Annotated in this window: 71 protein-coding genes and 1 tRNA gene (2 of these 72 only partly in view); 39 read left to right on the forward strand and 33 right to left on the reverse strand. The window is 43.0% G+C overall.

The annotated features are described in order from the left end of the window. From gpM to ADA42_RS12430, 23 genes are all read left to right on the forward strand, one after another. On the forward strand, positions 1-566 hold the 3' portion of the coding sequence (gpM, locus tag ADA42_RS12330; RefSeq protein WP_048765486.1) for a phage terminase small subunit. It extends 199 nt beyond the left edge of the window; only the last 566 of its 765 coding nucleotides appear in the window; its start codon lies off the left edge, out of view; it ends in the stop codon at positions 564-566. A gap of 101 nt (positions 567-667) precedes the next feature. Further along, positions 668-1120, forward strand: coding sequence for a head completion/stabilization protein (locus tag ADA42_RS12335; RefSeq protein ID WP_048765488.1), 453 nt, complete (start codon positions 668-670; stop codon positions 1118-1120). Beyond that, the gene (locus tag ADA42_RS12340; RefSeq protein WP_048765492.1) at positions 1121-1330 is read left to right on the forward strand and encodes a tail protein X; all 210 of its coding nucleotides are present in this window, start codon (positions 1121-1123) and stop codon (positions 1328-1330) included. It begins immediately after the preceding gene. A gap of 8 nt (positions 1331-1338) precedes the next feature. Further along, on the forward strand, positions 1339-1695 hold the full coding sequence (locus ADA42_RS12345; RefSeq protein WP_048765494.1) for a putative holin: 357 nt from the start codon (positions 1339-1341) through the stop codon (positions 1693-1695). Further along, positions 1692-1961 carry a phage holin family protein gene (locus tag ADA42_RS12350; RefSeq protein ID WP_048765495.1) on the forward strand — a complete coding sequence of 90 codons (270 nt, stop codon included), beginning with the start codon at positions 1692-1694 and terminating at the stop codon, positions 1959-1961. Before ADA42_RS12345 ends, ADA42_RS12350 begins: the two co-directional genes overlap by 4 nt. Next, positions 1958-2794: an N-acetylmuramidase domain-containing protein gene (locus ADA42_RS12355; protein ID WP_171249937.1), complete on the forward strand. Its 837-nt coding sequence runs from the start codon at positions 1958-1960 to the stop codon at positions 2792-2794. Before ADA42_RS12350 ends, ADA42_RS12355 begins: the two co-directional genes overlap by 4 nt. Continuing rightward, positions 2791-3318: a phage tail protein gene (locus ADA42_RS12360; RefSeq protein ID WP_048765500.1), complete on the forward strand. Its 528-nt coding sequence runs from the start codon at positions 2791-2793 to the stop codon at positions 3316-3318. Before ADA42_RS12355 ends, ADA42_RS12360 begins: the two co-directional genes overlap by 4 nt. Then, entirely contained in the window at positions 3315-3761 is a 447-nt protein-coding gene (locus ADA42_RS12365) for a phage virion morphogenesis protein (protein WP_048765504.1), read from the forward strand. The genes ADA42_RS12360 and ADA42_RS12365 overlap by 4 nt, the downstream gene beginning before the upstream one ends. Before the next feature lie 77 nt (positions 3762-3838). Beyond that, on the forward strand, positions 3839-4468 hold the full coding sequence (locus ADA42_RS12370; protein ID WP_048765505.1) for a phage baseplate assembly protein V: 630 nt from the start codon (positions 3839-3841) through the stop codon (positions 4466-4468). Next, positions 4468-4815, forward strand: coding sequence for a GPW/gp25 family protein (locus tag ADA42_RS12375; RefSeq protein WP_048765507.1), 348 nt, complete (start codon positions 4468-4470; stop codon positions 4813-4815). Before ADA42_RS12370 ends, ADA42_RS12375 begins: the two co-directional genes overlap by 1 nt. Continuing rightward, the gene (locus ADA42_RS12380; RefSeq protein WP_048765510.1) at positions 4812-5714 is read left to right on the forward strand and encodes a baseplate J/gp47 family protein; all 903 of its coding nucleotides are present in this window, start codon (positions 4812-4814) and stop codon (positions 5712-5714) included. The genes ADA42_RS12375 and ADA42_RS12380 overlap by 4 nt, the downstream gene beginning before the upstream one ends. Then, positions 5714-6319, forward strand: a complete 606-nt coding sequence (locus tag ADA42_RS12385) for a phage tail protein I (RefSeq protein WP_048765512.1) — start codon at positions 5714-5716, stop codon at positions 6317-6319. Before ADA42_RS12380 ends, ADA42_RS12385 begins: the two co-directional genes overlap by 1 nt. An 11-nt stretch (positions 6320-6330) precedes the next feature. Further along, complete coding sequence (locus ADA42_RS18785; RefSeq protein ID WP_053086588.1) at positions 6331-8457, forward strand: phage tail protein; 2127 nt, start codon at positions 6331-6333, stop codon at positions 8455-8457. Between the two features lie 202 nt (positions 8458-8659). Then, positions 8660-9832: a phage tail sheath protein gene (locus ADA42_RS12395; protein ID WP_048765514.1), complete on the forward strand. Its 1173-nt coding sequence runs from the start codon at positions 8660-8662 to the stop codon at positions 9830-9832. Positions 9833-9844: 12 nt separating this feature from the next. After that, positions 9845-10360 (forward strand): phage major tail tube protein, encoded by a 516-nt coding sequence (locus ADA42_RS12400; RefSeq protein ID WP_048765515.1) that lies wholly within the window; start codon positions 9845-9847, stop codon positions 10358-10360. A gap of 67 nt (positions 10361-10427) precedes the next feature. After that, a complete protein-coding gene (locus ADA42_RS12405; RefSeq protein ID WP_048765517.1) occupies positions 10428-10772 on the forward strand; it encodes a phage tail assembly protein in 345 nt (114 codons plus the stop codon). A 35-nt stretch (positions 10773-10807) separates the two neighbouring features. Beyond that, complete coding sequence (locus ADA42_RS18065) at positions 10808-10912, forward strand: GpE family phage tail protein (protein ID WP_265103378.1); 105 nt, start codon at positions 10808-10810, stop codon at positions 10910-10912. Positions 10913-10926: 14 nt separating this feature from the next. Then, on the forward strand, positions 10927-13518 hold the full coding sequence (locus tag ADA42_RS12410; protein ID WP_048765519.1) for a phage tail tape measure protein: 2592 nt from the start codon (positions 10927-10929) through the stop codon (positions 13516-13518). Between the two features lie 6 nt (positions 13519-13524). Continuing rightward, positions 13525-13950 (forward strand): phage tail protein, encoded by a 426-nt coding sequence (locus tag ADA42_RS12415; RefSeq protein WP_048765520.1) that lies wholly within the window; start codon positions 13525-13527, stop codon positions 13948-13950. Further along, a complete protein-coding gene (locus ADA42_RS12420; RefSeq protein ID WP_048765522.1) occupies positions 13947-15269 on the forward strand; it encodes a contractile injection system protein, VgrG/Pvc8 family in 1323 nt (440 codons plus the stop codon). The genes ADA42_RS12415 and ADA42_RS12420 overlap by 4 nt, the downstream gene beginning before the upstream one ends. A gap of 134 nt (positions 15270-15403) precedes the next feature. Continuing rightward, the gene (locus ADA42_RS18070) at positions 15404-15655 is read left to right on the forward strand and encodes an ogr/Delta-like zinc finger family protein (protein WP_081407833.1); all 252 of its coding nucleotides are present in this window, start codon (positions 15404-15406) and stop codon (positions 15653-15655) included. Beyond that, positions 15640-15840 carry a TraR/DksA C4-type zinc finger protein gene (locus tag ADA42_RS12425; RefSeq protein WP_048765524.1) on the forward strand — a complete coding sequence of 67 codons (201 nt, stop codon included), beginning with the start codon at positions 15640-15642 and terminating at the stop codon, positions 15838-15840. Before ADA42_RS18070 ends, ADA42_RS12425 begins: the two co-directional genes overlap by 16 nt. After that, on the forward strand, positions 15840-16058 hold the full coding sequence (locus tag ADA42_RS12430) for a hypothetical protein (protein ID WP_048765526.1): 219 nt from the start codon (positions 15840-15842) through the stop codon (positions 16056-16058). The genes ADA42_RS12425 and ADA42_RS12430 overlap by 1 nt, the downstream gene beginning before the upstream one ends. A 103-nt stretch (positions 16059-16161) precedes the next feature. On the opposite strand, the gene ADA42_RS12435 is transcribed toward ADA42_RS12430, so the two are convergent. The 6 genes from ADA42_RS12435 to ADA42_RS12450 all read right to left on the reverse strand — a co-directional run bounded on the left by ADA42_RS12435 (position 16162) and on the right by ADA42_RS12450 (position 18540). Further along, complete coding sequence (locus ADA42_RS12435) at positions 16162-16605, reverse strand: hypothetical protein (protein WP_048765528.1); 444 nt, start codon at positions 16603-16605, stop codon at positions 16162-16164. Positions 16606-16610: 5 nt separating this feature from the next. Beyond that, the gene (locus ADA42_RS12440) at positions 16611-17045 is read right to left on the reverse strand and encodes an excalibur calcium-binding domain-containing protein (protein WP_048765531.1); all 435 of its coding nucleotides are present in this window, start codon (positions 17043-17045) and stop codon (positions 16611-16613) included. Further along, positions 17045-17230, reverse strand: a complete 186-nt coding sequence (locus ADA42_RS18075; RefSeq protein ID WP_081407834.1) for a hypothetical protein — start codon at positions 17228-17230, stop codon at positions 17045-17047. The genes ADA42_RS12440 and ADA42_RS18075 overlap by 1 nt, the downstream gene beginning before the upstream one ends. A gap of 75 nt (positions 17231-17305) precedes the next feature. After that, the gene (locus ADA42_RS12445) at positions 17306-17698 is read right to left on the reverse strand and encodes a hypothetical protein (protein WP_048765532.1); all 393 of its coding nucleotides are present in this window, start codon (positions 17696-17698) and stop codon (positions 17306-17308) included. Next, a complete protein-coding gene (locus ADA42_RS18495) occupies positions 17699-17872 on the reverse strand; it encodes a hypothetical protein (protein ID WP_161798550.1) in 174 nt (57 codons plus the stop codon). It lies immediately after the preceding gene. A gap of 98 nt (positions 17873-17970) precedes the next feature. Next, on the reverse strand, positions 17971-18540 hold the full coding sequence (locus tag ADA42_RS12450) for a hypothetical protein (RefSeq protein ID WP_048765535.1): 570 nt from the start codon (positions 18538-18540) through the stop codon (positions 17971-17973). A 305-nt stretch (positions 18541-18845) separates the two neighbouring features. Between ADA42_RS12450 and ADA42_RS12455 the strand changes: the two genes are divergently transcribed. The 4 genes from ADA42_RS12455 to ADA42_RS12470 all read left to right on the forward strand — a co-directional run bounded on the left by ADA42_RS12455 (position 18846) and on the right by ADA42_RS12470 (position 20481). Then, positions 18846-19040 carry a hypothetical protein gene (locus tag ADA42_RS12455; protein WP_048765538.1) on the forward strand — a complete coding sequence of 65 codons (195 nt, stop codon included), beginning with the start codon at positions 18846-18848 and terminating at the stop codon, positions 19038-19040. Positions 19041-19043: 3 nt separating this feature from the next. Further along, positions 19044-19247, forward strand: coding sequence for a hypothetical protein (locus tag ADA42_RS12460; protein WP_048765541.1), 204 nt, complete (start codon positions 19044-19046; stop codon positions 19245-19247). 100 nt (positions 19248-19347) lie between these two features. Continuing rightward, on the forward strand, positions 19348-20169 hold the full coding sequence (locus ADA42_RS12465) for a Rha family transcriptional regulator (protein WP_048765542.1): 822 nt from the start codon (positions 19348-19350) through the stop codon (positions 20167-20169). A 102-nt stretch (positions 20170-20271) separates the two neighbouring features. Further along, a complete protein-coding gene (locus tag ADA42_RS12470; RefSeq protein WP_048765545.1) occupies positions 20272-20481 on the forward strand; it encodes a hypothetical protein in 210 nt (69 codons plus the stop codon). A gap of 7 nt (positions 20482-20488) precedes the next feature. Here ADA42_RS12470 and ADA42_RS12475 read toward each other — a convergent pair whose 3' ends face one another. Beyond that, positions 20489-20833: a helix-turn-helix domain-containing protein gene (locus tag ADA42_RS12475; protein ID WP_048765548.1), complete on the reverse strand. Its 345-nt coding sequence runs from the start codon at positions 20831-20833 to the stop codon at positions 20489-20491. 91 nt (positions 20834-20924) lie between these two features. Here ADA42_RS12475 and ADA42_RS12480 point away from each other — a divergent pair, with 91 nt between their 5' ends. The 7 genes from ADA42_RS12480 (at position 20925) to ADA42_RS12515 (ending at position 26022) form a co-directional block, all read left to right on the forward strand. After that, positions 20925-21104 carry a hypothetical protein gene (locus ADA42_RS12480; protein ID WP_048765550.1) on the forward strand — a complete coding sequence of 60 codons (180 nt, stop codon included), beginning with the start codon at positions 20925-20927 and terminating at the stop codon, positions 21102-21104. A gap of 70 nt (positions 21105-21174) precedes the next feature. After that, entirely contained in the window at positions 21175-23925 is a 2751-nt protein-coding gene (locus ADA42_RS12485) for a toprim domain-containing protein (RefSeq protein ID WP_048765552.1), read from the forward strand. After that, a complete protein-coding gene (locus ADA42_RS12490; protein ID WP_048765554.1) occupies positions 23922-24194 on the forward strand; it encodes a hypothetical protein in 273 nt (90 codons plus the stop codon). The genes ADA42_RS12485 and ADA42_RS12490 overlap by 4 nt, the downstream gene beginning before the upstream one ends. Before the next feature lie 30 nt (positions 24195-24224). Then, positions 24225-24473 carry a hypothetical protein gene (locus ADA42_RS12495; protein WP_048765556.1) on the forward strand — a complete coding sequence of 83 codons (249 nt, stop codon included), beginning with the start codon at positions 24225-24227 and terminating at the stop codon, positions 24471-24473. Between the two features lie 584 nt (positions 24474-25057). Next, positions 25058-25366: a hypothetical protein gene (locus ADA42_RS12505; protein ID WP_048765557.1), complete on the forward strand. Its 309-nt coding sequence runs from the start codon at positions 25058-25060 to the stop codon at positions 25364-25366. Next, the gene (ssb, locus tag ADA42_RS12510) at positions 25363-25716 is read left to right on the forward strand and encodes a single-stranded DNA-binding protein (RefSeq protein ID WP_048765559.1); all 354 of its coding nucleotides are present in this window, start codon (positions 25363-25365) and stop codon (positions 25714-25716) included. The genes ADA42_RS12505 and ssb overlap by 4 nt, the downstream gene beginning before the upstream one ends. A gap of 9 nt (positions 25717-25725) precedes the next feature. Continuing rightward, the gene (locus ADA42_RS12515; protein ID WP_048765560.1) at positions 25726-26022 is read left to right on the forward strand and encodes a hypothetical protein; all 297 of its coding nucleotides are present in this window, start codon (positions 25726-25728) and stop codon (positions 26020-26022) included. Positions 26023-26048: 26 nt separating this feature from the next. On the opposite strand, the gene ADA42_RS12520 is transcribed toward ADA42_RS12515, so the two are convergent. Next, positions 26049-27116 carry a tyrosine-type recombinase/integrase gene (locus tag ADA42_RS12520; RefSeq protein WP_048765563.1) on the reverse strand — a complete coding sequence of 356 codons (1068 nt, stop codon included), beginning with the start codon at positions 27114-27116 and terminating at the stop codon, positions 26049-26051. A 194-nt stretch (positions 27117-27310) separates the two neighbouring features. Beyond that, positions 27311-27397 (reverse strand) — tRNA-Leu (locus ADA42_RS12525). A 178-nt stretch (positions 27398-27575) separates the two neighbouring features. On the opposite strand from ADA42_RS12525, the gene queA reads away from it, so the two are divergent. From queA to secF, 5 genes are all read left to right on the forward strand, one after another. Next, positions 27576-28622 carry a tRNA preQ1(34) S-adenosylmethionine ribosyltransferase-isomerase QueA gene (gene queA, locus ADA42_RS12530; RefSeq protein ID WP_048765564.1) on the forward strand — a complete coding sequence of 349 codons (1047 nt, stop codon included), beginning with the start codon at positions 27576-27578 and terminating at the stop codon, positions 28620-28622. A gap of 205 nt (positions 28623-28827) precedes the next feature. Next, entirely contained in the window at positions 28828-29958 is a 1131-nt protein-coding gene (gene tgt / locus ADA42_RS12535) for a tRNA guanosine(34) transglycosylase Tgt (RefSeq protein ID WP_004919919.1), read from the forward strand. A 102-nt stretch (positions 29959-30060) separates the two neighbouring features. Beyond that, positions 30061-30390, forward strand: a complete 330-nt coding sequence (gene yajC / locus ADA42_RS12540) for a preprotein translocase subunit YajC (protein WP_004919921.1) — start codon at positions 30061-30063, stop codon at positions 30388-30390. A gap of 54 nt (positions 30391-30444) precedes the next feature. Next, the gene (secD, locus tag ADA42_RS12545) at positions 30445-32346 is read left to right on the forward strand and encodes a protein translocase subunit SecD (RefSeq protein WP_048765566.1); all 1902 of its coding nucleotides are present in this window, start codon (positions 30445-30447) and stop codon (positions 32344-32346) included. A gap of 8 nt (positions 32347-32354) precedes the next feature. Continuing rightward, the gene (secF, locus tag ADA42_RS12550; protein WP_119025193.1) at positions 32355-33323 is read left to right on the forward strand and encodes a protein translocase subunit SecF; all 969 of its coding nucleotides are present in this window, start codon (positions 32355-32357) and stop codon (positions 33321-33323) included. A gap of 64 nt (positions 33324-33387) precedes the next feature. Here secF and ADA42_RS12555 read toward each other — a convergent pair whose 3' ends face one another. The 24 genes from ADA42_RS12555 to ADA42_RS12670 all read right to left on the reverse strand — a co-directional run. Continuing rightward, positions 33388-33660 (reverse strand): hypothetical protein, encoded by a 273-nt coding sequence (locus tag ADA42_RS12555; protein WP_048765570.1) that lies wholly within the window; start codon positions 33658-33660, stop codon positions 33388-33390. A 42-nt stretch (positions 33661-33702) separates the two neighbouring features. Next, entirely contained in the window at positions 33703-34347 is a 645-nt protein-coding gene (locus ADA42_RS12560) for a 4'-phosphopantetheinyl transferase family protein (RefSeq protein WP_081407835.1), read from the reverse strand. Positions 34348-34406: 59 nt separating this feature from the next. Further along, positions 34407-35132 carry a 3-ketoacyl-ACP reductase FabG2 gene (locus ADA42_RS12565; protein ID WP_048765572.1) on the reverse strand — a complete coding sequence of 242 codons (726 nt, stop codon included), beginning with the start codon at positions 35130-35132 and terminating at the stop codon, positions 34407-34409. Further along, positions 35129-35572, reverse strand: coding sequence for a 3-hydroxylacyl-ACP dehydratase (locus ADA42_RS12570; protein ID WP_048765574.1), 444 nt, complete (start codon positions 35570-35572; stop codon positions 35129-35131). Before ADA42_RS12570 ends, ADA42_RS12565 begins: the two co-directional genes overlap by 4 nt. Continuing rightward, on the reverse strand, positions 35569-36774 hold the full coding sequence (locus ADA42_RS12575) for a beta-ketoacyl-[acyl-carrier-protein] synthase family protein (RefSeq protein WP_048765576.1): 1206 nt from the start codon (positions 36772-36774) through the stop codon (positions 35569-35571). Before ADA42_RS12575 ends, ADA42_RS12570 begins: the two co-directional genes overlap by 4 nt. A gap of 10 nt (positions 36775-36784) precedes the next feature. Further along, positions 36785-37348: a DUF3261 domain-containing protein gene (locus ADA42_RS12580; protein WP_048765578.1), complete on the reverse strand. Its 564-nt coding sequence runs from the start codon at positions 37346-37348 to the stop codon at positions 36785-36787. A 3-nt stretch (positions 37349-37351) separates the two neighbouring features. Then, positions 37352-38644, reverse strand: coding sequence for an NAD(P)/FAD-dependent oxidoreductase (locus ADA42_RS12585; protein WP_081407836.1), 1293 nt, complete (start codon positions 38642-38644; stop codon positions 37352-37354). Positions 38645-38665: 21 nt separating this feature from the next. Continuing rightward, a complete protein-coding gene (locus tag ADA42_RS12590; RefSeq protein ID WP_171249938.1) occupies positions 38666-40990 on the reverse strand; it encodes an MMPL family transporter in 2325 nt (774 codons plus the stop codon). After that, positions 40965-41582, reverse strand: coding sequence for a LolA family protein (locus tag ADA42_RS12595; protein WP_370685087.1), 618 nt, complete (start codon positions 41580-41582; stop codon positions 40965-40967). The genes ADA42_RS12590 and ADA42_RS12595 overlap by 26 nt, the downstream gene beginning before the upstream one ends. Before the next feature lie 50 nt (positions 41583-41632). After that, entirely contained in the window at positions 41633-42061 is a 429-nt protein-coding gene (locus ADA42_RS12600; RefSeq protein WP_004932955.1) for an acyl-CoA thioesterase, read from the reverse strand. Continuing rightward, complete coding sequence (locus tag ADA42_RS12605) at positions 42051-43598, reverse strand: HAL/PAL/TAL family ammonia-lyase (RefSeq protein ID WP_171063905.1); 1548 nt, start codon at positions 43596-43598, stop codon at positions 42051-42053. Before ADA42_RS12605 ends, ADA42_RS12600 begins: the two co-directional genes overlap by 11 nt. A gap of 25 nt (positions 43599-43623) precedes the next feature. Next, the gene (locus ADA42_RS12610) at positions 43624-44547 is read right to left on the reverse strand and encodes a hypothetical protein (protein ID WP_004943651.1); all 924 of its coding nucleotides are present in this window, start codon (positions 44545-44547) and stop codon (positions 43624-43626) included. 2 nt (positions 44548-44549) lie between these two features. Next, positions 44550-45287, reverse strand: a complete 738-nt coding sequence (locus ADA42_RS12615; protein ID WP_004932947.1) for a glycosyltransferase family 2 protein — start codon at positions 45285-45287, stop codon at positions 44550-44552. Between the two features lies 1 nt (position 45288). Beyond that, entirely contained in the window at positions 45289-46959 is a 1671-nt protein-coding gene (locus tag ADA42_RS12620; RefSeq protein WP_004943653.1) for an AMP-binding protein, read from the reverse strand. Next, the gene (locus ADA42_RS12625) at positions 46952-47506 is read right to left on the reverse strand and encodes a septation protein IspZ (protein WP_004943656.1); all 555 of its coding nucleotides are present in this window, start codon (positions 47504-47506) and stop codon (positions 46952-46954) included. Before ADA42_RS12625 ends, ADA42_RS12620 begins: the two co-directional genes overlap by 8 nt. Positions 47507-47623: 117 nt before the next feature. Further along, positions 47624-47884 carry a phosphopantetheine-binding protein gene (locus tag ADA42_RS12630; protein ID WP_004932939.1) on the reverse strand — a complete coding sequence of 87 codons (261 nt, stop codon included), beginning with the start codon at positions 47882-47884 and terminating at the stop codon, positions 47624-47626. A gap of 67 nt (positions 47885-47951) precedes the next feature. Then, on the reverse strand, positions 47952-48272 hold the full coding sequence (locus tag ADA42_RS12635; protein WP_004943660.1) for a hypothetical protein: 321 nt from the start codon (positions 48270-48272) through the stop codon (positions 47952-47954). Then, on the reverse strand, positions 48245-48859 hold the full coding sequence (locus tag ADA42_RS12640; protein ID WP_004943662.1) for a beta-ketoacyl synthase chain length factor: 615 nt from the start codon (positions 48857-48859) through the stop codon (positions 48245-48247). Before ADA42_RS12640 ends, ADA42_RS12635 begins: the two co-directional genes overlap by 28 nt. Before the next feature lie 160 nt (positions 48860-49019). Next, the gene (der, locus tag ADA42_RS12645; protein WP_025095396.1) at positions 49020-50429 is read right to left on the reverse strand and encodes a ribosome biogenesis GTPase Der; all 1410 of its coding nucleotides are present in this window, start codon (positions 50427-50429) and stop codon (positions 49020-49022) included. 186 nt (positions 50430-50615) lie between these two features. Then, positions 50616-51770: an outer membrane protein assembly factor BamB gene (gene bamB, locus ADA42_RS12650; protein WP_004932930.1), complete on the reverse strand. Its 1155-nt coding sequence runs from the start codon at positions 51768-51770 to the stop codon at positions 50616-50618. Beyond that, positions 51770-52471: a YfgM family protein gene (locus tag ADA42_RS12655; RefSeq protein ID WP_004932928.1), complete on the reverse strand. Its 702-nt coding sequence runs from the start codon at positions 52469-52471 to the stop codon at positions 51770-51772. Before ADA42_RS12655 ends, bamB begins: the two co-directional genes overlap by 1 nt. 31 nt (positions 52472-52502) lie before the next feature. Beyond that, the gene (hisS, locus tag ADA42_RS12660; RefSeq protein WP_004943667.1) at positions 52503-53795 is read right to left on the reverse strand and encodes a histidine--tRNA ligase; all 1293 of its coding nucleotides are present in this window, start codon (positions 53793-53795) and stop codon (positions 52503-52505) included. Next, on the reverse strand, positions 53792-54907 hold the full coding sequence (gene ispG, locus ADA42_RS12665) for a flavodoxin-dependent (E)-4-hydroxy-3-methylbut-2-enyl-diphosphate synthase (RefSeq protein WP_004932923.1): 1116 nt from the start codon (positions 54905-54907) through the stop codon (positions 53792-53794). Before ispG ends, hisS begins: the two co-directional genes overlap by 4 nt. Positions 54908-54932: 25 nt before the next feature. Beyond that, positions 54933-55429: the 3' portion of a helix-turn-helix domain-containing protein gene (locus ADA42_RS12670; protein WP_004932919.1), read on the reverse strand. The gene runs 286 nt beyond the window's last position; the window shows 497 of its 783 coding nt (coding positions 287-783); its start codon lies beyond the right edge, outside the window; it ends in the stop codon at positions 54933-54935.

Here is a 55429-nt window from a genome sequence, read left to right on the forward strand (position 1 = left end):
CAAAATATATGCCTTATGTGGATGGCGTTCTGTCTGTCGAAGATCGTACACCACTTATGAAAGATCATGTTGTCACAACCATTATGGTGTGGTGTTTTGATGCAGCTATGTTTGAAGATGGGTTGCGCATTGCGGAATATGCCTTAAAACACGGCATTGAGTCACCAGATACTTTCAATCGTGATACGGCATCCATTGTCGCGGAAGAAATTGGGAACGCCGCTAAAGCAGCACATACTGCAGGTGAATTTTTTGATGTATCCATTTTGGAAAAAGCCAATAGCATCACAGCATCTTTTAGCATGCATGATCAGATCCGTGCAAAGCTCTATGTCGCATTAGGTCGAACTTACTTACACCAAGAATTGTACGCTTTGGCCGTGAATTTCCTGAAACGGGCCATTAAACACAATGAAAATTGTGGCGGTAAACAAGAACTTCAAAAAGCCGAACGCCTTTTGAAAAAACAATTAGAAGAAAATCCACCTCAACCCTTACTCAATGCTGATGGTTCACCAGTTGTAGATGACTATGGCAATCAGGTATTTGAGGGAGTCTCTTCTTAACGAGTGCCCAGCACCCACCGAGGGGCAGATTTGATCATAAGCAACATGATTTGTTCTGTTTTTTGATTCAGATCTCCACCCCTCAACCAATGAGAATAAATATGTCTGGTTTAATTGCAAACGGTAGCTTCACACATCAAGACCAAGTGATTAGCAGCGATCCTTTTTTTCCAGCTGTATCTAGTAATCACATCCGTGAAGTTTTACGTCTTGATTCCAGTGTAACCAATCAGCGTCTGATTCCAGCCATTGAAGCGGCTGTCATTCATGTCAATGACAAGTTGGAAAGTTTAATCACGAAAGCTCCAACATTAGGGGAGATGACATCAAAGCAGATCAATGGAAAGTCTGTTGCTGTTGTTCTGTATTTTCGGGCCGTGGCTGCTTCAACTGGCGCGGAGCTGTGTGAGCGTTACCGCTCATATGACACCACAAATAATGGTGCACAGAAGGCTGAAGAACTAACACCAACAATTGATGATTATAAGCGTGATCTTCGTTTTGCTATCCGGGACTTGAAAAAAGTACCTCGTTTAAATGTGGAGTTGGTTTAAATGAAAGTAGTTTATGCCATCCAAAATGACACTGTGGATGCCATTTGCTGGCGTGAATATGGACGAAGCACAGGCGTAGTCGAACAAGTGCTCGAAGCAAACTCACACCTTGCAGAATTTGGTCCAATTCTTCCGATGGGTACCCAAGTTCAGTTACCAGACATTCCAACACCACAAAACAAAACCCAAAGTATTCAGCTTTGGGATTGAGAGAATTTATGCCTGAACCAACAACCACAACAACATCGGCAAGTGTCATTGGTCTAAGTGCAATGTCCATTCTGCCATTTATCAATGGTAATGCATTGTTAGGGGCAGTACTCGGTGCAGCATTCATTGCAAGTTATGAGAAAGATTTATCCGCTGCCAAGCGATTTATTAATCTCATACTTTCCACTGGTATTGGCTATATCAGCACGCCTTTAATTACAGAAAACACCTTCATTACGGCAGATGCCCTTGCAGCTTTAATTGCATCCACATTTTGCTTGTTCATCCTGATCAAAGCCGTCGATTGGGTAAAACAAGCCAAACTTTCAGACATTATCAAAATAATTCGAGGTGGAAAGACATGATCGAATTTTTATTTCAAGCGATTGCCTTATTGGCCTATTTGTTTTGCGGCATCCGGATTGTGTGCTTCAACCATAATGGCAATTACAACCGAAAATATGCTTGGTTCGCCACATTATTGATTGCCTCATTTTTAGGTCAATCCGTTCATATCATTTTCTTCAAAGATCCTGTAACGCTATGGGATGCCATTTTTGCACTTGTCTTAGCTTTATTAATTTATCGAAGCCAGGGAAATGTCGCTAAACTCATCTGGAGTAAATCATGATTTTAAAATATGGTGCCAAAGGTGACCCTGTCACTCAATTGCAAAAAAAATTGACTGGTCTTGGTTTTGTGGTACAAGCCGATGGTGACTTTGGCCATAAAACTGAAACTGCATTAAAAGCATTCCAAAAAAAAGTTGGTCTCGTTTCTGATGGTATTGCTGGAACAAAAACTTGGTCTGCACTGAATGGTTTTGATATCTCGAAATTTTTAAAAGATTCAGATTATGTAAATGGTGCAAAACGTTTAGGTGTACCAGAATTGGTACTTCGTGCTTTTTCCGAAGTTGAAAGTGATGGTGGTGGATATTTAGATAACGGCAAATTAGAAATTTTATTTGAACGTCACCGAATGTATTTTTATTTGGCACAGTACAAAGGGGTGCAATTTGCCAAACAACAAATGCAACGCTACCCCAATATTGTCAACACTGCCACTGGTGGTTATAAAGGTAAAGCAGCAGAACATACCCGTTTAAGTCTAGCCAAACAGATCCATGAACAAGCTGCCCTTGAATCAACATCTTGGGGACAATTTCAGCTTATGGGTGAAAATTGGAAAGATCTTGGCTATGAAAGCGTTCAAGATTTTGTGGCTCAGATGCAAAAATCCGAATCTCTTCAATTTGAAGCATTCCTTCGTTTTGTCGAGTTTAAATCTGGCACGATTGGTAATAAAAAAATAAAGCTTTTGGATGCTCTACGTGCTGAAGATTGGTCGACGGTTTTTACGCTTTACAATGGTAAGAACTACAAAAAATTGGGTTATGACAGTAAATTCATTCAAGTCATGAACCGTCTGGATCCCGATTATTTAAATGGAAAAGCAGCATGAAAAAACCACATGCCTTGCGTGAGTATTTGCTAAATGCGATTCCTGATCTTCCCCAAGATCAGGATCGCCTTCTTATATTTGCCAACGATGGTAAATTAATGAGTACCGCAGCCACAGGCTATAGTTTTGAAATGAGCTATACACTGGATCTGATCGTTACGGATTATGCTGGTGATGTAGATGTTTTCGGTATCGTTCTATTTACTTGGATTATAGATAATCAGTCCGAGTTAATGGCCAACTTAAATAAAGCTAAAGATTCTATCAGTTTTGAAGCTGAACTGATTGATAACACTAAATATGATCTGCATTTCAAAATTCCTTTAACTGAGCGCGTCATCGTTAAAAAAAATGCTGAAGGAAAATTTGAAATGTCCTATCCACCTGAACCTCAATATACCGAATTTGAAACACCGACTGATTTTGAGTTGATTGATAAAGATGGCACACCATTGGCATCATGGACAACGGCAAATAAACAAGGACGATCTTTGGATATGCCTTTTCCTGGTAAAAACCCATGAATAATATTCAAGATCTAGCAGTGTACTTGCAGCCCATGCTAGATCGCTTATCTGCTGGTGAACGAGCAAAGCTTGCCAAAAAAATTGGACGTGATTTAAGAATTAGCCAACGAAAAAGAATCACAGCACAGCAAAACCCCGATGGTTCAACCTATACTGCCAGACGTACCCGTTTACGTGAACAAAAGGGTAAAATCAAACGTAAGATGTTTGCTAAAATTAAATCCAATAAATACCTAAATATATTGAGCAACAGCGAATCTATTGCTATCGGATTTATTGGTCGTATTGGCAATATCGCCAATGTCCACCAATACGGCTTAAGAGATCGTGCCACCAGATCCGCACCAGATACAGTTTATCCAAAGCGTGAAATATTAGGTTTTTCGCCTGAAGAAATCCAAAATATTGAATCTTCATTTCTAAAACATATCAATATATAACCCCTTCTATCATGTAAAAGTCAGTTTTACATTCTTAAACAACTGCAAAGCTTTTTTAGTTACAGCAAAGTGTTGGCATGAGTGCTGACCTTAATCGTCGCCTTGAAAATCTAATTCGATTTGGAACCATCAAGGCCATCAATCCGTCTAAACCTATCCCGCGTGTCGTGGTCAATCTCGACAGTATGGACACGCCTGAAATTCGTTTTTTCAATATCCGTTCTGGTTCAGATTCGACTTGGGATGCACCATCCATTGGTGAAGAAGTTATCGTCCTTTCCCCCTGTGGCGATATTGGACCATCTAGTGTTGTTTTATATGGCCTATATAACGATGCACATCCAGCTCCATCTGATGATTTGAATCAAAAAATCCGTATGTTCTCAGATGGTTGCCTTGTTGCCTATGACGTTGCTGCCCACCAATTATCAGCTATTTTACCTTCAGGTGGTAAAGCCACAATTACTGCTGATGGAGGCATCACTGTAAATGGTGACACCACCATCAATGGCAATCTGCAAATCAATGGCAGTACTGCTATGACTGGAAATAATACTGTGCAAGGTAGCCAGTTGGTTCAAGGATCCAGCCACTCTACAGGTAGCTTTAGTACTGAAGGCGATGTTCAAGCCAGTGGTATTAGTTTAACTGACCATAAACATAGTGGGGTTCAATCTGGTGGTAGTACGACTGGAGGTCCACAGTAATGATGTCCCGTGAAGATGGTCGACTGCTGAGCAGCGAATTAGATCATATTCGCCAATCTATCCAGGATATTTTAACTACACCCATTGGTACTCGGATTATGCGTCGTGAATATGGCTCTCTGGTTCCTCGCTTAATTGATGCACCTTTTGATGACATTACAACATTACAACTTTATGCGGCAACAGCAACTGCCCTTTTACGCTGGGAAGATCGCATTGTACTTAATTCCATTTCTCTTGGGTCAGATGAACAAGGCTCTTACTTTTTAGATATGAATTGCAATCTGGTGGACAGCAATCAACCAGCCTCTTTAAGTATTCCCCTATCTATTGGATCTGCCTTATGAGTGTTGATTTTAATTCATTACCAAAGCCCAATTTTGTTGATGTCATCGACTTTGAAACCATTTTGGCTGAACGGAAAGAATATTTCATTTCTCTTTACCCGACTGATGAACAAGAAACGGTTCGTAAAACTCTGAGCCGTGAAAGTGAACCCGTCAATAAGTATTTACAAGAAAATGCTTATCGGGAAATGATTTTGCGCAATCAGATTAATGAAAAGGCTTTGGCCACACAGCTTGCATTTGCAAAAAACGAAGATTTAGATGTCTGGGGAGCCAACTTTGATGTCACCCGACTATTAATTACCGCAGCCGATAATACTGTAACCCCACCTTCATCTGCTATTTATGAAGCAGACGAAGATTTTCGTTATCGTATCCAAAAAAAGCTAGACGCTTTAAGTGTTGCTGGCCCTGAGTCAGCTTATGAGTTCCATACTTTATCTGCTGATAGCCGTGTTGCTGATGTGAAATGCTCATCACCATCCCCGGCACATGCACTTTTAACTATTCTTCAAAGAGATACTGAGAATAATGCATCGACTGACGACTTAAACAGCATTGTTTACAACTATGTTTCGGCAGAAAAAAAACGCCCAACAGGTGACCGAGTTTTGGTGCAATCGGCAGAGATCATTAATTACGGAATCGAAGCCGTATTGGTGACTAAAAATGTACCTGAAACAGATCCTGTCTTAGCGGCAGCACAAGACAATGTTTTAGCTTATACCACCGAACCAAAGCGGATCGGTAAAGGTGTATTTTTTTCTGATCTTTATTCAATTTTGAAAGTTTCTGGTGTTGAACGAGTGGAATTAATCCGCCCAACTACCGAGCTACATATCAATAATTTTCAGGCAGCATTCTGTACCAATGTCAAATTAACGGTGAGGAATGAATAATGAATTTACTTCCTCCAAATACTACACCGTTTGAAAAAAAGATTGTCGAAACTACATCAAAAGCAACTGAACTCAACACCAATTTATCAAGTTTGATTCGTATCGATGATGCTCCAACTGATTTTCTATCTATTTTAGCTTGGCAGTTCTCGGTAGACCGTTGGCAAGATGACTGGCCTGATGATGTTAAACGCGCACAAATCAAAAACTCCATTAAGGTTCACACTTATAAGGGCACCAATTATGCGCTTAGATCCATTGTAGAAAGTTTCGGTTATTCACTGACAGTTCATGAATGGTGGCAAGAAACACCAATGAATGAGCCAGGCACATTCCAGATCACTATTGAAACCAATGGCCGTGCACTTTCAGAAAAAACATCTAAAACATTGGTTGAACTTTTAAACGATGCAAAACCACTTACACGCGAGCTGAAAGGTATCGAGATCAATGTCATCAATGTACAAGGCGAAACCAACGTGGCATGTGGTTGTTATGGCGGTGATGACGTCACAATTTATCCAAAAATTGATGATCCAAACTCTTTGATCTATCCAGTCTTTGCTTTTTACGAGCATGAAATCACCAGTATTTATCCCCTATAGAGCATAAAAATATGGCAGCACTTTATCATTCGCTTTTCACTGAAAAAGGTTTGGAATTACTTCGGGAATCTATTCAAAACGGAACGAAACTCGGTATTACCCATATGTCATTTGGCGATGGTAACGGATCTCTTCCAACACCTGATGCAAAATTCACGCAAATGGTAAACGAAGTTTATAGAACAGCATTAAACCGCCTTGCACCTTCTAAAGATAATCCAAATTGGTTAGAGGCTGATGGGGTTATACCTAGTGCGGTTGGTGGCTTTAATATCCGTGAAGTTGGTTTATGGGCTGGGAATGTCATGGTTGCCTATGCAAACTATCCTCCAACTTACAAACCAAGTGGTGATCAAGGTACAGCACAGATCAAGACTATCCGAATTGTACTACAGATCGATAATACAGCTAATTTTGAATTGAAAATTGATGCCTCAGTCGTTATGGCGACCATTCAAAGTGTTAATGATACAAAACTAGAAATTTATCAAAATACTGCAACGACCTTATATCAATTAAGTGATCTTGAAAATTTTGAAAAGTGGCCAGGCCGAACCGTTTTCATAAAAACAAGAAATGGTGAAGAGAATAGTTTTTTCAGTGGTAACTTTATTTATGATGAATCATCAACTGAAGATATTGATAATGCTCTTATTCTAAGTGCAGGTAATGTAGGACGTTGGAGAAGAGTTTTAACGTCGAATATTCTTCAAGCACAATGGTTTGGTCATCCAAATCAAATAGATGATCAAAAAATATTAAACGCAGCATTTTTTGCAGCCAATAAAAGATCAATGCAAGTCGACATAAGAGGGTCAGTGTGGGGAATCAATGGTGTAGTTAATGGCATCTATCATCTTCAAATTTTCTCGGATCGAAATAGTTATATTTCAGTGAATCCAGATGGAAATTATCCCCAAAACTATGCAGTATTATTCGGGAATCCATACTCGACGTGGACTGATGGACGTTCTTTAATTCGCTTGGTCGGATTTTTGAGGATCGATTGTCAAACACGCAGCAAAAGATTAAATGGAGTCGTATTTAAAGGATCTTGGCATTCAATAGATGCAATACGTGTTGAGAATTTTAATGGTACAGGACTCAATCTCGAATCTGTTCATGATTCAGTATTTCCGGACATATCTGTTGAACTTTGCGGAAATAATGACGATTATGCATTTAGATGCAGCAGTATAGACGACACAACAAATTGTTTGCACATTGGACGATTACAAGTTGAGCAATCTTATCAACGTGGTATTTATATGATTAAGACTATTCGCTCATTAATCGATAACATCCATGCTGAACGCTTATATATCACTAATAAAAGTTCATTTGATAATGTTGTAGGCCGTGACAAAAATCATTTGATTAATATTGATAATAGCCAAATTAATCAGGCCATATTTCATTCAGACTCTGAAAATGACTTTTACGTCAGATTGGATGGCACATTAAGTGTAATGAATGCGGTTTTAGTTCATGGACACTGCTTTGGAGAGTATGGCTCAAGCCTAACTTTTAATACCCTTCAAGCCTTGAGTTATGGTCAGCATACCATGCAAGGCAGTATGACGTTTAATAACTTGACTTGTAATAAACTCGGTTTAACAAGTAATGTTGTTATCAATAATATCAAAGCTGAGGATTTTGTTTTTGGCTTTAAAGCCTCAAATATTATCGTCAATGGTGGTTCGATTAAAAATGTAGGCTCATTAGATTCGTCTGAGGTTGCTGAGGGACAAATTCAATTCAATCGTCTAAATATTGAAAATGTATACAAAACAGGAAGTAACTCTTCTGCTCAACCTTCAATTTTCAGTGCTTGTAAAATACAGAATTTTTATGGTGATCCGGCTAAAACCTGTACTGTTGTAAACTCATCAATTGAAAATTGTGATTTAGCGACAGTTATGTATGCAACGTTTGAAAGCGTTAAATTCACAAATTTTAAATTTAATGGATCAGCCGCATTCATCACTCGTAATTGTTCAGCAACAGGATCAGTAAATTGGTCATTACCAACTGTTAAATATGCAGCAGGATCTCTTTCAGAAAGAATTGGCTATTCCTCAGATGGGAAGATTTACCAAAATACAGATGGAGACATAACTTGGCAGAAACTACTTTAATTTATGTTAATTGATCCTAGATAATTTGTAGCATCCCCTCTTACAAAACCCCACGCTTAAATCGTGGGGTTTTTAAATCCTTTTCTATATAACTCAGATACAATCATGTAAACCCTGCTTTTACATGATCCACAACTTAAACTTTACTTCATCTCATGCAAGCCTGTTTGTTGAAATAAAACCTCAATAAACAGGCTTTTTTATGGCAGATACATATCACCATGGAGTACGCGTCGTCGAAATCAACGAAGGGATTCGACCGATTCGTACCATTGCCACGGCAGTACAAGGCCTTGTTGCCACTGCCGAGGACGCAGATCCAGACGTTTTTCCAGAAAATATTCCAGTTCTACTGACTAATACACAAGCTGCTATTGCAAAAGCTGGCACTAAAGGCACCTTACGCACTGCTCTTCAGGCAATGGCCAACCAAGCAAACTCAATGTGTGTCGTGGTACGTGTAGCAAGCGCAGTAGATGAAGCAACACAAACGGCCAATGTCGTAGGTACCGTTACGTCAACAGGTAAATACACTGGACTTAAAGCATTACTAACAGCCAAATCTAAACTTGGTGTTCAGCCACGTATCATCGGTGCACCTGGACTCGATACACAGGCTGTGGCCACTGAGCTGGTCATTATTGCAAAGAAGTTACGAGCATTTGCATATGCATATTGCTGGGACTGTCAAACCAAGGAAGAAGCTGTTGCATATCGTGAAGGCTTTGCTGCACGTGAGCTCATGCTCATCTGGCCAAACTTCGTGGCGTTCAATACAACTACAGCACAATCCGAAACAGTACCAGCAGTTGCTGTTGCAATGGGATTACGTGCAAAAATCGATAATGAAATCGGTTGGCATAAAACACTTTCAAACGTGGCTGTTTCTGGTGTAACCGGTATTGATGCAGATGTGACGTGGGATCTTCAGGATCCAGCGACCGATGCAGGTTATTTAAACCAAAATGAGATCACCACCTTGATTCAACATGATGGTTTCCGTTTCTGGGGTTCTCGTACATGTTCGGATGATCCTTTATTCCCATTTGAAAACTACACCCGTACAGCACAGGTATTGGCTGATACCGTTGCTGAAGCGCATATGTGGGCAAATGATTTACCACTGCATGGCTCACTGGCCACCGACATCATTGAAGGCCTAAAAGCCAAAATTCGAGAGTTGGTTCGTAACAAATACATGATTGGTGGTGATGCCTGGTTCGATCCTGAATCCAACACTAAGGACACCCTGAAAGCAGGTAAATTGGTCACCGACTATGACTACACCCCTGTCCCACCGTTAGAAGATCTAACTTTCCGTCAACGCATCACAGATCAGTATCTTGCTGACTTTGCAGCAACCGTGACGGCTTAAGGAGTTTAATGCATGGCTTTACCAAGCAAGCTTAAAAACATGAATTACTTCAATGAAGGTAATAGTTATTTAGGTCAAATTAAAACGGTCACTTTACCTAAATTGACACGTAAAACCGAAGATTACCGTGGCGGTGGTATGAATGCACCCGTCAAGGTCGATCTAGGTTTTGGTGACGACGGGTTGGTACTTGAATCTACTTTCGGTGGCCTAGAGCTTTTAACACTTCGTCAGTTTGGCATGGAAAAAATTGATGGTGTGTACACACGTTTTGCGGGTGCATATCAGCGTGATGATACTGGTGAAGTGGATTCAGTCGAGGTTGTCGTTAAAGGTCGTCATGAAGAAATTGACATGGGCGACCAGGAACCAGGTGAAGATACCGAGCATAAAGTTGTCACAAACTGTACTTATTACAAATTGACTGTAAATGGTGTGGTTGAAGTTGAAATCGACATTCTGGGCTTCAAGGAAGTGATCAACGGTGTTGATCGACTTGAAAAACAGCGTAATGCCATTGGCTTATAAGTTTCCTTCCCTTGCATAGGCCAGTCCTGTGCAAGGTTTTTTTCTTTAGTTTTTAGGATAGATCAGTATGAATTTGCAAGTTGAGCAAGCAACAAATCAAGACCTCATCAAAAACCCAAATGAGGAAGTAGTGACTTTAGAAGAGCCAATTCGTATGGGTGACAATATGATTACTCAAATCACCATTCGTAAGCCAGGCGTAAAAGCATTAAGTGGTACGAGTCTACAGGCCATTTACCAGCATGATGTGGATGCACTTTGTAAAGTACTACCACGGGTAACTTCTCCAGCTCTAACCCCTCAACAGATTTATCAAATGGATCCTGTCGATTTTGCCCAATTGGGAGGGCATTTGGTCACTTTTTTGTACCCGAAAGCCTTACAACAGGAAATCAAGGCTCAGACGGCATAACGCTGGTCGATAACGTCGATGAAGCAATTGCCAATATTGCCGTTATTTTTCACTGGCCACCCAATACCTATGATGACATGGATCTAAGTGAACTGAGCAAATGGCATCGTATGGCACTCAAACGTCATTCATCACAATAATATAGAGTCCACCCATGGCAAATTTAAAACTTGAAGTCCTTTTTAATGCAGTCGATAAATTAACAGGGCCCATGAAAACAATTGTCGGTGGCTCTAAAACTTTGTCGGATGCCTTTAAAAAAACTTCAGCAGAATTAAAAGCGTTAGAAGCCCAGCAGCGCAAGGTTACAGGTTTCCGACAGCTTCAGGAACAATCTGAAAAAACGTCACAAGCGATTCAGAAAAATAAAGAAACGATCAAGCAGCTTAAAACTGCAATGAATATTGGTGCACCAACAGAACAAATGGTCAAAGAGTTGGCACGAGCTGAAGCTGCACAAAAACGCCTTAAAGATGCTCAGAAAAAACAAGGTACAGAAATGACCGCCTTGGTACGAGAACTCAATCAGACAGGTATTAGCATTGATAGATTGGCTGATGATGAATCAGAGCTGAAGAACAAGATTCATCTCACCACAATGGAGATCAATAAACAAAAAGATTCTTTGGAACGACACCAGAAAGCCCAGAAACAATATGAGCAAATGCAATCACGTATGGCCAAGGCATCAGATCTGGCAAAAAAAGGTTTAGCCGTCGGTGCTGTAGGTGCTGCTGGTATTGGTTATACCATGAAGCAATATGAGGACGCTGAGGACGCTGCTATGGGTTTGAAAGTATCCATGATGCAAGCAAATGGTCAAGTATCCAAAGAATATGCACAGATTAATAAATTGGCAAATGGTCTAGGAACAAAATTACCAGGTACAACAGCTGATTTCCAAAACATGATGGCAGTACTTATTCAACAAGGCATTTCAGCCAAAGCCATTTTAGGAGGTGTTGGTGAAGCAGCGGGCTATCTAGGTGTTCAAATGAAAATGCCTTTTGCCGATGCAGCAGAATTTGCAGCAAAAATGCAGGATGCTACCAAAACCACCGAAAAAGATATGCTGAGTTTAATGGATGTTATTCAACGTAGTTATTATCTAGGCGTTGATAGTACAAATATGCTATCTGGTTTTTCTAAAATATCTGCTGGCATGAAAACCATTAAGGCTGAAGGTTTGGAAGGCGCAAAAGCTATAGCCCCTCTTCTTATTATGGCAGATCAGGCAGCAATGGCAGGTGAAAGTGCTGGTAATGCGTTTAGCAAAATTTTTAAATCCATGATGGATTCCAAAGGGATTGCAAAAGCATTAAAAGATAGTGGCACAGGAATTCAAATGAACTTTACTGATGGTAAAGGTGAGTTCGGAGGCCTAGATAAAATGTTTAAACAGTTGGAAAAACTCAAAGGTCTTTCCACTGAAGCACGTTTACCTATCCTTTCTGACATGTTTGGCAATGATGCTGAAACCATTCAGGCATTAAATCTACTAATTGATAAAGGGCAAACTGGCTACAATGAGGTGATCGCCAAAATGCAAGCGCAGGCTGATCTTCAAACTCGTGTGAATGCCCAATTAAGTACTCTAAAAAATCTAAAGGATGCAGCTGGAGGAACCTTCACCAGTATGCTTGCTTTATTTGGTGAACAGTTAGCACCACAATTTAAAATGCTTATTACTGGTTTTACCAATGTTACAGAAAAAGTTACCACTTGGGCGCAACAAAACCCACAACTTGCCAATACCATTGCAAAAGTTATTGCTGGTGGTATTTTGCTTGTTGGCGGTATTAGCGCAATTGCTTTAGGTCTATTTACTATTATAGGGCCATTGGCATTACTCAAGATGTCATTGAGTGGGCTTGGCGGTGGATTTAGCCTAGTAACAGGCATGTTTAAAATGTTCCTGATGCCAATCAAAATGCTTGGAGGTGGCTTACTAAGTTTAGGAAAAATATTCTTAACAGTTTCCAGATTTATGATGGCTAACCCTATCATTCTTGCAGTTACACTACTGGCCACTGCTGCTTTTCTCATTTATAAAAACTGGGGGCCAATATCAGAATTTTTTGCAGGTCTTTGGGAAGGAATCAAAAACATTTTTGCCCCTGTTGGTGCTTGGTTCAGTGCCAAAATAAATGAAATAAAGACCGCATTTAGCGGAGGAATTACAGGTATCAGTGCCCTGATTATTAACTGGTCTCCTATCGGTTTGTTCTATTCAGCATTTGCAAAAGTTTTATCCTGGTTCGGGATCGATCTCCCCGCGAAGTTTACGGACTTTGGAGCCATGATTTTATTAGGACTAAAAAACGGTATATTGTCCAAGGTGAATGCAGTCAAGGATGCCATTACAGGTGCGGTCAGTGGTGTCATTGAAAAAGCAAAAAAAATATTAGATATCCATTCCCCTTCACGTGTATTTATGGGTATCGGCGATTACACCATGCAAGGTATGGCCATGGGGATTGCTCAAAATCATAATTTACCAGTCAAAGCTACTCAGCAGGCCACACAGAATGTTGTGGGTACTGGTGTTAAAACCACCCCAGTCAAACCCATCATGGCAGGTAGCAACAGAGCCTCTTCATTTTCTGGTGGGGATATCAATATTCAAATTCATGTTAAGGAAGGTTCCGTTGTAAGAGGTACTGCTGATGCTTTACGTCAGGAACTACAGCGTGTCGCTCAGGAAGAGCAAAATGCTAGACGTAAATTTTTAACGGATACGGAGTAAATTACAATGATGATGGCATTAGGTTTATTTGTATTTGCTCTACAAACTGCGGCATATCAGGAACTACAGCGTGTCACCAATTGGCGACATCCGAGTAATAGCCGTGTTGGAGCGTCGCCAGCATATCAGTTCGTAGGGAAAGGTGAAGATACCATCACACTCAAGGGTGAAATTTACCATGAGCTGACATGGATCAGATCCACCATGGATATTATTCGTCACATGGCAAATACTGGCAAAGCTTTTACCTTGATTGATGGTACAGGCTACTACTATGGTTTAGTCATTATCGAAAGTCTGGATGAAACCAAAACCTATTTTTTTAAAGATGGCGCAGCACGTAAAACCGAGTTCACCATTACCCTTAAAATTATCAAAGACTGGAAATATTCTTCACTTGGTTCTCTTATCGGGATAGGAATGTATCCATGATTGAAAATATTACGTCTCTCATTCAAAAGGCTAAATCTGACTATGATGACTATGCAGAATATCCAACTCCAATTTTTAGGATAGAAGTCGAAGGCATCGACATTACAGCAAAAATTCATACACGGCTGATGTCATTATCAATTAAGGACAACCGCGGTTTGGTGGTCGATTCAGTTGATATTGAGTTGGATGACTCGGATGGAAAATTGAGTATTCCACCGAAAGGGGCAAAAATACAGGTTTGGCTAGGCTGGTCAAATACAGGATTGATTGATAAGGGCGTTTATAAAGTTGAGTCGACATCACATCGAGGTGCACCAGATGTTTTAACCATTACAGCATTTAGCAATGATGTATCTGAAGGCTTAAAGCAAAAGCGTGAACGTGCCTGGAGCAATCTCACCATTCAACAGATTTTCGAAACCATTGGTGATATTTATAATCTTAAGGTCATTATTCATGAAAAATTTGCCTCACAAATCATTAAGTACATTGCACAGAATGAGAGTGACGCAAACCTGATTACCCGGATAGCCGATGAACATGATGCCATTGCAACGGTTAAAAATGGTCATCTTATATTGTTACCACGGGGTGCAAGCCAAACAGCATCTGGTTTAGATCTCCCCCAAGTCACCATCAATCGTCAAATGGGCGACCAACATAATTACACCAATGGTACAGGCACCGACAGTATCACTGGTGTCAAAGCTTATTATTACGTTGAAAAAAAAGCTAAAAAGCTTCACGTCACAGTGGGCGATAGTGAAGATAATGTAAAAGAGATCCGTTACATTCATCGAGACAAAACCACAGCAGAACTGGCTGCAAATGCAGAATATAACCGCTGTAAACGTTCAGCCCAAAAGCTCACTTATTCCTTGGCGTTAGGCAATCCTCAACTTATACCAGAACAAGAATTTGTATTTGTGGGTTTAAAACCTGAAATAGATGACATCATTTGGCTCGGAACCAATCTAACCCATACCCTTAATGACAGTGGCCTTACCACCACTGTTGAACTTGAAGTCCAACTCCCTGAAGCAGATGATGTTTCTACCCTATTTGAAGGTAAAGAGGAACAAACTGAAGAAGAGAAGAAAAAGGAACATAGTAAAAAAAGAACAGGTCGAAATTACGCGGACTATACGGGTGTTATCGTTTTTTATCGAGAGAAAGGAAAAGATCTTTCATTAAAGTCAGGTAATCAAACTAAACCTTTAAGACCTTATATTGGTGTATATCAATCTAAGAAAATTGCAATGGCTGCTTTAAAACGTGAACAGGCCCGTATTGATAAAGCAAAAAAAGGGAAATAAAAAAAGTCCTTGCTGGGGTAAGCAAGGACTATAAAAAGGCATTATTTTTCGATACATATGCAATCATACATCACTATTTATAGTGATTATGTATTATCATTGTAAAACATAATATCGATATATGGTGATTATATATGCCAGGAAAAAAGCCTTTGAAATGTCCACACTGTGGCTCTGCTTTTTCTATACGTCATAGTGAACAAGAAAGCCCTGTACTCCGACGTTACAGAGGTCAATGTCAAAATCTAGAATGTGGTTTTACCGCCATAGGATTTATGGAACTCAAGTTCCAGCTATCCCCTCCCTCTATCCCTAATCCAGAAATTCATTTACCTGTTTCTGATCATGTTAAAAATGCAGGGAGAAACACATGCCCGACAACATAGATCTCGCACAAGAACTACAACTTAAACAGGTTCAGATTCAACCCAAAGATTTTAGTCAGGCATCGCTCACTGAATGTGAAGAATGTGGCAATGACATTCCAGTAGAACGTCAACGCTATGGCTCTATTACCCTTTGTATCGAATGCAAAAATACACAAGAAAAACTTTCCAAGAGATTTTACTAATGACAAATTTTCTGATTTTTTTCATTGTTGTTTTTATTGTGGCATTACTCATTTTATGGATGATACTGGATTATCAATTTACCCGTTTAAAACAACCACTGGTCATTATAGTATGTGAAGACCTTAAGACTGAAGATAAAGAAATGTTATTGGATGCCATCAAAAATCATAAAGATCAAGTACAAGTGGTGGATCCATGTGGCTATATCCAGTCCTGATCGGGATGATCCTTGGCATGACGATCAGTAGTGCCATGTTTGTTTATATTGTTGGATAAAAAAAGCCCCTTTAAATAAAGGGGCTTTAAAATTATGAAATAGATTACCGTTCAATTTTGATTAAGCATAACTTAGATACACATGAATTCTGTATTAACTTATACCCTTGAATTGAATATTCAGTATGCTCACCCTGAATATCTACCTTGTGAATAAAATATCCTGCATCATTACCAAGCGTTGCCATTCCTAAACGGACTGCTTTATCTAAACTGGCTTTATCATGTTGATGCCAAGCAATCAAAATATAGTTTTCACTAAATTCCAACTGTGTCTGAATACCCTCAAATTGATAAATTTTCTTAACAGCATCACGGCTGTCTGTACTATCAATCATTTTTACAGGCTGGAGATCTGCTGCTTTTATAATATTTTCAGCACTCCCTACACCAACTTGAGCAACTTTTGGTAAAGTAATTTCTGATTCGTTCGAACAGGATGTAAGACCTAAAATCAAAATACTTGCTATGAGTTTTAATCTAATCATTTATGTTATCCACCACAAATCGTTTCACACGGAATACCATCACCATCCCGATCTAGCCGTGTATTACCACATTTTAAAGCAGCTCTTGCCTGACTACAGCTCGTCATTTGGCTACACGTTCGTGGATAACTACCACATTTTAAATTACTCGGAGGAGTCGAATTACTCTGACGAATCACTTTAGGTTTACTATTCTGACTGCTGGCAGGCTGTTCATCTTCAAATGGATTATTAATGGTACGCTGTTGAACCTGAGCATCATATAAACGTCGTGCCTCTTCAGCCGTCACTGGCAATTTTTTATTTATAGTACTTATTTGCACTTGTGGTGGAGTCGTTTCAACTGGATATGGGACATAATACACACAGCCAGTCATCACCGATGTAATTCCAATAAAACCAAAAATAAAAAGACGAATAGCGTTTAAGTTTATAATCATTACTTAGTGCATTTCTTTTTAGATGCGCTTAATGTTCCATTTTTGCACATAAATTTGCCATCAACTGTACAAGCTTTAACCCCACCCTTTTTCCCAGAACAAGGTTCACGTCCTTGCCATTTTGCATTCGCAACAGATACACAGCACAATGAAATCATGACTACAGATAAAAATTTACTAAACATAATGATCCCCACCAAATTATTATTAACTTAAATATTTTTATCATCTAGAAGATGGTCTATTAAATATATTACAACTCAATATTCTAAATACTTTTCCGTAGGTAAATGAAATATCCCATCAGATTTATAGTGAAATAACACATCAACAATCACAATGTGAGTATCAGATACTCTAATAAAATGCAGCACCCAGTCAGACGTATAATATTCCCCATACAGACTTTTCAAATATTCAGGAATACCAATATGATAGTGCCAAAGCTTATTTCGATGAGCATATTCATACACATCTGAACCAACTTTTACACCCTTCCAAGAGGGTGTAATTTTTCCCTTGTATTTAGAAAAATCTTTTAAACCATATTGTTGATACAACACTAAAAAATCTGCAATCGCTTGTTTTTGATCTAATGGATAATGTACAAACTCTTTTGCGAACTGCCTTGCATATTCAAAAATAAAAACCAATTAATCTTCCTTAGCGGTATTTAAAATATGCTGTATCATCTCATCACGACTCAAACCCTGTGGCATCAGATAACGCTTAGACGCCAACGCCTTTTCCATACGAGGAATATCAATCAATACAGGCGCAGATTCAGTTTTTTTCTTGTCAGTATCAGCAACAACCATGTGTCCCATACACACCTCCAAATTTTTATGCAAATCTCTTGCGTAATATTAGTAACTAAGTTGCTTTTTTGATTATAAAGTATCCCAGATACTAAAACAAATGAAGTTTAGTCTTCAATATCCTCAATAACATCATAGCTAGCCAATAAATGCTCACGAACAGTTTGTGGGGTACTATAGGTTTGGCTATACCATTGATCTTTCAAACTAATCACACGTTGTGACTTGAAGGTTTTTATTCCCTTTATTGTATTCGCAAAAAAATACCAACGGTTATTGCCGTATTCTTTATGTACCCCAGTGATATCTACACCTCTTGTTGTTACATTGCCAAATCTATCTTTATATTTCAAAACATAACGAAATCCAGCTAAGTCTAAATCATCTAGAAGTTCATCTTTCTTTTTTACAAAATCAGGAATCTGGTTCCAAGGTTGGTACTCTCCAGTTGGAGGTGAAACATAACGTGTTGGCTCTTTGAATTGAGGTTCTGACAACTGAGAGACGATATTTTTCACTTCTTTCGAAGTTTCCTCTCCCTTTATTTTATTCTCAAGCTTTAACAATGCATTTTTAATTACTTTTGATTTATTTGGTGAAACCAACTCAACAATAATAAGAAAAGGTAAAATACATAAGGTAAATATAAACAATAGAATAGAAAGAATTTTTCTCATTTTATAGACTGAATTATTTTAACCCCTTGACTCCAAAATAGTAACTAAGTTACTCTCTTTTTACCAGAGCAAAATCTCTGGTCAGGCGTAGGAACCTGAAATATTTTGACAAAAGACGCATAAAAGTCCGTCTCGGGCTATTTTTTTGCGTAAAATTCAGCTTTGCTGCTTTTTGGCAGGCTGGACAGGGCAGCCTTCGGGCTGGCCGTTTCTTTTGTCACGGTATTCCTACCCCTGTTCAGTCTGTCACCATTACCGTAGGAAGTTTTGGTGTCAGGTTTTTAAACCGACAAGAGAAACAGCAAATGAAAACATTCGCTTCTATGCATTCGTGCACCAAAAATAATCTAAAAGAGCATTCACCTATCTACGATTTGGCGGCTTATCAGCAACGCCAGCGCAAAATCAAACGTCAACGACTCCTCAAAAATCTGACTGATACAGCCATCTTTATCAGCGTGGCTGGCTTTACCTTCTCCACTTTATTTTGGGGAGTATGAGCCATGCAAACACATCAACTGATTCAAAACTATATTGAAGATCTTGTTCACTTTACCGATGGTCAATCAGATCTCCAACCGCACCGCTTCATGCTTATGGGTTTTTTGGATGCTCACCTATTTACTGGAGCAATTACCCCACAACAAAAACAGGACTATCTGGATCTCATGGATCAACGCTTCATTCAACAGGAGCAACAGCCATGACCAAATATTTTGCGCACCTCTCGTGCGCCTTTTCTGCGCCTTTTTTTAGCGATAAAACGTTGTACCATGCCTCAAAGTCACAAAATTGGGGAGCACAGCCATGAATACATTAATCCAGATCGACGATGCTGTATTTATTCAGGATGAACAAGTCAAAACCAACAGTCTAAAAGTGGCTGAGATTTTTGATAAACGTCATGATCATGTAATTCGTAAAATCGAAAGCTTAGAATGTTCGCCTGAATTTACATCAACCCATTTTTGGGGGCATGTTCAAACCATAGAAATTGGTAACGGTGCAACCCGTGAATCCAAATACTATGAAATGACCAAAGACGGCTTTATTTTCTTGGTCATGGGCTTTACTGGAGCTGCTGCTGCACGTATCAAAGAAGCCTACATCAACACCTTTAACCAAATGGCAGCCATGCTCTACAACGCACAAGGCAACCATTCACACATCCATGTCGGTGCTACGGTGCAGCTTAAAGCAGGCGGGCCGATCTATACGGTCAGTAAGATCCATTACGACGGCAGCGGCATGATGCAAGATGCCGAAGTTATCTGGCATGACCGAGCCAAACTGTGTCGGGAAGTCATCCCCGTGGCGTGTCTATCACTCGATACCAAAAACCTCACCCAGAATAAAACCCTCAGCGACTTCTGGCAGAGCGTACAGCACTATGGCATCGAACGACTCAATCACAGCCGTAGCGAACAGATCCTGGCACTCAACATGACACAGGTCTACCAGAGCATTGAAGGCTTACCACCCAAAACACAGCTTTCAGCCATACTCATGCAAAGCCGAAGCCCCTACCCTGTGTATATGCAGCATAACTACGCGGTCAGTAGTGTATTGACCCAGAAAACTTTGAAATGTTGGGTGTTTAAAACTCATCAACCGCTTATGTTGAATTAGTTACATATTCAAGTGAAATAGTGCGACTATAATTGTCGCACCCTAGTATTTTTTTAAGCCGACATTCAGCAAAATAGCGACTTCTTAAGAGGAAGGAGAAATATGTACAGTCTTATCGATATTCACGACACAAAAGCAATGACCGCGGAACAAAAACTGATAGAAATTGAAAAACCAATAGAAAATTTACAATTGACGCTATCACTTTTAACCAAAATGCAGCAAGACATTGCGTTGGAAGCAGAAGAACTCTCTGCTATGTTTATCACCTTACATAAGCAGGTTGTCGACATTCAAAGAGCCATCCAATAAATAATGCCTATTTCTTTGATTGCTGGGCGTAAGTGTCAGCAATCAATAACAACCCTTTCTTTGCATCTACATCTAAAGCCCGGTAAAGATTCAACAAATTAATTTCATCTTCAGGTAAATCACTACTTTTAATCTCAGTACTTCCCCATAAAATAAACTCGATATTGAACCCATGATCTTCCAGTAAATCGAGCTGATCCATATCAAGCGGTGCATTATGCTTCTCGTAGCGCACAATTGAATTCTTTTTTACCTTTAATATTTCAGCAAGTTCATCTTGAGTATTGATCCCCAAACGCTTTCTTTCATCGCGTAAACGTGTACCACGATTATTTAAATCATCATTTTTCATACTTTTTCCTTAAAAGCACTTTCAAATCATCTTTTATCGTGATAATTTATGTTTACTTAGTCACTAAGTCACGATTAATGAGGATTTAAACATGCCAACCAAAAACCTTCAATTACAAAAACAGAATCGCGACAACATTATTGCTGTCCGGGTGACAGACAGCGAGTTAGAGCTAATCGAAAAAGCAGCCTACGAATCACGCAAAAAAAAGACCCGTGTTTTGCTAGATGCCTTCCTTGAAAAATGCGCGGCAACGGATTGTAAAGCATAGTTTTTCAAGAAGTTATCCTTACTGCAAAACACACTAAAAACTAAAACACGGCTTTACAATTGAGTGATTCATGACAGATATTTCCAGACGCATAGACGAACGTCTTAACCAGATCTTCAACTTTAAACGTGAAGGTGACTGGTACAGACAAGGGATATGCCCACAGTGCAGCAAAAAAGAATGCTACACCCACGCTATTACCCCACGTGTGGTGAAATGCGGTCGCTTAAATAACTGCGGTTATGAAGAACACGTCAAAGATATTTGTGAAGATCTCTTCAAGGACTGGTCAAAAGAATTTCCAAAGACTGAGGTCAATCCTCATGCCGCAGCGGATGCCTATTTACGTCATGGTCGTGGACTTGATATTGCACCGCTTAAAGGTCGATACACTCAGGACACTTTTAGCCACGAAAAAAAATATCCAGGACTTTACACCGGTACAGTTCGTTTCAAACTGGCTGAAGGTATTTATTGGGAACGCTTTATCGACCGTCCAGAACGCTTTGGCCGTCAAAAGGCTAACTTTATAGGTGAGTACAAAGGTCTGTACTGGACGCTTCATGACCTTGACACCCTTTGCAATGCTTCATCGTTTTGGATAACTGAAGGCATCTTTAATGCAATCGCACTGATTCAAGCTGGTCAGCCCGCTATTGCTACCATGACCACCAGTAACTATCCATCCGTATTACTCAAACTGATCGAAGAACGCTGCCATGAACTGAAGAAAGATAAACCACGTTTAATCTGGGCATTTGACAACGACAAAACAGGCAGAGATACAGCCAAGAAATTTCACCTCAAAGCCCTTCAGGAAAAATGGGCATCTTCAGCCGCTCTACCACCGCATCAGGTCAAAGGCAAAAACCTAGACTGGAATGACCTCTTGATGCACGACCTACTCCACAGTGAGGAACGTGCCAAGTACCGTCATTACGGTGAACTACTCATTGCCGAATCAGCCGAACAAGCAGGACTGCTGATTTACAACTTCAAAGAAGGTCGCCAAAAGACATTCTTTTTTGAGCACAACTATCATTTATATAGCTTTAACCTGGATTACGACAAATATAACAAAGCGTTAGATCGTATCGAAAAAGAAGCGATTGATAATCCAAGCCTTGCTGATATGCATGACGAACAAAAACGTGAACAAGCTTTACGTGATGCTTCTGCTGTTCAAGAAGTTTGTAATCGATTAATTAAACCTATTTATTTCCAACGTAATGAAATCACTGATGAATCTTGGTATTTCGTTCAAGTCATGGGAAAAGAGGTTGATTTCAATATCACATTTACCTCAAGCATGATCAAAAATGCTGAAAAATTTAGTGATCGTTTGCTTGGTGTTTATGAAGGTGCATGGTGGACTGGATCTACTGCTCAATTGATCAATTACATCAAACCACGTACAGAAAATATAAAACGGGTCAATACCACAGATTTCATCGGTTATTCAAAAGAGTTCAAAACTTATATTTTCAATGATTATGCAGTCCATGACGGCAATATTGTTCATATCAATGAACATGACTATTTCAAAGTTAAACGTATGGAAGTTAAAACACTGGCACAAACACCATATATTGTCATAAACCCTAAACAAGAGTTTAAGCCATTCTGGTGGAAAGACTTTTATCGTGTCCGGGGTGATAAAGGTCTCATCGCTCTGGCGTGGTGGACAGGCTCTTACTTTGCCGAACAAATCCGCTCGATACATAGCTCATATCCATTTATCGAGATTATTGGCCAAGCGGGTGCAGGTAAATCACGCCTGATCGAATTTTTATGGAAACTCTCTGGCCGTAAAGATTACGAAGGCTTTGATGCCAACAAATCCACCAACGTGGCCATTTACCGTAACTTTGCCCAAATCGCCAATCTTCCAGTGGTACTCATCGAGGGCGACCGTAATGATGCCCAAGGCAATAGCGTCAAACAAGCCAAGTTCAGTTGGGATGAACTCAAAGATGCCTTTAACGGCCGTGCCATTCGCTCCAAAGGTTTAAAGACTGCGGGCAATGAAACCTATGAGCCACCTTTCCGTGGTGCCATCATGATTTCACAGAATAGTGCGATTGCAGCATCTGAAGCGATTTTGACTCGTACTTTACACTTAGCGTTTGATCGCAAAGGCCAGTCACTCGAAACCAAGCGTATTGTCGACTCACTCGACCGCATTGAGCTAGAAGATGCATGTACCTACATGACCCATTGTCTACGCAAAGAAAACGAGATCCTCAATACTTATCAGGAACGCTTAAAGAGCCTAGAAGATCAATATCACCATGTCGGCATTACCCATACCCGGATTGCACTTTGCCATGCCCAGATTGCAGCTTTAATTGAAGCGATCGCAGAGCATGTACTCAATGGCTATCTGGACTATGAAGAAGTCGCTTCAGCACAAACGATGCTCATGGATATGGCTCAAGCCAGAGTCGATCAGCTTAATGGTGATTGTCAGGAAGTGGAACAGTTCTGGGAAGCCTTTGAATATCTACAAAGTGGCAGATCTAGCGCATTTAGTCTGAACCACCATGATAACGATGCCCAAACCGTGGCCATCAATCTTAATGAAATTTATAAAGTGGCTGCCATGCAGTACCAGAAGCTGCCTGAAATTACCGTGATGAAAAATTTACTCAAATCATCACAACGCTACAAATTCATCGAATCTAACCGAGCTGTCAGCTCAAACAGATATCCAGCAGACAACGTGAAAAACCTCAATGCCGACAGTGAAATGCCCGACCGTCGTCGCACCGTCAAATGCTGGATTTTTTCCAACCCAAGTTATGGAGTTACACAAGCATGATTACACAAGAATTGCCTGAACTTGATCCAAACGAATTGCCATTCATTGATAAAGAACAACCACAACAGGAACTTAAAATTGGAGACAAAGTTGTTCGAGTGAATAAATCAACCAAACCTAAACTTTGGGAAATTCTTAGTGAAAGCAATGTCTTTATGAACAATTTTGTCTGTCATTGTAAAGATGAACTTCTTCAACACTTTCATAAATCAGAGCTAAGACTTGCATCATCCGAAGAGATCCAAGCGAGTCAACGTATCGATCATTAATTTTTATACCCTCAACTGAAGGAGAGAGCTATGCCAACACAACAAGACCTAGATTATGTAGGTCAAAAAATCATTGAAGTACTACGTGAAAAATTCCCAAATGACGCAGGATATGTCCAAGAAAAAATTGATCGATTGGCTCTCATGCCCAATAAATACGAAACCTTTTCATGGGCTTTAGGTCAACTCGACCATGAAAACCTATTTTTATTGTACGAAAAATTAGGCATGGATCTTAGAGGTCACAGATTTTACAGCCATTTATTTCAATGCCTTTAATTTAAGAACACATACAGAAGTTGCCGCTTCTGCATGTGTCACACAATCACCGGAGAGCAATTATGCAAAACGATTCTAACGTAGAAAACCAAGCAAGTGAAAAGTTTACATCTCAGTTAGCTAAAGACATGTTTAACAACAATGTTCATTTCAGCACTATTTTACATGTACCAACATTAAATGTTGCACACAGAGTTCCTGAAGGCTTTGAAGAATTTCTGGGGGATATGGACTCTAAAAACGCTACTGATTTGGTTGAGCAATATCCTCAATTAAAGGAGTTTATAGACAGCATAAATAAATACACTGACCGCGATTGGAATGAAGAACATGCCAATGATCTAGTTCTTAATCATAGCAACTTTGAATTTCTAGTAAATCTACATATAGCAATTCCAAGAGGCTTTAGTTTTACAGAAGATGGAAAGTTTCTCTCTTGTTCTATTGGTGGACATTACCGTTGCCAGTGGATTTTTGCTACCACGATGGTTGATGCAGCAAATCAAGCTATACGTCTAGCAATTGATATTCATGATATTGAGGAACAAAAGCCCGTAAAGAACAAGGCTTGGAGGGCAAAAATCATGTCTAAATATCACTGTAAATGTGGCGGTCTTATTCTTCCTGATTTTGATTCATTTAAGGTCAGTGATGAAGTCAACTGCATGATTGAAACAAGTAGACCAATCGGTGAAGGTCGCTTGAGTGTAAACCAACGAGCGTTTACTGGAAAAATCATCCGAATCGATGGCGATGTTTTTCAAATTAAAGCTAAAAATAAAACCTATGAGTTTCATCGTGGTGAATTTTCACCAATAGATGCACCGGGACCAATTGAATATTTTCGCCTAGGTAAATGCCGTTGTGAATTAGACCAAGAGAACAAACCATGAGAGGAGTCAACAAAGTCATACTGGTGGGTGTACTTGGAGCAAATCCAATTCCAAAACAATTTCAAAATGGTGGCAGCCATGCCCAGTTTTCCATTGCTACATCAGAAAAATGGCAAGACAAACAAACGGGAGAATGGCGTGAATCAACCGAGTGGCATCGCATTGTCGCCAACGGTCGACTGGGTGAAATCGCATGCCAATTTCTTAAGAAAGGTTCCAAGGTCTACATTGAAGGTTCACTGCATACACGTAAATGGACAGATCAAAATCACCAGGAACGATATATCACTGAAGTCAGAGCCAATAACTTTCAGTCACTTGATAGCGCACCACAAGCCAGTGCAGTATAAGGATAAACTATGACCATAAATATTGATTCTATTATTGAAAAAACGCTTCTTAAAATTATGAAGCAGATTGATGCAAAACCAATTATCCCTATCGATTGCCAGCTTTGGGATGAACAGGACATTGCCAATTATTTTAAATATTCACTTGATTACACCAAGCGACATATTATTAGCAATCACCATTTCCCACCGAGCCGAGAGTTGCCTACATCGGCGAGGAGTGACCGTACCGTGTCACGTTGGAAAGCTACTGATGTTATTTCATTCGGGATGGCATTTGACAAAACCAATGTGAAATACAATTAATCCAGAGCCACCGTAAGGTGGCTTTTTTAAGCCAGTAACCGGCTTAAACCAGTTGTTTGATTCAACTCATCCAGAATCTCATCATTGGTCGGGTTGTAATAGGTCAATGCCTGTTTTGGATCCTTCCAACCAAAAATCTTACACAAAGTCAGCGCATTTTTAATGCGTCTGGCCATAAGTGAAGCAGCTTCATGTCGTGAATCATGAAAAGTTAAATCTGCATTTTCCAAACCAGCCTGTTTACGGGCCTTTCTAAATAGTGCATCCCGTGAAGAATTGCTGACAGTAAAGACTTTAGGACTCCCCTTCCGATCAATTTTCATAGCCAATGACCACAAATGCAGTGCAAAATCATCCAAAGGAACCCTACGGGAGGATCCATTCTTCGTATCATCCAGTTGAACATAACGACTGGCCAAAACAATATCACGCGGTAAACGATTGACAATCTCTCCAGATCTCATACCCGTGGCCAAAGCAATCAACCAGATCAAAGCCACTTCCTGCATTTTGGTTTCTGGCACAGTACCTGGTTTATATTTCAATGCAATTAGCATTTTTTCTAGTTCGTGCTCTTCTACCCGACGTTCCCGGTTATCTGGCTTCTTTGGTTTTCGTATTTCCTGAACAGGATTAAAGTTAATCCACTTTTTATCCAGCTTGCACCAGTTAAAAAATGAGGATAACAACGAATAATCACGCAATACGGTCGATGCTTTTAACGGGCGTATAGATCTCTTGGTAACAGCATCTTCCCACTGCTTAATAAATTCACTCTTATACGTCTGGAGTGGCCAATCAACATTAGGCAACACTTCTTTAAAATACTCTATACGTTGGCGTTCTTTTTTGGCAGTCTTTTTAAATATTGAAACTTCATCGCTATAACGCTGTAGAGCTTCACGCAATGTAAGTACTACTTTGCTCTGTAAAGCTGCTTCTGTAGCAGCATTTAATATCAGATCTCGTTCAGCTGCTCTCCCCCAGTTCGTTGCATCAATTTTCTTATCAAATGTTTTTGTTTTACGAAGGCCTTCAAGTTCAACATCTGCCTTCCACTTTTTATTTGGTTTTTGATAAACCGAAATACTCATCTAAAACAACACTCCTTTTTTATGTAGACAGAACAGAGCTACAAAATCACTCTGCGGGTGGAAAACGGGTGGAAACTTATACCAAATAATCCCGAAAAATACCGTAAAAAAACACAAACCCCAGAAACGACAAAACCCCGAAACCTTTATATATCAAGGTTTCGGGGTTTATCTAAAATTCTGTTAAGAATCAATGGTCCCGAGGGTCGGACTCGAACCGACACGTTCTCTCGAACAGTGGATTTTGAGTCCACCGCGTCTACCAATTTCACCACCTCGGGAAGAGCATGATGCTGCTTTGTGATGCGTATATTATCTGATTTTAAAATCTTGTCAACGCTAAGATATTGAGTTTTGCTCACTTTTAGTACAAACAGTGAAAAATCATAAAAAAAGCGCGCTGCCCAATCGGTTTGAAAAGCTCTATACTATCGCCACGTTTTGGTTTGTACTCGAGTTATGCAACTTTCCGATTTCAATTTTGACCTGCCTGACGAGCTGATTGCCCGTTATCCACTTGAAATACGCTCCGCATCGCGTCTGCTTCATCTTGATGCGCTGGGTCAATATCACGACCATGCCTTTACCGACATTCTAGAGCTTCTCGATGAAGGTGACCTTTTGGTATTAAACGACACCAAGGTCATGAAAGCCCGACTCAAAGGCAAGCGCGCATCAGGTGGAGCAGTTGAGGTATTGGTAGAGCGTATGCTTGATAACCGGATTGCACATTGTCATATCAAATCCAGTAATTCACCTAAAGCTGGTGCAGAGCTATTTATTGGTGAAGATCAAGTCTCTGTCATTGTACAAGGCCGTCATGAAAATCTCTATGTGGTTGAATTTTCTCAGCCGATCTTGAGCGTGCTTGACCGTTATGGTCAATTGCCTATTCCGCCGTATTTTAACCGTGAAGCCGAAGCCATCGACACCGAACGTTATCAAACGGTGTTTCACAATCCAGATAAAATTGCCAGTGTGGCCGCACCTACCGCCAGCCTGCATTTCGATGAAACACTCTTGGCCAAGCTTGAAGCCAAAGGCATTCAAAAAACATTCGTGACCTTACATGTGGGTGCAGGTACCTTTTTACCGGTACGTACAGACGACATCAAAAATCACATTATGCACAGTGAATGGTGTGATGTACCTGAACATACCGCAGAATTGATTCGTCAGGTGCAAGCTCGTGGCAATAAAGTGATTGCTGTAGGGACAACGGCCACGCGTGCCTTGGAAAGTGCAGCACAGGCCAATGGCGGAAAAATCGGTGCATGGACAGGCGACACCCAGATCTTTATTTATCCGGGCTATCAATTTTGTGCGGTTGATCGCCTCATCACCAATTTCCATTTACCAGAATCGACCTTACTGATGCTGGTGTCGGCCTTATCAAATCGCGACAATATCTTAAATGCGTATGCACATGCTGTAGAAGCCCAATATCGCTTCTTTAGTTATGGTGATGCGATGCTGATTGATCGCGCAGCAACCCAAGTCAACTAACAAGTTTAATACTTTACGTTATATCTGTTTGACTCAAAAATGCCCGACATATCGTCGGGTATTTTTTATACCCAAGGCAACGCTTTTAGTGTTTTCGTTATCTTGTACATTTAGTAGTAGCACTCTCAGGACAAATCAAGGAAAATAGCCGCCTTTAAATAGGTTAATCAGCGAACTGTTTTTTCGCCTTGATTTGGAAAGTTGCATGAAGTTTGAAAAATTAGGTCAATCTGGCCGCGCCCGCCGTGGTCGTTTAACCCTTGCACACGGTGTGGTCGAAACACCTGTGTTTATGCCCGTTGGCACATACGGCACTGTAAAAGGTATGTTGCCGCGCGATATCGAAGAAATTCAAGCGCAAATTATTTTAGGCAACACCTTTCACCTGTACTTGCGTCCGGGCCTTGAGGTAATTAAAGAGCATGGTGGATTACATGAATTCATCAAGTGGGATAAACCGATTCTGACCGATTCAGGCGGCTTTCAGGTGTTTAGCCTTGGCGCGATGCGTAAAATCAAGGAAGAAGGTGTGACCTTCCGCTCACCGATTGACGGTTCAAAAGTGTTTTTGTCACCTGAGATTTCTATGGAAATCCAGCAAGTGCTCAATTCCGACATCGTGATGATTTTTGACGAATGCACGCCCTACCCAGCCACTCATGAAGAAGCGCAAAAATCGTTGCAGTTGTCTTTGCGCTGGGCCAAACGTTGTAAAACCCATCACCACGAACAACTTAATAATACCAATGCGCTATTTGGAATTATTCAGGGCGGTATGTATGAAGATCTGCGTGATGAATCCCTTAATGGTTTGCTCGAAATTGGATTTGATGGCTATGCCATTGGTGGGTTATCGGTAGGCGAACCGAAAGAAGAAATGATCAAGGTACTCGATTATCTGCCGGCTAAAATGCCAGAAGATAAGCCACGCTACCTAATGGGTGTGGGTAAACCGGAAGATATCGTTGAAGCGGTGCGCCGTGGTGTCGATATGTTTGACTGCGTAATGCCGACCCGTAATGCGCGTAACGGTCATTACTTTGTGACAGACGGTTTGGTGCGTATCCGCAACAGTAAATATCGTCATGATCAAAGCCCGCTCGATCCCCATTGCGATTGCTATACCTGCAAAAACTTTACCCGTGCCTACCTTTACCATCTTGAAAAATGTGGTGAAATGTTGGCATCAATGCTCGGTACAATTCACAACTTACGGTATTATCAACGCCTGACTCAAGGCATTCGTGATGCACTTGAGCAGGGTACCTTTGATGAGTTTGTCACCGACTTCTACACGCGTCGTGGTTTAGATGTACCACCCGCACCGGTGGATTAATTCATCAGAATTTGCGCTCAACAAAAAGACAAGGTAAATTGCAGAGCGAACTGGTATTTTTGTCATAATTTGACGCCCATTTTTTAACTTTAGGAAACCAAAATGAGCTTTTTAATTTCTACTGCTCATGCTGCAGATGCGGCGCCGCAAGGTCCAGGCATGATGGCTAACATATTGATGATTGTTGTATTTGTTGCAATCTTCTATTTCTTGATCTGGCGTCCTCAATCAAAACGTGCCAAAGAACATCGTACTTTGGTTGAAAGCCTAGGTGTGGGCAGCGAAGTTGTTTTTGCTGGTGGCTTAATGGGCCGTATCACCAAAATCGAAGGCGATTATGCTGTGGTTGAATTGAGCCGTGGCGTAGAAGTTAAAATCCAACGCGCTAGTGTGATTTCAGTTTTACCTGAAGGCACACTCAATAACCTTTAATCAAAAAGACAGTCGTGCACCCCGCACGACTTTTTCATTTTAAGAAGAAAGCGAATGCGTTACCCTGCATGGAAATATGTGCTGATCATTGTTGTTTTGATTATCAGCACTTTATACGCACTGCCAAGTTTGTATCCAGACGAGCCTGCTGTTCAGATTTCTGGTGCCAAAGCCGGTACTCAAATCGACCAGAGCATGGTGCAAAAAGCAGAGCAAATTTTAAAAACTGCCAACATCACCAGTCATGACAACAGCTTTGCCAACAATGCTGCCCTGTTACGTCTTAACTCATCGGAAGATCAGCTCAAGGCACAGGACGTATTGCGTCGTGATTTAGGCGACAACTATGTGGTGGCGTTAAACCTTGCCCCGACCACGCCAGAATGGCTTCAGAAAATTGGCGCCAAGCCAATGAAACTGGGCCTCGACTTACGTGGTGGCGTACACTTCTTGCTCGAAGTGGACATGAACAAGGCGATTGCGCAGCGCATGGAAACGTCGGTCAGTGATATTCGCCGCCAATTCCGCGACAACAATATCAAGTTCAATAGCTTATCGCTTAATAACAATGCGATTGTACTGCAATTTGCCAATAACGCAGATCGCGACACGGCTATGGACTTTTTACGTCGTAATGGCAACGAATACACACAACAGGCGGTCGCAACGGCAAGTGGTGCATCACTGCGTCTGAGCTACACCGATGCTCGTCGTCAGGAGATCGAGTCGTATGCGGTCAACCAAAACTTAACCACATTGCGTAACCGTATTAACGAGTTGGGCGTGGCTGAAGCTTTGGTTCAAACTCAAGGCAGCAACCGTATTGTGGTGGAATTACCTGGCGTTCAGGATACTGCTGAAGCCAAGCGTGTTCTAGGTCGTACGGCCAATCTTGAGTTCCGTTTGGTTGCCGATCAAAATGATCAATATATCGACCCGTATACCGGTAAATATAATGGTCAGCCATTGCCACCGGGCACAGAGTTGTTTGCCTATGAGTCACTCGACAGTGGTCGTCAGTTGTTGCTTAATCGCAACCGTATCTTGACCGGTGAACGTGTGCAAAACGCAAGTTCTGGCTTTAGTCAGGATACAGGCGGTGCCGAAGTGAATATCACGCTCGACAGCGCTGGCGGTAAGCTCATGGCAGATGCGACACGAAATGCAGTGGGTAAACGTATGGCGGTGTTGTTTATCGAAAATAAACAACGCGTCAGTTATGTGACGGATCCGGCAACTGGTGCACAAACCGAAGTGCGTACACCGTATACCGAATCGGTCATTATCAATGCCGCGACTGTTCAAGCTGTTTTGGGCTCACAGTTCCGAATTACTGGTCTCGATTCTCCTCAAGAAGCGGCTGAACTTGCGCTGATGCTTCGTGCGGGTGCGCTTGCAGCACCAATGTACTTTGTTGAAGAACGCGTGGTTGGTCCAAGCCTTGGTCAGGAAAATATCGACAAAGGGATTCTGTCTACTGAAGTCGGCTTCCTTCTGGTCGCGATCTGGATGGTGGTGTTCTTCCGCTTGTTTGGTTTGATTGCAAACTTTGCCCTCGTGTTTAACTTGGCAATGATTCTCACCGTAATGTCTTGGATTGGTGCCTCGCTCACCCTGCCGGGGATTGCCGGTATCGTCATTACCATCGGGATGGCGGTCGATGCGAACGTACTAATTTGTGAACGAATACGTGAAGAAATCAAATGGGGGGCTTCACCCAAGCAGGCCATTGTGGCCGGCTATGATCGTGCCTACAACACCATTTTTGACTCGAACTTAACCACATTTTTGGTGGCGTTCATTTTGTTTGCAATTGGTACAGGTCCAATCAAAGGTTTCGCAGTGACGCTGATGATTGGTATTGTCTGCTCGATGTTTACTGCCATTACCGTGACCCGTGCAATTGTACAGCTCATTTATGGCAAACGTCGTAACTTGAAAAAGTTGAGCATATAAGGAGATCGATGATGACTGATATGACTCAACCTAAACCCAAGCAGTATGGCCGTCCAGACAACGAGCGGGTAATTCCGTTTATGAAAATTGCCAAACCAGCGGCAATTTTCTCGGTCTTGCTCACCTTGGCCAGTATCTTCTTTATTGTAACCAAGGGCCTTAACCTCGGTTTGGACTTTACTGGCGGCGTTTCGGCAGAGCTGAATTATTCGCAACCGGTGAATCAGTCCGCTGTTTCACAAGCGCTTGATAAAGCCGGCTTTAAAGATGCTGTCGTACAAACACTTGGCAGTAATAAAGATCTGATCGTGCGTATGCCTGTACAAGATGATCTCAAAGTCGATGATCTTAGCAATGCGCTGACCAAGGCAGTGCAATTGCCAAATAACACGGCCATGGTACACAAGGTCGATGCTGTTGGCGGACAGGTGGGTAACGAGCTTTACCTACGCTCTGCTGGCGCTGTGGCTTTGGCATTGATTCTGATGCTGGTCTACGTGACCATTCGTTTTGAATTCAAGCTTGCGATGGGCGCCGTGATGTCGTTATTCCACGATATCATTATTATCATTGGTGCTTTCGCGCTGTTTCAATGGCAGTTCGATTTAACCGTGCTTGCGGCTGTTTTGGCGGTCATTGGTTTCTCACTGAACGATAACATCGTGGTATCAGACCGTATCCGTGAAAATTTCCGTAAGATTCGCGGTGCAACACCACGTGAAATTGTCGACATTGCATTGACCGAAACTCTCAGACGTACCATTCATACTTCCATGACCCTATTACTCGTGGTTCTTGCCATGATGTTCTTGGGTGGTGATGGCTTGAAATGGTTCTCTGTTGCAATGTTTGTAGGTGTCTTTGTCGGAACCTACTCTTCGATTTATATCGGAACAGCATTTGCACTGTGGCGTGGTCTGAACCGTCAAGACTTTGTGGTTCAAGTCAAACCTGAATTTGAAGATGATATTCCATAATCTTTAAATTTGAGTGTTATTAAAAATGCCAGCAATCTGCTGGCATTTTTTTTAATCAATACATTTAAGATTGTGTTTTGGTTTTGGCCTCGAAATCGAGCTGACGCTGGCGCTCTCGCCGATTAATCTGCTCAATCTTTTCGAGTACATACTGAATCGCATAGTAAAATCGGGCAAATAACATCATGACAAAAAAGGTATAAAATGCAGATAAGTCAAACTGGTCCGCATGCTGAAAAAATTTTTTATAACAGGCAGCCACCATCGAAATCACCATCATCGTGGCAAAAAAATAGTAAATAAATTGAATGTCTTTATCACGTATTTTTAATTTCATACTTATGGTCCAAAACGTTAACAACAATAAGAAAATTTAATTTTAAGAATGAAAAATTTGTATTTTTGGCAGAATGAATTGACCACATCCGATGTCTGAGCGCCATGCCACACACAGCATGGCGGCGCCAAGATCGAAGCACTGATAGGCAAAAACACCCAATCGATCATCTACGATTTGACCTTGATCAGAAGTGGGATGCATGTGCGTATTTAGAGTGTTTAAATCGAGTCGTATGCCCATACCATGCGCTTTTAAAATCGCTTCTTTGGTGGTCCATACCTTGAACCAATAACGCACATCCTCGTCTAAGGCTTTCCAGCATGCATACTCATCGGGATGAAAAGCATGCTGAGCCAAGGCATCGAAGCGGATTTTACGGTTCAAACTTTCGATATCTACACCGATATCTACCACGCGATCACTGATTGCCAAGGCATAGTCATCCTGACTGTGTGAATGATTAAACGCCAAGGTTGAATGGCGTAAATACGGTTTTCCGTGCGCGGTTACTGCATAATCTAGGGTATCGATTGATGTGTCTAAATGTCGGGCAATCTGCTGGTCGCGGTAGCCATAGATTTGCTCGCGTTTATACTGCTGATAATCACGTCTGGAAGCAAAATCGATCATTTCTGCCTGAACAATTGCCGAAAGCGGACACACATAAACCTGAATCTTTTTCAAAGCTCAAGCCTCAATCAGGTGTCTTGAGCCAAACACAGCTTGAGTATAGCAACGCGACATCAATGCATTCCCCCATTGACGGAAATAACCTGACGGGTGATGTAGGATGCCTCATCGGAGCATAAAAACCGAACCAGACTGGCCACTTCGTTGGCTTGACCTAAGCGTTGCATTGGGATCATGGCTAAAGCATGCGACTTGACCTCTTCTGTGACCATCTCGGTTTCGATCAGTCCTGGTGCCACACAATTGACGGTGATTTTACGTTTGGCCAGTTCAAGAGATAAGGCCTTGGTTGCACCAATCAGTCCTGCTTTGGCTGCACTATAGTTGACCTGCCCTCGATTGCCCATCACGCCCGAAACAGAAGACAACGTCACAATACGGCCGCCTTTTCTCAACTGAATCATCGGCATGATGATGGGTTTCAATACATTGTAAAAACCATCGAGCGAAGTAGAAATCACTTGATCCCAGTCATCATCTAGCAGTGCCGGAAAGGCTGCATCACGGGTCAAGCCAGCATTGAGCACCACCCCGTAAAAAGCGCCATGCTGTTCAATAAAGGCCTCAAGTTGTTGCTTAGTTCGTTCACGATCGGTCACATCAAACATTAAGACATCACTGCGACGTCCCAGCGCTCGAATCTCATCAGCAACGTGATTGGCTTCGTGAATGCGTGAACGCGCATGCACCACCACATCAAACCCCGCCTGTGCCAACGCCAACGCAATCGCTTTTCCAATGCCTCGACTTGATCCTGTGACTAAAATACGTTTGTTCATATTTGACTCTGCTCTGGCGTCATTGAAGGAGGTTCATATACGGTAAGAACGGCACAAATACGATACCCACCCTCATCAATACAACACTCAAATTGTCCTAGGCCATCATGTATCGACTGTTTCTCGACCCGAATGGTCAACTGTGTTCCCAAGGCAAAAAATGGCACAGGCAGATTCAGCTTACGTGTCCCGAGCAAAAATCCCACCTTGGGCCCTGCGCTGTTTAAATGACCCTGATAACCTGAAAATGCACTAATGGTTTGTGCCATTAGTTCAATACTGGTCCAGGTGGGTAGCCCTTGTGCAGTACAAAACATTAAGTCTGGCTGAATTTTTAAACTTGCCACCGCATACGTATCGGTGATTTCAATCAGATCATCCACCAACAGCATCGGTGCCTCATGCGGAATATACTGGCTGGCTTTTTCTTGTAGGATCATTTTAGGCACCGTCCAAAAATCAAACTGACATTGCTGCCACCAAAAGCAAAGGAATTACTCATCACATAATTCAAAGTATGCGCATGATCATTAGCCATCACATAGCGCTGATCATTGAGTTCAGGGTCTAAGCCCGTATGTTGTTGATGGAGAGGCAGCCACGACTGATCAAGCAATACGTGCTGACAAATAAATGCTTCAATCGCGCCCGCAGCACCTAAACAGTGTCCAGTACGATGTTTGGTGCTACTCAGTTGAGGGCCTTGTTTGCCAAAAACTTGACGCACTGCTTTGATTTCCATCTGGTCATTTTGCGGGGTTGCTGTGCCATGTAAATTCAGATAATCAATTTGTTCAGGCAAAATACCTGCTGTATCAAGTGCGCGCTGCATAGCCTGTGCTGCTCCAACACCCTCTGGGTGCGGTGCAGAAATATGCCAAGCATCCATCGATTCACCTACACCTACCAGCATAATCGGGGCCGACTCACGGGTGAGTAAAAATAGCCCCGCTGCTTCTCCAATATTGATTCCATCACGCTTATCACCACAGGGCTGACAAATCTCGCGTGAAAGACTTTCTAAACTGTTAAAGCCATTTAAAGTGAGTCGGCAAAGCGTATCGACCCCACCCACCAGCACTGCATCGACCAATCCAGCTTGAAGCAAGCGCTGGCCGGAAATAAAAGCTTTGGCACTCGATGAACATGCTGTTGAAATGGTATAGGCAGGTCCTTGCCAGCCCAAATAGGCACGCAATCCTTTTGCCAATGCATTCATTTGTTGTTTGTGATGATTAATTTTGGCATGCGGCTGATCATGAAAATGGGCGGTAAAGAGTGCCTCATTATCGGAAATACCAGACGTTGATGTTCCCACAACCACTGCCAATCGCGTTGAATCTAAGTGCGCTGTCATTTGACGAAGTGGCTTTTCAATTTGCTGTAATGCGGTAACAGCAAACCTAAGGTTACGTGATTGCCATTTTTCACATTCAGGTGGTAAATGCTCAACCATTTCACCGGTATAAGCACCCACCCAGACCTCGCGCTCTACAAGTAGATCCGAACGGAGGCTTAAACTCGGCGCAACATCCGAGCAGCCTAATTGTGTGCGCAGTTGACTCGGCTGGTCGCCCAATGCCGACAGGCTGGCACTCAGTTGTATCCCAACGGCAGCAGCATGGTGATGTTGATCTTGCATAATGATGGTTCTAGTTGGATTCTAAAGTGTTTTCAATAGATGAAAAGGTCATATGATACGGCACCTGAATATTATCAAGGTCGATCGTGTCGGAGCTGTGCCGAAGATTCAATACTTTTTGATTTTGAATATAAACGTCTTGGCCAGTTGCGGTGGGTTTTACCGTTATCGTAGCGTTTGATTGCTTGGTAAAATCAGGATAAGTGGCCACCAGAATATCGCGGACTAAAAATTCAAATGGCAACAGTCGCATTTCATCAATTCGCTGCTTCACGATCACCCGACGACCATCGTAGTCCACATCAAATAGTTGCTGTCCTGTCAAGGTCAATGCCACCATTTGCAATGCTTCGCCTTGCTGACGCTGATACAGCAAAAAACTAAACTGCTTGCTGCGCCAACGGACATCGACCTGATCCTGTCGGACGTAATCGCGATGTTGTTGCTGTAGTTGTGCCCACTGTGGCTGCGGCAATCCAGGTGCTTTGGGCGTAAAGCTTTGACATGCACTCAGCACCGCCATGATTGCGCCAATCACCATCCATCGTCCGCATGCTTTTAAATACATCGGCATGACTTATACGGCCTCCTGACGACAATATTCAGCCAAGTTACTCAAACGCCGTTTGGCATTTTTATGCATTGGATTCTTCATGTCCCAAGCGTAACCTGCCAATAATGAGGCAATCATGCGCTCAATCTCGTGATTTTTTTTGCTAGAAAATACGACATCCTGAAATTCACCTGAATACCATGCCTCGACATAGGCACGAAATACACTGATCCCCTCACGCAGCGGTTTTTCATACTCGTTCAGCCAATCGATACACTCACCTTGTAAATGACGCACAACCAAAGGCACCGCCAAACTCGATGATTTCATGGCAATGGTGACTCCCGACGAAAAAACCGGATCGAGAAACTCGCCTGCATTGCCAAGCAGTGCATAATTGGACTGGGCCAAATGTTTCACATTGGCGGAATATCCGGTCAGGCTATTTACAGGCATATCGAACTTCGCCTGCGCAAGAACCTTCGACAAACTCTGGTCATCGGCTAGAATGCGGCGCAATAAAGGTTCAGGTTGATCTTGCGCAGGATCATGGCTTAGGTATGTTTCAAAAAAGTCATGTTCGGCCACCACCCCAAAAGAGCTGCGGCCATCCGCAAAGGGAATTAGCCAGTACCAAGCACGGCGGTCTTTATCATGCACTGTAATTAAAATCTTTTGACGATCAAAGGCAGGGTTATCGCCTATGCCATCTTCAATATGGGTAAACAATGCCCGACGAACCGGAAAGTTCGACGGCGACTCCAAATCAAGCAATTTTGGCAGCACGCGACCAAAACCACTGGCATCGAGTAAAAATTTGGCCTGAATTTGATAGCTTTGTCCATCTTCGCTGCGCACGGTCACGCACGGCTCTTTTGAGTCGACATTGACGCTGAGCACATCGTGTCCAAAGCGCAGATCAGCACCCAATTGTTGGGCTTGCTGCGCTAAAAGATGATCAAAGTCGCTGCGACGAACTTGCCATGTGGTGCTTGGGCCATCACTAAATTTATCGGTGAAATCATAGAAACTACGTTCGGTTCCACGTAAAAAAGCGGCGCCATTCTTAAACTGAAAAGCGCAGGGTTCAACATGTGCTCGAATGGTCTCCAGCAGCCCTGCTTCTTCTAAAAACACCATACACTGCGGCAGTAGAGATTCGCCTATGGAAAAGCGCGGGAAATGCTGTTTCTCTAGCACTAGCACATTAAGGCCATGCTGGCGCAGCAATGCAGCGGCCGAGCTTCCCGCCGGGCCAGCACCAATAATCACCACATCGGTGTATTCATTCGAGTGTTTTAAACTAGATGGCTGCATACGACACATGACCTGTAAATTTTAGTTATTGGACGGATAATGTGAAATCACCTGATGCGCTTCATCGGCTTTGGTAAATAGCGTCGCATATACAAAGGAAAAAATGACGCCAAACAAAACCGTCAGACCAAAACAATGAATTGCATAGGTATTGCTTAATGATAATAAACCAAAACCGAGCAAAGTCGACATCATACACAAGAATAATGCCATCCCCACGACCTGTGGATGATCGTGACCGTGACGATAGAAAATGGCATAGTCCACACCGATTCCAACAATCAAAAAGGTGGCCATAATACTAAACAGATTGATCTCGACACCAAGCCATGCCTGAATTGCAAAAGTCGTCAGTAAGGCCAGCGATACAGGCATCACCAGTGGAACAATCGACCTTGGCCCATAAATAGCGCCCAATCCAACTGCCAAAGCGATCAATGCGTAAAACAGCAAGTGCTGTGCCTGTATGCGGTGTTGTTGGAATAAATCTGATAATTCTTGTACGGGCTGCTGCAAAATAATCTGATTATTTTCTAGCGCACGTAATGAACTACTGTCCTGAATACCACTTAGCATGACCAGTCGTTCGGTCGGACTCACCTGCAAAAATGCCAGTGGATGCTCGCTAAATGCGTCTAAGGTCAGCGCAGGTGTCTTTCCAAGCTGTTGCTGCCAACGTTGCAACGTCTCCAGCGGCAAACCCAGCGCTGTTGCGTATTGTGCCAATTCAGTTGCTGGGATTGTTTTGAGCATTGCTATATGTTGCTGTTGCTGCGCTACCGTTGGAATCCATTGTCCGAGTGCCTGCACACCAGTCAACTGCCCTTTTGCCTGTAACTGGGCAAGCTGCCCCAGCAAATGCTGTTCGTTTTGTTGCATATGCTCGGGTGTATCACCGCGCACAATAAAATACTCACTGCCTTGCTGTCCGGTAAAGCGACTACGCACATAGTGATCTTCCTGCTTAAGCACCTGATCCATGCTTTGCAAGTTGCGAATGTCATCATTAGGTTTTAAAAACAACAGACTGACACCACCAATTACAACAATCGAAAGCAGCGTCAGGTAGCGTACGCGTGTGTGCTGCAAGAACCAGACACGCACTTTGCCCACCCATGCCAAATGTCGAATAGCTGCTTCGGCATGCAATGGAGGCAATCGAGGCAATAGCAAAATGCTGGTGATCCACGCCGAGACCAGCCCCACAATAGAAAACACGGCAATCTGGCGAAAGCCCGGAAATGGCGTAATACTTAAAAACAGATAGGCCACCACAGTGGTCATAAGCCCCATAAACAAGCTGGGCAATAGCGGTTTTAAAACGGCAAATCCATTGAGCTTGCGATGTTGTGACTGCATCGCCATAAAGTAAAAAGAAAAATCGACACATACCCCGATCAAACTTGCGCCGAATACCAAGGTCATCAGATGTATTTCAGAAAAAATCCAGTGAGTGACAGCAAAAGCCACCAAACTGCCTGTAGTGACGGCAATAAACTCGGTAAGGAGTGGGCGAAGTGAACGAAAGCCAAACCAGACCAGAAACACCAATCCCAGCGTAGAGCCTAGACCAATCGTGGAAATTTCCTGCTTGGCCGACTGGGTACCATAATTGGCAAACAGCAACGTACCTGTCCAGTGACTGGTCACCTGCATGCGATTCAACTGTTGCCGAGTCGTATCGATCCATGCCGATACTTGCTCTTGATAGTCGATATTGTACGGGCTTTTGCTCAGATTCAAGGTAAATAAGCGAGAGATTTTTCCCTGCTCATGCAGCGTGGCAAAACCATTTTCCAGTTCAATATTGCTGCTTTGCAGGTGCTGTGCATTGGCCATCAGATAGCGACTAAACAGCATGAATGGATCTTGGGTTAGTCCTTCTGCTGTCACGGGCATACCCGGCGTCATCAATTGCAGCAAACTTTTTTCGGTCAGTGCGGCATAGTCCTGCTTTTGTAGCAGGGCTTGATCCTCTGGGCTAAGCAGGCCATCACGATGCTGGTACATCACTCGACCAATCTGCTCTAAGTCGGCTTGAGGCTTTAAGGGTGTAAACAACGGATTATGCTGTAATGACTGCTGTAAACTTTGCGTAGCCTGCTGCATCTGCGCGGGTGTCTTGGCATCGAGCACTAAAAATACGGTCTGGTTGAGCTGCCCCGCGACATACTGCTGCGTACGTTCTAACTGGGCATCCTGACTGAGTTTTGGCAGTAAGGCAAAAACATTGGTTTGAATATGAATGTCTTTTTTTAACCATGCAACACCCAAGATTAGGCTAATGACCAGTAAGATCATGAGCCATACCAAGCCGAGCTTATTTTGCCAATTGGAAAAGTGCATTTTCATGAGCAGTGAGTGTCGCAGGTTGGGCGCGTTGTTGGCTAAAATTCAGAACAGTGCTGTTATTGCCTTTTTCAACAATCACGATTTGGTTAATAAATTGCTGACCATTTAAATCTACTTGTGAAAAAAGCTTTTTAAATAAAGTACTTTTTGGCGTCATTTGAATCGACCAGCCTTGTGGATTGATCTTGGCCTGCGTCACATTAAAGTGCTGATCCAATACTGCTGGATTACCCGACATCAATTGTAAAAACAATGTCGCCACAGAACCATAAGGTGATTTGGCCACATCTAACTGACTCATGCTTTTACTGGTTTTTTGAATCAGTTTGGTCGGCGTGACCACAATATCGGCTTGTACAGGACGCTGTAACTGCCACAGCACACCGCTGTTTTTTGAAAATACGAGCTGACCTGTTGAAACAAAAGTTTTATTTAACGACGCCAGCTTCTTTTTTTGCTCAAAATCAGCACGTACTGTCGAGGTTTGTGCCAGTTGTTTAAAGATCTGGTTTACCTCAGGCGATGCAGCATGCGCATTGTTGAAAAGAACGATACCCAATAACAATGCACTCAAAACCGCCATCACGGCGCTGTGCCAGCGATGTGCCACATGACCAAAATGCTGTGTACTCATGCTTATGACTCCTTTAAAGGATGGAAGTCGGCCCATGCATTCAAACGCTCGAACAAGATTTTGGGCGACTGAAAACACATGGCTTTGCTCTGGATATCCACTGCCACTTGTGTCGTATAGCCTTTGGTTAGACGTTGACCTGTTTCATTGTCGAAGATCACATACTCGATTTTCAAACGAGTCTCCCATTCTTTTAAAATGGCGCGAACCCGAATTTTTTGCTGAAACTGAATGCCTTGCACATATTTGACATGACTTTCAATCACTGGCCAGAGATAGCCCGAGGCTTGCATTTGCCGATAGTTATAATCAAATTGATCCAACAATTTACAGCGCGCAATTTCGAAGTATTTCAAATAATAGCCGTGCCAGACCACATTCATGGCATCCACATCGTGAAAAGGCACTTCAATGATAACCTCAGCCTGCATATTGCTGCTCCTGTTGCTGCATCCAAGATGTATTGGACAATTCAAAGTTGGCGAAACGATCAACAATCTGTTGCAGTTCGGTTTGCAATGGTCGGTCTTCAATGAGTAAATCAAATGAGGCTAAGGTCCAATCGCGAAATGAGCCCAATACAGGGCTAATCTGAGCCGAACGTCCTTTTAAATGCAGTGCTTGTACACTGGCACAGCACAGCGCTGCCATCACCTGCTCGGTTAATGCAATCACACGGCTTGCATCTCGGGCGGCAATGGTGCCCATACTGACTTTATCTTGGTTATGACATTCGGTAGAACGAGAAAAAATTGAAGCCGACAATGTATGTTTTAGGGCTTCTGCAGTCCAAGCAGATACGGCAATCTGAACCGCTTTAAAGCCATGATTGAGCGGCAAACGCTCTGCTGTGGCACCCGTTAGATTACGCGGTAGGCCGTGATTCATTTTATGATCGACCAATTGCGCCAGCTGACGATCCATCAAATCGGCCAGATTGGCCACCATGATTTTCATGCTGTCCATGGCCTGTGCAATATGCCCGCCATAGAAATGACCGCCGTGCAAGACCCGTAACTGATCGGGATCAATCAACGGATTGTCATTGCTTGAATTGAGTTCATTTTCGATAAATTGACGTAGCCAGACTTTTGAATCTTCAAATACACCAATCACATGAGGCGCACAACGTAGCGAGTAACGATCTTGCAGACGCGGACTTTGCGCCGCTGTTTGAGCCGCCTCGTTAAGCCACGTACGCAATTGTGCCGCGATTTTTTGCTGACCCGGATGCGGTTTTTGAGCAAATAAAACTTCATCAAAATGGCTAGGATTACCGTCGAGTGCGACCACATTCAGTGCAGTGACTAAAGTCGCCGCCGTACTCAATTGTGCTGCACGCATATAATTCAGACAGGCCAGCGCGGTCATGACCGCCGTTCCGTTCATCAGTGCCAACCCCTCTTTAGGGCGTAACACCAACGGCTGTATGCCTTTTGCACGATACACATCGGCCACAGGCACGATTTCACCCTGATAATAGACTTCACGTTCGCCAATCAGGGTTGCAGCAATATAAGACAGCGGTGTCAGATCACCACTTGCGCCTACCGAGCCTTCCGAGGGAATAACTGGAATAATATTTTCATTGAGCATCCATGTGAGACGTTCAAGCAGCGTTAGTGATACGCCCGAAAAGCCGCGTGCCAATGAGCATAAGCGCACCAAGACCACCGCACGGGCACTCACCAGATCCAGATTTTGCCCTAGTCCGCAGCCGTGAAAGCGTGACAAATGTAGCGGCAACTCATGCACCTGATGTGCAGGCACATTGACCAAGCAAGAATCACCATAACCTGTGGTCACACCATAGATAACACCATCTCGTTGCAGCAAGTCATCCAGAAAGTCTGCTCCACGCTGGATACGCCCGCGCCACTCGGCATCGTTCGGCAAGGCCACCATGGCCCCCGCATGTGCAACCTGAACCACGTCTTCAATCTGAAGTGGCTGTAGTCCAACGGTAATGGGTGTGCTGGCTGCGATCTTCAAATTATTTGTTCCAAAAATGATAAAAGTTAAACCATTGATACGGTGCGCGTAGGCAATGCTGCTCTAATAATGCAACATAGCGCCCTGTGACCTGTTGCATGGCGTGCAGACGATCTTTTCGAGGTAAATTGACGACATCAGCAATCTTATGCACATGTACTTCAAACTGCTGCTGATGTCGATAACAAAACACGGCTAAAACCGGTACCTTGAGTAAGCTGGCCAGTATCCAAGCGCCTTGTGGCCATGTGGCTTCACGCCCTAAAAATGCAAGATGCTGAACGCGATCTGAATCTACAGGCGTTCGATCTGCCGCAATAATCACCCATTCCCCTTGTTTGAGTTTTTCTTCAAGTAAAATGGCGGTTTCAAGCCCAAGTTCATCGACTGAAATTAGATTGACATCGACCTGATCATTGAGACGTTTTAAAAAGCGATTAAATTCAGTGGCATTTTTTTGATACACCAAAATCGTGACTTTCTGCGGATGCTCCGCTTTAATGGCTCGAAATAATTCGATATTACCAAAGTGAGACACCACCATTAAGGTGCCTTTTTGGTAGGCTTCACGAAAATGCTGATCACCAAATAGCTTTAATTTTTGTTCGGAAACATCGCCCAGCCAGCCTTCCATTTTATCTAAAATACATTCGCCGAAATTCATAAAATGACGGTAGCTGTGTAGCCATGAAGGCGCCGAAATAAAGGGCGAACGCGCATCAGCAAACTGGTGTAATTGCCTTAAATAAGCCAGCGATGCCTGACGTGCAGTCACCGCAAACAGCCAGTACCACGCGATCACGATAAGCATCAATTTGCGGCAGAGCCAGCGCCCGCCCAAGCGATAAAAATACAGCACGACCATCAGCAGGCTTGAACTGCCACGCTCTCGGATTTTGCTCCAATCTTGTGTCGGCTGCTGCATATTTAGCCCTTAATTTTTTGTTTCAACAATCGTGGTAAGCGCTTGAGCATACCGCCCACCAAGCGAATATGTGCCTGCGTCACCCCAATATTGTCACGCAACAAATGATAGTGCGAGATTCCATCATCAGGATAAATCACTGGCGTTGGTACATTAATAAAATGCAGATTTTCCCATTTGAGACGTACTAAAATTTCGGTATCGAAGCCCATACGCGGTTGGAACTTGCTTGCTTGAATCAGTTTAAGGGTGGGTGCCAGCGGATAAACGCGAAAACCACACATACTGTCTTTAATCTCAAACGATAAACTTTGAATCCAGACCAAAATATGCGTCAGATAACGTCCATACAAACGTTCTTTCGGGATGGAGTCATCAAATATAGGCTGCCCGATAATCACGCGATCGGGATATTGCTGCGAGACCGTCAGAAATTTTTCAATATCATCCCAGTGGTGTTGGCCATCGCAATCGATTTGTAAGGCATGGGTCAGGCCCAACTGATCGGCATAGATCAGGCCTGTGATGACGGCCTGCCCTTTGCCCTGATTATATGGATGCTCGAGCAGATGAACCTTGATGTATTTCTGATCCAGCTCACGCATCTTTTGGGTACAATGGGCATCACTGCCGTCATTAATCAAAATGATCTGCAAATCGAATTGATCAAGCGTGGCCACGAGCTGATCCAAATGGTGCGGATGATTAAACACAGGAACAATAAAACCATAATTCGTCATGTTAAACATCCTGACCCAAATCTGTTTCGATAAAGCTTAAACGTCCAGTGGCCATGCTGGTTTGATCTTGAGCAAATGTATAGCTGATCTTGTTGGCCTTACGTATCAGCGTTAACTCAACAATAGAATATGGCAAAATTGCCTGCTGAAATTTCACTTGTTCATAACCATTGCACCACACCAAATCTGGCCAAATCTCCCGAGCAAAGGCTTCGGCACAGCCAATTAAGGCCACGCCCGGATAAACGGGTTGATTTGGAAAATGCCCTTTAAAGCATTCCAGTTCTGGCACAAATTCCAGCCGATAACGCCAAGCCTCATCGCATGATAGGCGCTGAAGCATCACGGGCTGCTGCATCGGCTCAAAAAGCCGCTTTAAATACCGATGATCGAGCTTGGACTGCGTATTGTTTGGCAGCTCTGTTAAAAAGCGCCACAAACGTGGAATTGCAATAGGCTCCAGCGCCTCTTGCAATGCCTGTTTAATTTTTACCACCCAGTGCTGCTTGCCTTCGGTGCTCAACTGTTGATGTGCTTCGTCATGCAACACCACAATACAGGCCAGCAACTGACGCTGCTGACGATCGATCAATAATGCATGGCACTGCTTGACCCATGGTAATGTGGCAATCGTCTGCTCAATGGCATCTAAACTCAGACGTTTCTCTTCAAGTTTAATCAATCGGTCGGCACGTCCGCCCAAATGAAAGCCATGCCCCAAATGATCCGAATCTGCCCATACGGCTAAATCACCCGTGATGATCCAGTCATCGGTATGCGCATGCGCGGTTTGCACCATTAAATGTTGCTGATCGATACGAATCTGAACATCTTCAAATGCCCGCCATGGGTGCAAATCCTGATCCCGAAAGGCAATCCCACCGGTTTCAGAACTCCCCAGAATTTCAGTAATCGTAAAATCGACCTGTGCACGCACACCATCATCGAGTTTGCCTCCCGATGAAAAGACGATCTCGTTACGACTCAAGGTGTGATCTGCAGGCCATCGCTTGAGCAATGCAGGGCTTGAAATCAATATATTCGCGATTCCCTGCGCAGCAAAAGCATTCTGAACAGCAAGGATTTCTTCAGGAAATGTCAATTGCGGCGCATAGAAACTTCGTCCACCGACCAAGGGCCAAAGTACTTTAAACAGCAGGCCATAAATATGCTGATGGCTAACTGTTGCCAAGCTGACGGCCGTAGGCGAAATTGCAAATGTTGCATGAAGCCCGATTACCTCAAGCAGCAATTGCTCGAGCGTTCGTGCAATGAGCTTTGGCTCTCCGGTCGAACCCGAGGTATAAAAATCAATTTGAGCCCGAGCAGCAAAATTCGGACGAACATCCAATACGAGCGGCGCAAGAGTACGGTCAACTTCCTGACGACTTAAAAAATAAATCGATTCAGCTTTAAATTGCTGTTCAAGCTGCGCCACTTTGTGTGGCGGCAAACGTAAATGTTTTCCAGCCTGCAAAGCGGCAAAGAAAAGCACCAGAAAGTCATAGCTGTCTTGTTCCCAGAGCGCCCAAACAGGCTCGATCCGCTGGGCAATCCAGGCGGCTTGCTCAGCCACATCCTGCCAGAAATCGGCAAATGATATGGGGTGTAAGTCTCGGTTAAAGGCCAGAGGCAAAGTTGACGCTATACGCTGGCTTAAAAGATCATTCATTATTGTGCTGCAAACGCTGGTGGCGTTTTCTTAAAATAAATTCGCCAATTAATAAAATTCCCATGAGGACATAGGAAATAAAACCATTATAAAGTACCCAGATTTCGGTGGATGCATACACAATGGTCCACCATGAAATGGCCGCATTGAGAATAAAAAAACCACACCATACAAAGGTCACTCGACGCGTCCACTGTACGCCCGAGGCTGGCAAGTCAGGCTGCATGATTCGGGCAAAACGTTCAATCATGGAAGGTGGGCGCCACAAGGTCGATGCAAAAATGGCAAAGGCCCCCAGACTGGTCAATACAGGATAGACTTTTAGCCACATATGGTCATTAAACAAGACGCTCATGGCACCACACACCACAGTAAATAGACTGAGAGGCCATAAAAAAGCGCTACTTTTGACCAGTAAACGTAGTAAACCAAGCGCAATCAGCATAATACTGACTGCCATAAAGCTGCCCCGGGCCAGACTCCAGCCCACCAAAAAGGGATAGGCCACAAACATAAGGGCAATCAACACCTGCATTAATTTTTGCATGGATGGGCGATTCCTATTTCATATTTGTGGATGAGTCCACTTCGATATCGACCAATGTCACCAGCATGAATGTTTATCACCATCATGCAGTCGCCCCGTGCGTATCACTCATATCCGTCAGGCTTTTTGCTGACTTTCAACCAAAGCCACCAAGCTCTGGATCGAACGAAAATGCTGTTTGGTTTCATCCGATTCAGCATTCAAATGAATGTTGTAGCGTTTTTTAAGGGCCAAACCCAGCTCCAAGGCATCAATAGAATCGAGCCCCAAGCCTTCACCAAAAAGCGGTGCAGTATCATCAATGTCAGCGGCTTGAATATCTTCCAATGCCAATACATCAATGATCATTTGTTTTAATTCATTCGCAAGATTGCTCATGTAAATCACTCATACCAAAAATCTGACCGATACCGATTGAAAGCGTAAACACATCTAAATGCGACACTTAAACCAGCGAAAAAAGTTGAAAACTGTCTTGTTGATCGAGAATGTTCAACCCATCACGCGACCTTCTTGCATTTTTGTTAAATTGACAGGCCCACGTCGCACCATTATAGCCTGCATTTATCGATTCGCGTGTACTGCGATGCAGTTTTGATGCGTCACAATTTGCCATCATCCGTGAAACGTTCGGGAATATTGTGCGATAAACGTGGAACACAATCATGAATAAATTGATGAGATCTTGCATCAGAAATGTAATCAGGCCAACACGCTGCACCATCGAGATAAATGCTACTACTTCAGCTTGTGCCAGCCGCGCCATGCGTGTTGTTCCGATGCATTCCAAAACGCATAAAAGCCAAGTGCTTCTATTTCCTGCGAAGAGATTAATCCTTCAAGCGATAAATTTGGCGCCTCCAAGCTGACCACTGCCGACATGGCAAAGGCGTCAAATGTCACTTTATCATCGTAAATCTCTGGCAATGGCTCTTCGTAAAACACCACCATAACGCGTTTTACCTGTGGTTGTGTTTTTAAAATGGCGTAGGCTTCAATCATGGCTTTCGACCATGAGCAGCTTAAGCTCGTCGAAATAGTGTCATCTTGACATAAAATCGAATATAGGCCGCCAATGGCATTATGAACCGATGTTGAAAACTGCGTGGGTGATGGGGTCTGGTCGGTCAACACATCTTTTAAGATGCCATAGGTTTTGGTTTCATCGCCATAACATGAGGCCCAGACAATATAGTCGATTGCTTGCTCATTCACGGTCTCGATGGCCACATTTAAGGCCAGCTTGGCCAATGCCGAAAGTCTCCGACGCTGCATGGCGGGTACAGATTCTAAAGCACTTAGCCCCTCACCAGCATAACAATGTCGTAAAGAAGAAAGATGAAGTTTGAGCATGTAAAATTTCAGCCTATTTTCATTATTGTGTTGAAACCGCACGAATTATAGCATTAGTCAATTCAGTAAAAACAAACGCTAAAGGCGATGCATGAGGATGCATCCACACAAACACGCAATAAAAAACCCCGAACATGTTCGGGGTTTCTCGATTGAGCAATTAACGCTTAAATTTCTTCTCGGCTTTCTTGAACTTCTGTACATAACGACGACGACGAGCAGCCACACGTTCATCGACTTGCGATTTACGCCCTTCAAATGGGTTTTCAGAGGTTTTAAAGTCGATGCGAACAGGTGTACCCTCAAGCTTGTATACTTTACGGAATACATTTTCGAGGTAACGGCGATAATCCGCTGGTGTTTTATCAACCTTGTTTCCGTGAATCACAATCGTTGGTGGATTTTGTCCGCCCATATGCGCATAACGCATCTTGATACGACGACCGCTCACCATTGGAGGTTGATGCGCTTCGGTGGCATCATTCAAAATCTGGGTCAGTTTGGCTGGTGAAACTTTCAGATTTGCCGACTCGTAAGCACGGTGAATTGATGGATACAGCTCACCAACACCTGTGCCATGTAAAGCAGAGATCAAGTGAATTTTTGCCCATGGAATAAAGTCAAAACGGCGCTCGACATCAAGCTTACATTGCTTGCGGTCATACTCGGTCATGTTATCCCATTTATTAATGGCAATCACCATGGCACGTCCAGCTTCAAGCGCATAACCGATCAAGTGCAAGTCTTGCTCGACAATGCCTTCACGCGCATCGACCACCACCACAACCACATGCGCATCTTTCATGGCTTGTAGCGTCTTAACGACCGAGAATTTCTCAATCATTTCATCGACTTTACCCTTACGACGCACACCCGCAGTGTCGATCAGCGTATATTGACGTCCATCACGCTCAAATGGAATATAAATCGAGTCACGCGTTGTGCCTGGCTGGTCAAATGCCACTACACGCTCTTCACCTAACAGGCGATTGACCAAGGTCGATTTACCCACATTCGGGCGACCAATAATCGCCAAACGCAAGCCTGTGGCTTTGTCGTGTTCTTCAGGATTTTCATCTTCAGGCACATCTACCAGTACATCTTCAAGCATTTGTGCCACGCCACGACCATGGCTGGCCGCCACATGTAACGGCTCACCAAAGCCAAGTTTGTAAAACTCAACCACAGCGGCTTCTGCATGTACTCCGTCTACTTTGTTGGCTACAAGGTAGACTTTTTTACCTAAACTACGGATTTCACGTGCGATTTGCTCATCCGATGCCAACAGACCTGCACGGGCATCGACCACAAAAATGATGATGTCTGCTTCATGAATGGCTGTTTTGGATTGTTCAGCCATGTAGGCATCAATGCCCGCCTCACCCTCACCAATACCACCGGTATCGACAACAATAAATGATTTATTTTGGTAAACCGCATCACCATATTTACGGTCACGGGTAAGCCCTGCAAAATCAGCCACGAGTGCATCACGACTCTTGGTAATCTGGTTAAACAATGTTGATTTTCCGACATTCGGACGACCAATGAGCGCAATAACGGGTTTCATAGAGTAACCTTTTTCAAGATCTGCCATCTCTCATGGCATCTGCATCAGAAACGATAAATAAGGAAGACAAAAGGCCAGAGGCCCAAATAAAAATACGGGGTTTTGAATGGTTTAGTATTCAAAATACCCCGATGAATTTGATAAGCGTTTCGCCGAGCGGCTAGTTTAACACAAGCTGAGGAAAAATTAACGTACTTCCCAGATGGTTAAGGCACCTTTTGCGGTAGAGGTATATAAATGACCGTCTACTACACGCAGCGAACTGACTTCTCCACGTGTTTTGGCACGCCCGATGAGCTGACCAGAATTTGGATTGATCAAATGGATCACGCCATCTAGATCACCCACCACCAAGTCTTTTCCGAGCATAACAGGATTACTTAACTGACGATTGAGCAATACATCACTTTCCCAGAGCTTCGAACCTGTACCTAAATCAAAGGCACTGAGTTTACCGTCACTTTGCGAAATAAACACTTTGTTGTCATAGACAGCCGGGCGCTTGTTACTGCTTGAGTCCTGATTCCATACCACACTCAAATTAGTGAGGTCGGTAACCGTTACTTGACCTTGATAACTCACCGTCACCAAATATTGGCCAGAAACGACCGGATCACCATCGATGTCGATCAGGCGCTGTACGTCAGAACGTCCTTCACTTACAGCAACGCGGCGCTGAAAACGTGGAATACCGCTGATGACGTCAATACCATAAACATAGCCGTTGGCACTGGCTGCAACAACTGTACGGTCGTCGAGCATGACAGGTGATGGCTGGCCGCGCAAACTAAATTGAATGCTTGGCATTTTGTAGGTCCAGACCTGCTGACCTGTGGCAGCATCGTGTGCAAACACTGTACCATCATTGGCGATGGTGGTGACGCGTCCTTGATAAATCAGAGACGGACTAAGCACAGCACCACTAAGCTGTACTTTCCACTTTTGCTCACCCGTTTGCTGATCAAGCGCGAAAAGTTCACCTTTTGCAGTCCCGACCACGACAATACCTTCACCTGCGACCGTACCCGCAGTCAAACGATGCTTGGTCACACGTGTAGTCCAGAGGCGATCTTTACCACGATATGCCGAAACTTTACCTTTCGGATCTGGTACAAAAATGACTCCATTGACATTATCAAGCTGAAGACGCAAAGGATCTGCCTTAGGCATTGATGACACACGTTGAGAAAAAACAGGTACGAGCGCTTGCGTTTGCGTCTGTGCAAGTTTAGGCAAAGGATTCGGCTTGGCCTCTTCCTTTTTTAACTTGTTGGTTGAACAACCGACTAAGGCGGCTGATACAATCATTAATGCAAACGGAAATTTATACTTTATATCCATTAAGACTCATCCACCTGTGTGTCTAGAATCGGGCGCTCGATCTCAGGATCATCTACTAAAACGCCTACACTTTCGAGTTTAATTTGTAAAATTTGACGCTCTTGTTTACGTTCTAGCAAAACATCCCATGCACTTTGATACGCCTTGCGAGCAGAAGCGATATCATTTTTTGCAACGTAGACATCGCCGCGAGCTTCTTCAGCTGTGGCTTTGAATGCTGGATCGGTAACAGATGATAGCGTTTTTAACGCCTCATCATACTTCTTTTGCGCAAGTTGCGCATTAGATAAACGTAATTTGATGAGTTGCACAAGCCCTTCATCATTTATTTTTGTAGTCTCGATTTTTTTCAGCGATTTTTCGGCGCCTGCATAATCACCTTTGTCGTAGGCAATTTTAGCCAGCATGAATTCAACTTGAATCGCTTGAATTGAATCTGGTGCATCTTTGACAATCTTGTCTGCTGCTGCATAAAGATTATTGAGTGCATCTGGATTCGATTCAGCCGCTTGCGCCTGATCCATCAGTTGCTGAACTTTTGCGGTACGAGTCTGGTTTTCAGCCAAGGTTTTCTTTTGCCAATACTGCCAACCCAAAAAGGCAATGAGCGCAATAAGGATCCCGATAATAAGAGCTGAACCATATTTTTTACTGAACGACTTCAAGTTATCGAGTTGTTCTTCTTCACTTAATGCGCTCATGCGTGTGTCCTTTATCCTTCAAATCTTCAGCTTAATTTGCAATTTTTTCAATTAAAAATGGTACAAGCGCCGAGAGCGCAACCTGAGACTGTTCTGCAGTTGCCAACTCTTTAATCGCAAGCTCCTGTGCAGTCCACTCTCGTTCTCCAAGAATCACAGCAAAGCGCGCACCAGATTGGTCGGCTTTTTTCATTTGACTCTTCATACTGCCCTGAGAACCGGTTTTAATTCGAAGCGGATGGTTGAGCTGCTCGAGCTGATCACGCACCTGTTCTGCCAGCACCAGTGCCTTGCCTTGATAGGCTGGTTCGGCCACTAAAAAGACATCACAATCACGCACGGCTTGAACCTGTTCAACTTGTTCAAGCAAGAGTAAAAGTCGCTCCATGCCCATGGCAAAACCTACCGCAGGCACAGATTGATCCGCCTTACCTTTGAGTTGCCCGACCAGACCATCATAACGACCGCCTGCACATACCGTCCCTTGTGAACCCAATAACGTTGTGGTCCATTCAAATACTGTTTTGTTGTAGTAATCGAGACCACGAACCAGTTTTTGGTTAATGACAAACGATACGCCCGCCTGAGTCAGATAATCTTGCAATTGCTGGAAATGAGCCAAACTTTCTTCTTTAAGAAAATCATGCAACTTCGGTGCATTTTCCAAGATCTTTTGAGTCGATTCAATTTTCGAATCTAAAATACGTAGCGGATTGGTGCCCAAACGACGCTGAGAATCTTCATCAAGTGCATCTTTGTGCTGATTTAAAAAATCGACCAATGCAGCTCGATATTCAGCACGCTCATCCATTTCACCCAAGGTGTTGAGCTCAAGTTGAACTTTATCGGATACACCCATGCGTTTCCACAAACGTGCCGTCATCATGATCAGTTCGGCATCGATGTCTGGCGTTGCCACCCCAAAGGTTTCTACACCGAACTGATGAAATTGACGATAACGTCCCTTCTGTGGTTTTTCGTAGCGAAACATAGGTCCAACATACCAAACACGCGGAGTGGCGCCACGCAGTAAGTTGTGTTCGAGCATGGCACGTACACAACCTGCAGTACCTTCAGGACGCAGTGTTAAAGATTCTGGTGGTGTTCCTTTATCGAGAAAGGTATACATTTCCTTTTCGACAATATCCGTTGCATCACCAATTGCACGCTTGAATAAGCCTGTTTGTTCAACAATCGGCAAGCGAATCTGTTGGTAACCGTATGCATCCATCAAAGAAGCGAGATGCTGTTCAAGACGTCTCCATGCTGGCGTTTGAGCAGGAAGAACGTCATTAAAACCTTTAATTGCGACAATTGAACTCATGATGAACTACGAATAATTTCTTTAGATTTAGCTTCTTCGATCTCTTTCACACGCTGACGAACCATTGATTCGATTTCATCAACCAACTGGTCCGTATCGATCAGGTGACTTTTTTCACCGTTACGATAGACCAATGAACGAGGAGAAGCACCCACAACACCGATATCAGCTTCCTTCGCCTCACCCGGACCATTTACCTTACACCCAATCACCGACAGATCCATTGGGGTACGAACATCTTCTAAGCGCTCTTCAAGCGATTGCATGACCTTGATCACATCAAACTCTTGACGAGAACAGCTTGGACACGCAATAAAGTTAATCCCGTTTGAACGCAAACCGAGTGATTTGAGAATATCAAAGCCGATTTTAACTTCATCTTCTGGCTCAGCTGCCAAGGAGATACGCATAGTATCGCCAATGCCTTCCATCAGCAAGCCACCGAGTGCAATCGCAGATTTGACCGTGCCTGTACGATAAATCCCAGCTTCGGTTACACCCAAATGCAGTGGATTATCAATCTGCTGCGAAAGCAAGCGATAAGCATCCATGGTTAAAAATACATTCGATGCTTTCACACTGACTTTAAACTCATGAAAGTTCAAACGATCTAAAATATCGATATGACGCATGGCCGATTCAAGCAAGGCTGCACCTGTCGGTTCGCCATACTTTTTTTGCAAATCTTTTTCTAGCGAGCCAGCATTGACACCAATACGGATCGAAATATCATGATGACGAGCCGCGGCCACCACTTCACGCACTTTTTGATCAGAGCCGATATTGCCTGGGTTGATACGCAAGCAGTCTGCTCCGTAATCAGCCACAGCCAAGGCAATTTTGTGATCAAAATGAATATCCGCCACTAATGGCACTGAAACACGTTTACGGATTTGACCAAACGCTTCAGCAGCCTCCATAGAAGGCACAGAGACACGCATAATATCAACACCCGCATCTGCACATCGTTGAATTTGTGCAACAGTTGCATCGACATCACAGGTTTCTGTGTTGGTCATGCTTTGAATACTGATAGGCGCATCGCCACCGACATAGACAGAGCCAACACGAATTTTACGGGTCGGACGGCGTTTTATAGGATTTTCGATCATCGTTGGGTGCTCTACTTTCTCTGTCTTAACGCGATAAACGGAATTCTGCTTTGCCGTTTACGGTATAAGGCGACAATGAAATTTGCTCTTGATTTAAACTCAACGACACAGCAGACGCATCATCAAGTCGAATCTGAAAAGGTGACTGGCCCGACAACTCCAGTGTGGATGCCTGACGACCTGTTGCAAGAACCTTACCGGTTGAATCTACAATATGAATAGAGGTTGGACGGGTAAAGTTCAAGACCAATTGGTCGCCCGATGCTGCCGAAGCATTTCCCATCGGTAAAATTTCAACGTTCGATGCCGCAGGCGCAGTAGCATCATTTTTCTTACTTGACCAGTTTTGAATGGCGGTAAAAATCAGTCCAAGAATAACCAGAACCAATACAATCAGCACACTACGTTTTAACCATTTACGATTACGCTCGCTGTTTGAACCCGGCAATTTACCCATGATCTTAATCGGCGAGTTGGTCAGCGCATGATTCGGCAATAAGCCCGTATCATTGGCATAGATTT

The organism is Acinetobacter sp. 243_ASPC (assembly GCF_001054715.1).
In the GTDB taxonomy this organism is placed as follows: Bacteria; Pseudomonadota; Gammaproteobacteria; order Pseudomonadales; family Moraxellaceae; genus Acinetobacter; species Acinetobacter soli.

Bases quoted from the DNA above. Each gene is read 5' to 3' on its own strand.
- ADA42_RS12335 (WP_048765488.1), top strand. From the start codon at position 668: ATGTCTGGTTTAATTGCAAACGGTAGCTTCACACATCAAGACCAAGTG.
- ADA42_RS12340 (WP_048765492.1), top strand. From the start codon at position 1,121: ATGAAAGTAGTTTATGCCATCCAAAATGACACTGTGGATGCCATTTGC.
- ADA42_RS12345 (WP_048765494.1), top strand. From the start codon at position 1,339: ATGCCTGAACCAACAACCACAACAACATCGGCAAGTGTCATTGGTCTA.
- ADA42_RS12350 (WP_048765495.1), top strand. From the start codon at position 1,692: ATGATCGAATTTTTATTTCAAGCGATTGCCTTATTGGCCTATTTGTTT.
- ADA42_RS12355 (WP_171249937.1), top strand. From the start codon at position 1,958: ATGATTTTAAAATATGGTGCCAAAGGTGACCCTGTCACTCAATTGCAA.
- ADA42_RS12360 (WP_048765500.1), top strand. From the start codon at position 2,791: ATGAAAAAACCACATGCCTTGCGTGAGTATTTGCTAAATGCGATTCCT.
- ADA42_RS12365 (WP_048765504.1), top strand. From the start codon at position 3,315: ATGAATAATATTCAAGATCTAGCAGTGTACTTGCAGCCCATGCTAGAT.
- ADA42_RS12370 (WP_048765505.1), top strand. From the start codon at position 3,839: ATGAGTGCTGACCTTAATCGTCGCCTTGAAAATCTAATTCGATTTGGA.
- ADA42_RS12375 (WP_048765507.1), top strand. From the start codon at position 4,468: ATGATGTCCCGTGAAGATGGTCGACTGCTGAGCAGCGAATTAGATCAT.
- ADA42_RS12380 (WP_048765510.1), top strand. From the start codon at position 4,812: ATGAGTGTTGATTTTAATTCATTACCAAAGCCCAATTTTGTTGATGTC.
- ADA42_RS12385 (WP_048765512.1), top strand. From the start codon at position 5,714: ATGAATTTACTTCCTCCAAATACTACACCGTTTGAAAAAAAGATTGTC.
- ADA42_RS18785 (WP_053086588.1), top strand. From the start codon at position 6,331: ATGGCAGCACTTTATCATTCGCTTTTCACTGAAAAAGGTTTGGAATTA.
- ADA42_RS12395 (WP_048765514.1), top strand. From the start codon at position 8,660: ATGGCAGATACATATCACCATGGAGTACGCGTCGTCGAAATCAACGAA.
- ADA42_RS12400 (WP_048765515.1), top strand. From the start codon at position 9,845: ATGGCTTTACCAAGCAAGCTTAAAAACATGAATTACTTCAATGAAGGT.
- ADA42_RS12405 (WP_048765517.1), top strand. From the start codon at position 10,428: ATGAATTTGCAAGTTGAGCAAGCAACAAATCAAGACCTCATCAAAAAC.
- ADA42_RS12410 (WP_048765519.1), top strand. From the start codon at position 10,927: ATGGCAAATTTAAAACTTGAAGTCCTTTTTAATGCAGTCGATAAATTA.
- ADA42_RS12415 (WP_048765520.1), top strand. From the start codon at position 13,525: ATGATGATGGCATTAGGTTTATTTGTATTTGCTCTACAAACTGCGGCA.
- ADA42_RS12420 (WP_048765522.1), top strand. From the start codon at position 13,947: ATGATTGAAAATATTACGTCTCTCATTCAAAAGGCTAAATCTGACTAT.
- ADA42_RS18070 (WP_081407833.1), top strand. From the start codon at position 15,404: ATGCCAGGAAAAAAGCCTTTGAAATGTCCACACTGTGGCTCTGCTTTT.
- ADA42_RS12425 (WP_048765524.1), top strand. From the start codon at position 15,640: ATGCCCGACAACATAGATCTCGCACAAGAACTACAACTTAAACAGGTT.
- ADA42_RS12430 (WP_048765526.1), top strand. From the start codon at position 15,840: ATGACAAATTTTCTGATTTTTTTCATTGTTGTTTTTATTGTGGCATTA.
- ADA42_RS12435 (WP_048765528.1), bottom strand. From the start codon at position 16,605: ATGATTAGATTAAAACTCATAGCAAGTATTTTGATTTTAGGTCTTACA.
- ADA42_RS12440 (WP_048765531.1), bottom strand. From the start codon at position 17,045: ATGATTATAAACTTAAACGCTATTCGTCTTTTTATTTTTGGTTTTATT.
- ADA42_RS18075 (WP_081407834.1), bottom strand. From the start codon at position 17,230: ATGTTTAGTAAATTTTTATCTGTAGTCATGATTTCATTGTGCTGTGTA.
- ADA42_RS18495 (WP_161798550.1), bottom strand. From the start codon at position 17,872: ATGGGACACATGGTTGTTGCTGATACTGACAAGAAAAAAACTGAATCT.
- ADA42_RS12450 (WP_048765535.1), bottom strand. From the start codon at position 18,540: ATGAGAAAAATTCTTTCTATTCTATTGTTTATATTTACCTTATGTATT.
- ADA42_RS12455 (WP_048765538.1), top strand. From the start codon at position 18,846: ATGAAAACATTCGCTTCTATGCATTCGTGCACCAAAAATAATCTAAAA.
- ADA42_RS12460 (WP_048765541.1), top strand. From the start codon at position 19,044: ATGCAAACACATCAACTGATTCAAAACTATATTGAAGATCTTGTTCAC.
- ADA42_RS12465 (WP_048765542.1), top strand. From the start codon at position 19,348: ATGAATACATTAATCCAGATCGACGATGCTGTATTTATTCAGGATGAA.
- ADA42_RS12470 (WP_048765545.1), top strand. From the start codon at position 20,272: ATGTACAGTCTTATCGATATTCACGACACAAAAGCAATGACCGCGGAA.
- ADA42_RS12475 (WP_048765548.1), bottom strand. From the start codon at position 20,833: ATGAAAAATGATGATTTAAATAATCGTGGTACACGTTTACGCGATGAA.
- ADA42_RS12480 (WP_048765550.1), top strand. From the start codon at position 20,925: ATGCCAACCAAAAACCTTCAATTACAAAAACAGAATCGCGACAACATT.
- ADA42_RS12485 (WP_048765552.1), top strand. From the start codon at position 21,175: ATGACAGATATTTCCAGACGCATAGACGAACGTCTTAACCAGATCTTC.
- ADA42_RS12490 (WP_048765554.1), top strand. From the start codon at position 23,922: ATGATTACACAAGAATTGCCTGAACTTGATCCAAACGAATTGCCATTC.
- ADA42_RS12495 (WP_048765556.1), top strand. From the start codon at position 24,225: ATGCCAACACAACAAGACCTAGATTATGTAGGTCAAAAAATCATTGAA.
- ADA42_RS12505 (WP_048765557.1), top strand. From the start codon at position 25,058: ATGTCTAAATATCACTGTAAATGTGGCGGTCTTATTCTTCCTGATTTT.
- ssb (WP_048765559.1), top strand. From the start codon at position 25,363: ATGAGAGGAGTCAACAAAGTCATACTGGTGGGTGTACTTGGAGCAAAT.
- ADA42_RS12515 (WP_048765560.1), top strand. From the start codon at position 25,726: ATGACCATAAATATTGATTCTATTATTGAAAAAACGCTTCTTAAAATT.
- ADA42_RS12520 (WP_048765563.1), bottom strand. From the start codon at position 27,116: ATGAGTATTTCGGTTTATCAAAAACCAAATAAAAAGTGGAAGGCAGAT.
- queA (WP_048765564.1), top strand. From the start codon at position 27,576: ATGCAACTTTCCGATTTCAATTTTGACCTGCCTGACGAGCTGATTGCC.
- tgt (WP_004919919.1), top strand. From the start codon at position 28,828: ATGAAGTTTGAAAAATTAGGTCAATCTGGCCGCGCCCGCCGTGGTCGT.
- yajC (WP_004919921.1), top strand. From the start codon at position 30,061: ATGAGCTTTTTAATTTCTACTGCTCATGCTGCAGATGCGGCGCCGCAA.
- secD (WP_048765566.1), top strand. From the start codon at position 30,445: ATGCGTTACCCTGCATGGAAATATGTGCTGATCATTGTTGTTTTGATT.
- secF (WP_119025193.1), top strand. From the start codon at position 32,355: ATGATGACTGATATGACTCAACCTAAACCCAAGCAGTATGGCCGTCCA.
- ADA42_RS12555 (WP_048765570.1), bottom strand. From the start codon at position 33,660: ATGAAATTAAAAATACGTGATAAAGACATTCAATTTATTTACTATTTT.
- ADA42_RS12565 (WP_048765572.1), bottom strand. From the start codon at position 35,132: ATGAACAAACGTATTTTAGTCACAGGATCAAGTCGAGGCATTGGAAAA.
- ADA42_RS12570 (WP_048765574.1), bottom strand. From the start codon at position 35,572: ATGATCCTACAAGAAAAAGCCAGCCAGTATATTCCGCATGAGGCACCG.
- ADA42_RS12575 (WP_048765576.1), bottom strand. From the start codon at position 36,774: ATGCAAGATCAACATCACCATGCTGCTGCCGTTGGGATACAACTGAGT.
- ADA42_RS12580 (WP_048765578.1), bottom strand. From the start codon at position 37,348: ATGCCGATGTATTTAAAAGCATGCGGACGATGGATGGTGATTGGCGCA.
- ADA42_RS12585 (WP_081407836.1), bottom strand. From the start codon at position 38,644: ATGCAGCCATCTAGTTTAAAACACTCGAATGAATACACCGATGTGGTG.
- ADA42_RS12590 (WP_171249938.1), bottom strand. From the start codon at position 40,990: ATGCACTTTTCCAATTGGCAAAATAAGCTCGGCTTGGTATGGCTCATG.
- ADA42_RS12600 (WP_004932955.1), bottom strand. From the start codon at position 42,061: ATGCAGGCTGAGGTTATCATTGAAGTGCCTTTTCACGATGTGGATGCC.
- ADA42_RS12610 (WP_004943651.1), bottom strand. From the start codon at position 44,547: ATGCAGCAGCCGACACAAGATTGGAGCAAAATCCGAGAGCGTGGCAGT.
- ADA42_RS12615 (WP_004932947.1), bottom strand. From the start codon at position 45,287: ATGACGAATTATGGTTTTATTGTTCCTGTGTTTAATCATCCGCACCAT.
- ADA42_RS12620 (WP_004943653.1), bottom strand. From the start codon at position 46,959: ATGAATGATCTTTTAAGCCAGCGTATAGCGTCAACTTTGCCTCTGGCC.
- ADA42_RS12625 (WP_004943656.1), bottom strand. From the start codon at position 47,506: ATGCAAAAATTAATGCAGGTGTTGATTGCCCTTATGTTTGTGGCCTAT.
- ADA42_RS12630 (WP_004932939.1), bottom strand. From the start codon at position 47,884: ATGAGCAATCTTGCGAATGAATTAAAACAAATGATCATTGATGTATTG.
- ADA42_RS12635 (WP_004943660.1), bottom strand. From the start codon at position 48,272: ATGGCGCGGCTGGCACAAGCTGAAGTAGTAGCATTTATCTCGATGGTG.
- ADA42_RS12640 (WP_004943662.1), bottom strand. From the start codon at position 48,859: ATGCTCAAACTTCATCTTTCTTCTTTACGACATTGTTATGCTGGTGAG.
- der (WP_025095396.1), bottom strand. From the start codon at position 50,429: ATGAAACCCGTTATTGCGCTCATTGGTCGTCCGAATGTCGGAAAATCA.
- bamB (WP_004932930.1), bottom strand. From the start codon at position 51,770: ATGGATATAAAGTATAAATTTCCGTTTGCATTAATGATTGTATCAGCC.
- ADA42_RS12655 (WP_004932928.1), bottom strand. From the start codon at position 52,471: ATGAGCGCATTAAGTGAAGAAGAACAACTCGATAACTTGAAGTCGTTC.
- hisS (WP_004943667.1), bottom strand. From the start codon at position 53,795: ATGAGTTCAATTGTCGCAATTAAAGGTTTTAATGACGTTCTTCCTGCT.
- ispG (WP_004932923.1), bottom strand. From the start codon at position 54,907: ATGATCGAAAATCCTATAAAACGCCGTCCGACCCGTAAAATTCGTGTT.